This window comes from Aminobacter sp. LjRoot7, from assembly GCF_964252895.1.
GTDB classification, from domain to species: domain Bacteria; phylum Pseudomonadota; class Alphaproteobacteria; order Rhizobiales; family Rhizobiaceae; genus Aminobacter; species Aminobacter aminovorans_B.
This window is the reverse complement of sequence record NZ_CAXUPX020000019.1, coordinates 1-54242: the sequence shown is the minus strand read 5'-3', so window position 1 is coordinate 54242 and position 54242 is coordinate 1. Positions and strand designations below refer to the sequence as shown.

The 54242-nt window shown below is 63.6% G+C and carries 56 protein-coding genes (1 of these 56 running past the window's edge); 27 read left to right on the top strand and 29 right to left on the bottom strand.

What is annotated here, in order from left to right; all coding sequences use genetic code 11:
* Both ACSQ3E_RS29750 and ACSQ3E_RS29745 read left to right on the top strand, forming a co-directional pair.
* On the top strand, positions 1-196 hold the 3' portion of the coding sequence (locus tag ACSQ3E_RS29750; protein WP_436125398.1) for a DUF736 domain-containing protein. Its footprint begins 140 nt before the window's first position; 196 of the gene's 336 nt are visible here — the last part of the coding sequence; its start codon lies beyond the left edge, outside the window; its stop codon occupies positions 194-196.
* A gap of 3 nt (positions 197-199) precedes the next feature.
* A complete protein-coding gene (locus tag ACSQ3E_RS29745; protein WP_436125397.1) occupies positions 200-985 on the top strand; it encodes a lytic transglycosylase domain-containing protein in 786 nt (261 codons plus the stop codon).
* Positions 986-1091: 106 nt separating this feature from the next.
* On the opposite strand, the gene tnpC is transcribed toward ACSQ3E_RS29745, so the two are convergent.
* From tnpC to tnpA, 3 genes are all read right to left on the bottom strand, one after another.
* Positions 1092-2618, bottom strand: a complete 1527-nt coding sequence (gene tnpC / locus ACSQ3E_RS29740; RefSeq protein ID WP_067967026.1) for an IS66 family transposase — start codon at positions 2616-2618, stop codon at positions 1092-1094.
* Between the two features lie 72 nt (positions 2619-2690).
* Positions 2691-3044, bottom strand: a complete 354-nt coding sequence (tnpB, locus tag ACSQ3E_RS29735; RefSeq protein ID WP_067965081.1) for an IS66 family insertion sequence element accessory protein TnpB — start codon at positions 3042-3044, stop codon at positions 2691-2693.
* Complete coding sequence (gene tnpA / locus ACSQ3E_RS29730; protein ID WP_067965083.1) at positions 3041-3928, bottom strand: IS66-like element accessory protein TnpA; 888 nt, start codon at positions 3926-3928, stop codon at positions 3041-3043. Before tnpA ends, tnpB begins: the two co-directional genes overlap by 4 nt.
* A gap of 257 nt (positions 3929-4185) precedes the next feature.
* Here tnpA and ACSQ3E_RS29725 point away from each other — a divergent pair, with 257 nt between their 5' ends.
* The 3 genes from ACSQ3E_RS29725 to ACSQ3E_RS29715 are packed head-to-tail and all read left to right on the top strand — an operon-like array spanning position 4186 to position 8386.
* A complete protein-coding gene (locus ACSQ3E_RS29725; RefSeq protein WP_436125396.1) occupies positions 4186-5949 on the top strand; it encodes a relaxase/mobilization nuclease domain-containing protein in 1764 nt (587 codons plus the stop codon).
* A gap of 22 nt (positions 5950-5971) precedes the next feature.
* Positions 5972-7954 carry a conjugal transfer protein TraG gene (locus ACSQ3E_RS29720; RefSeq protein ID WP_436125395.1) on the top strand — a complete coding sequence of 661 codons (1983 nt, stop codon included), beginning with the start codon at positions 5972-5974 and terminating at the stop codon, positions 7952-7954.
* Between the two features lie 3 nt (positions 7955-7957).
* On the top strand, positions 7958-8386 hold the full coding sequence (locus ACSQ3E_RS29715) for a ribbon-helix-helix protein, CopG family (RefSeq protein WP_436125394.1): 429 nt from the start codon (positions 7958-7960) through the stop codon (positions 8384-8386).
* Between the two features lie 184 nt (positions 8387-8570).
* Here the strand turns inward: ACSQ3E_RS29715 and ACSQ3E_RS29710 are convergent, their stop codons facing one another.
* Positions 8571-9041, bottom strand: coding sequence for an Lrp/AsnC family transcriptional regulator (locus ACSQ3E_RS29710; protein WP_436125393.1), 471 nt, complete (start codon positions 9039-9041; stop codon positions 8571-8573).
* Positions 9042-9231: 190 nt separating this feature from the next.
* Between ACSQ3E_RS29710 and ACSQ3E_RS29705 the strand changes: the two genes are divergently transcribed.
* The 13 genes from ACSQ3E_RS29705 to ACSQ3E_RS29645 all read left to right on the top strand — a co-directional run bounded on the left by ACSQ3E_RS29705 (position 9232) and on the right by ACSQ3E_RS29645 (position 21924).
* Positions 9232-11565 (top strand): transketolase, encoded by a 2334-nt coding sequence (locus tag ACSQ3E_RS29705; RefSeq protein ID WP_436125412.1) that lies wholly within the window; start codon positions 9232-9234, stop codon positions 11563-11565.
* Positions 11566-11918: 353 nt separating this feature from the next.
* Positions 11919-12851, top strand: a complete 933-nt coding sequence (trbB, locus tag ACSQ3E_RS29700; protein ID WP_436125392.1) for a P-type conjugative transfer ATPase TrbB — start codon at positions 11919-11921, stop codon at positions 12849-12851.
* Complete coding sequence (locus tag ACSQ3E_RS29695; RefSeq protein WP_436125391.1) at positions 12851-13183, top strand: TrbC/VirB2 family protein; 333 nt, start codon at positions 12851-12853, stop codon at positions 13181-13183. The genes trbB and ACSQ3E_RS29695 overlap by 1 nt, the downstream gene beginning before the upstream one ends.
* On the top strand, positions 13183-13446 hold the full coding sequence (locus ACSQ3E_RS29690) for a VirB3 family type IV secretion system protein (RefSeq protein ID WP_436125390.1): 264 nt from the start codon (positions 13183-13185) through the stop codon (positions 13444-13446). The genes ACSQ3E_RS29695 and ACSQ3E_RS29690 overlap by 1 nt, the downstream gene beginning before the upstream one ends.
* A gap of 10 nt (positions 13447-13456) precedes the next feature.
* Positions 13457-15913: a conjugal transfer protein TrbE gene (gene trbE, locus ACSQ3E_RS29685; protein WP_436125389.1), complete on the top strand. Its 2457-nt coding sequence runs from the start codon at positions 13457-13459 to the stop codon at positions 15911-15913.
* The gene (trbJ, locus tag ACSQ3E_RS29680) at positions 15910-16683 is read left to right on the top strand and encodes a P-type conjugative transfer protein TrbJ (RefSeq protein ID WP_436125388.1); all 774 of its coding nucleotides are present in this window, start codon (positions 15910-15912) and stop codon (positions 16681-16683) included. Before trbE ends, trbJ begins: the two co-directional genes overlap by 4 nt.
* A gap of 18 nt (positions 16684-16701) precedes the next feature.
* On the top strand, positions 16702-16989 hold the full coding sequence (gene trbK-alt / locus ACSQ3E_RS29675) for a putative entry exclusion protein TrbK-alt (protein ID WP_436125387.1): 288 nt from the start codon (positions 16702-16704) through the stop codon (positions 16987-16989).
* Positions 16990-16992: 3 nt separating this feature from the next.
* Positions 16993-18342: a P-type conjugative transfer protein TrbL gene (gene trbL / locus ACSQ3E_RS29670; protein WP_436125386.1), complete on the top strand. Its 1350-nt coding sequence runs from the start codon at positions 16993-16995 to the stop codon at positions 18340-18342.
* The gene (gene trbF, locus ACSQ3E_RS29665) at positions 18339-19028 is read left to right on the top strand and encodes a conjugal transfer protein TrbF (RefSeq protein ID WP_436125385.1); all 690 of its coding nucleotides are present in this window, start codon (positions 18339-18341) and stop codon (positions 19026-19028) included. Before trbL ends, trbF begins: the two co-directional genes overlap by 4 nt.
* Positions 19025-20005, top strand: a complete 981-nt coding sequence (gene trbG, locus ACSQ3E_RS29660) for a P-type conjugative transfer protein TrbG (protein ID WP_436125384.1) — start codon at positions 19025-19027, stop codon at positions 20003-20005. Before trbF ends, trbG begins: the two co-directional genes overlap by 4 nt.
* Positions 20002-21150, top strand: a complete 1149-nt coding sequence (locus ACSQ3E_RS29655) for a TrbI/VirB10 family protein (RefSeq protein ID WP_436125383.1) — start codon at positions 20002-20004, stop codon at positions 21148-21150. The genes trbG and ACSQ3E_RS29655 overlap by 4 nt, the downstream gene beginning before the upstream one ends.
* Positions 21147-21377: a DUF2274 domain-containing protein gene (locus tag ACSQ3E_RS29650; RefSeq protein WP_267322404.1), complete on the top strand. Its 231-nt coding sequence runs from the start codon at positions 21147-21149 to the stop codon at positions 21375-21377. Before ACSQ3E_RS29655 ends, ACSQ3E_RS29650 begins: the two co-directional genes overlap by 4 nt.
* Positions 21378-21657: 280 nt before the next feature.
* Positions 21658-21924 (top strand): helix-turn-helix transcriptional regulator, encoded by a 267-nt coding sequence (locus ACSQ3E_RS29645; protein WP_267322405.1) that lies wholly within the window; start codon positions 21658-21660, stop codon positions 21922-21924.
* A 40-nt stretch (positions 21925-21964) separates the two neighbouring features.
* Here the strand turns inward: ACSQ3E_RS29645 and ACSQ3E_RS29640 are convergent, their stop codons facing one another.
* The 5 genes from ACSQ3E_RS29640 to ACSQ3E_RS29620 all read right to left on the bottom strand — a co-directional run bounded on the left by ACSQ3E_RS29640 (position 21965) and on the right by ACSQ3E_RS29620 (position 27987).
* Positions 21965-23317 (bottom strand): HipA domain-containing protein, encoded by a 1353-nt coding sequence (locus ACSQ3E_RS29640; RefSeq protein WP_267322406.1) that lies wholly within the window; start codon positions 23315-23317, stop codon positions 21965-21967.
* A gap of 5 nt (positions 23318-23322) precedes the next feature.
* Positions 23323-24144, bottom strand: coding sequence for a helix-turn-helix transcriptional regulator (locus tag ACSQ3E_RS29635; protein WP_267322407.1), 822 nt, complete (start codon positions 24142-24144; stop codon positions 23323-23325).
* Between the two features lie 174 nt (positions 24145-24318).
* Positions 24319-25575, bottom strand: coding sequence for a tyrosine-type recombinase/integrase (locus tag ACSQ3E_RS29630; RefSeq protein ID WP_267322408.1), 1257 nt, complete (start codon positions 25573-25575; stop codon positions 24319-24321).
* Between the two features lie 293 nt (positions 25576-25868).
* Positions 25869-27431 (bottom strand): glutamine-hydrolyzing GMP synthase, encoded by a 1563-nt coding sequence (gene guaA / locus ACSQ3E_RS29625; RefSeq protein WP_436125382.1) that lies wholly within the window; start codon positions 27429-27431, stop codon positions 25869-25871.
* Between the two features lie 94 nt (positions 27432-27525).
* Positions 27526-27987, bottom strand: a complete 462-nt coding sequence (locus ACSQ3E_RS29620) for a MarR family winged helix-turn-helix transcriptional regulator (protein ID WP_436125381.1) — start codon at positions 27985-27987, stop codon at positions 27526-27528.
* Between the two features lie 60 nt (positions 27988-28047).
* Here ACSQ3E_RS29620 and ACSQ3E_RS29615 point away from each other — a divergent pair, with 60 nt between their 5' ends.
* Complete coding sequence (locus tag ACSQ3E_RS29615; protein WP_436125380.1) at positions 28048-28371, top strand: hypothetical protein; 324 nt, start codon at positions 28048-28050, stop codon at positions 28369-28371.
* A 96-nt stretch (positions 28372-28467) separates the two neighbouring features.
* On the opposite strand, the gene ACSQ3E_RS29610 is transcribed toward ACSQ3E_RS29615, so the two are convergent.
* From ACSQ3E_RS29610 to katG, 5 genes are all read right to left on the bottom strand, one after another.
* Complete coding sequence (locus ACSQ3E_RS29610; protein WP_436125379.1) at positions 28468-29100, bottom strand: 5'-methylthioadenosine/S-adenosylhomocysteine nucleosidase; 633 nt, start codon at positions 29098-29100, stop codon at positions 28468-28470.
* A 3-nt stretch (positions 29101-29103) separates the two neighbouring features.
* Complete coding sequence (locus tag ACSQ3E_RS29605; protein ID WP_310327657.1) at positions 29104-29562, bottom strand: PaaI family thioesterase; 459 nt, start codon at positions 29560-29562, stop codon at positions 29104-29106.
* Positions 29563-29641: 79 nt separating this feature from the next.
* Positions 29642-30094 carry a TspO/MBR family protein gene (locus ACSQ3E_RS29600; RefSeq protein ID WP_436125378.1) on the bottom strand — a complete coding sequence of 151 codons (453 nt, stop codon included), beginning with the start codon at positions 30092-30094 and terminating at the stop codon, positions 29642-29644.
* A 101-nt stretch (positions 30095-30195) separates the two neighbouring features.
* Positions 30196-31482, bottom strand: a complete 1287-nt coding sequence (locus ACSQ3E_RS29595) for an RsmB/NOP family class I SAM-dependent RNA methyltransferase (protein ID WP_436125377.1) — start codon at positions 31480-31482, stop codon at positions 30196-30198.
* 174 nt (positions 31483-31656) lie between these two features.
* Entirely contained in the window at positions 31657-33843 is a 2187-nt protein-coding gene (katG, locus tag ACSQ3E_RS29590) for a catalase/peroxidase HPI (protein WP_436125376.1), read from the bottom strand.
* A 312-nt stretch (positions 33844-34155) separates the two neighbouring features.
* Between katG and ACSQ3E_RS29585 the strand changes: the two genes are divergently transcribed.
* Positions 34156-35061, top strand: a complete 906-nt coding sequence (locus ACSQ3E_RS29585) for a hydrogen peroxide-inducible genes activator (protein ID WP_436125375.1) — start codon at positions 34156-34158, stop codon at positions 35059-35061.
* On the opposite strand, the gene hisG is transcribed toward ACSQ3E_RS29585, so the two are convergent.
* From hisG to hisS, 3 genes are read right to left on the bottom strand one after another with little or no spacing between them, the layout of a single operon-like run.
* A complete protein-coding gene (gene hisG, locus ACSQ3E_RS29580) occupies positions 35030-35731 on the bottom strand; it encodes an ATP phosphoribosyltransferase (protein ID WP_436125374.1) in 702 nt (233 codons plus the stop codon). The genes ACSQ3E_RS29585 and hisG overlap by 32 nt on opposite strands.
* Complete coding sequence (locus ACSQ3E_RS29575; RefSeq protein WP_436125373.1) at positions 35731-36849, bottom strand: ATP phosphoribosyltransferase regulatory subunit; 1119 nt, start codon at positions 36847-36849, stop codon at positions 35731-35733. The genes hisG and ACSQ3E_RS29575 overlap by 1 nt, the downstream gene beginning before the upstream one ends.
* 4 nt (positions 36850-36853) lie before the next feature.
* A complete protein-coding gene (gene hisS, locus ACSQ3E_RS29570) occupies positions 36854-38398 on the bottom strand; it encodes a histidine--tRNA ligase (protein ID WP_436125372.1) in 1545 nt (514 codons plus the stop codon).
* A 190-nt stretch (positions 38399-38588) separates the two neighbouring features.
* Here hisS and ACSQ3E_RS29565 point away from each other — a divergent pair, with 190 nt between their 5' ends.
* Together ACSQ3E_RS29565 and ACSQ3E_RS29560 are read left to right on the top strand one after the other, a co-directional pair.
* The gene (locus ACSQ3E_RS29565) at positions 38589-38771 is read left to right on the top strand and encodes a hypothetical protein (protein ID WP_436125371.1); all 183 of its coding nucleotides are present in this window, start codon (positions 38589-38591) and stop codon (positions 38769-38771) included.
* A 30-nt stretch (positions 38772-38801) separates the two neighbouring features.
* Positions 38802-39188, top strand: a complete 387-nt coding sequence (locus tag ACSQ3E_RS29560; protein WP_436125370.1) for a hypothetical protein — start codon at positions 38802-38804, stop codon at positions 39186-39188.
* 137 nt (positions 39189-39325) lie between these two features.
* Here ACSQ3E_RS29560 and ACSQ3E_RS29555 read toward each other — a convergent pair whose 3' ends face one another.
* A complete protein-coding gene (locus ACSQ3E_RS29555) occupies positions 39326-39964 on the bottom strand; it encodes a DNA-3-methyladenine glycosylase I (protein WP_436125369.1) in 639 nt (212 codons plus the stop codon).
* Between the two features lie 211 nt (positions 39965-40175).
* On the opposite strand from ACSQ3E_RS29555, the gene ACSQ3E_RS29550 reads away from it, so the two are divergent.
* Both ACSQ3E_RS29550 and ACSQ3E_RS29545 read left to right on the top strand, forming a co-directional pair.
* Positions 40176-40955 carry a L,D-transpeptidase gene (locus ACSQ3E_RS29550; protein WP_436125368.1) on the top strand — a complete coding sequence of 260 codons (780 nt, stop codon included), beginning with the start codon at positions 40176-40178 and terminating at the stop codon, positions 40953-40955.
* Positions 40956-41193: 238 nt separating this feature from the next.
* Positions 41194-42117, top strand: a complete 924-nt coding sequence (locus tag ACSQ3E_RS29545; RefSeq protein WP_310327684.1) for a bifunctional 5,10-methylenetetrahydrofolate dehydrogenase/5,10-methenyltetrahydrofolate cyclohydrolase — start codon at positions 41194-41196, stop codon at positions 42115-42117.
* Between the two features lie 43 nt (positions 42118-42160).
* Here the strand turns inward: ACSQ3E_RS29545 and ACSQ3E_RS29540 are convergent, their stop codons facing one another.
* From ACSQ3E_RS29540 to ACSQ3E_RS29505, 8 genes are all read right to left on the bottom strand, one after another.
* Positions 42161-42961: a L,D-transpeptidase gene (locus ACSQ3E_RS29540; RefSeq protein ID WP_310327688.1), complete on the bottom strand. Its 801-nt coding sequence runs from the start codon at positions 42959-42961 to the stop codon at positions 42161-42163.
* 93 nt (positions 42962-43054) lie between these two features.
* Positions 43055-43360, bottom strand: coding sequence for a putative quinol monooxygenase (locus ACSQ3E_RS29535; protein WP_436125367.1), 306 nt, complete (start codon positions 43358-43360; stop codon positions 43055-43057).
* 128 nt (positions 43361-43488) lie between these two features.
* On the bottom strand, positions 43489-44814 hold the full coding sequence (gene glcF / locus ACSQ3E_RS29530; protein ID WP_436125366.1) for a glycolate oxidase subunit GlcF: 1326 nt from the start codon (positions 44812-44814) through the stop codon (positions 43489-43491).
* Positions 44815-44840: 26 nt separating this feature from the next.
* Complete coding sequence (locus ACSQ3E_RS29525; protein ID WP_436125365.1) at positions 44841-45218, bottom strand: DUF4870 family protein; 378 nt, start codon at positions 45216-45218, stop codon at positions 44841-44843.
* On the bottom strand, positions 45215-46468 hold the full coding sequence (gene glcE / locus ACSQ3E_RS29520) for a glycolate oxidase subunit GlcE (RefSeq protein WP_436125364.1): 1254 nt from the start codon (positions 46466-46468) through the stop codon (positions 45215-45217). The genes ACSQ3E_RS29525 and glcE overlap by 4 nt, the downstream gene beginning before the upstream one ends.
* A gap of 76 nt (positions 46469-46544) precedes the next feature.
* Positions 46545-47129: an ASCH domain-containing protein gene (locus ACSQ3E_RS29515; protein ID WP_436125363.1), complete on the bottom strand. Its 585-nt coding sequence runs from the start codon at positions 47127-47129 to the stop codon at positions 46545-46547.
* Complete coding sequence (locus tag ACSQ3E_RS29510; RefSeq protein ID WP_436125362.1) at positions 47129-48625, bottom strand: FAD-linked oxidase C-terminal domain-containing protein; 1497 nt, start codon at positions 48623-48625, stop codon at positions 47129-47131. The genes ACSQ3E_RS29515 and ACSQ3E_RS29510 overlap by 1 nt, the downstream gene beginning before the upstream one ends.
* Positions 48626-48916: 291 nt before the next feature.
* Complete coding sequence (locus tag ACSQ3E_RS29505) at positions 48917-50239, bottom strand: DUF3422 family protein (protein WP_310327708.1); 1323 nt, start codon at positions 50237-50239, stop codon at positions 48917-48919.
* Between the two features lie 196 nt (positions 50240-50435).
* Between ACSQ3E_RS29505 and ACSQ3E_RS29500 the strand changes: the two genes are divergently transcribed.
* Together ACSQ3E_RS29500 and ACSQ3E_RS29495 are read left to right on the top strand one after the other, a co-directional pair.
* On the top strand, positions 50436-51230 hold the full coding sequence (locus ACSQ3E_RS29500; RefSeq protein WP_310327710.1) for an FCD domain-containing protein: 795 nt from the start codon (positions 50436-50438) through the stop codon (positions 51228-51230).
* Between the two features lie 38 nt (positions 51231-51268).
* Positions 51269-51988: a metallophosphoesterase family protein gene (locus ACSQ3E_RS29495; RefSeq protein ID WP_436125411.1), complete on the top strand. Its 720-nt coding sequence runs from the start codon at positions 51269-51271 to the stop codon at positions 51986-51988.
* Here the strand turns inward: ACSQ3E_RS29495 and ACSQ3E_RS29490 are convergent.
* Both ACSQ3E_RS29490 and ACSQ3E_RS29485 read right to left on the bottom strand, forming a co-directional pair.
* On the bottom strand, positions 51969-52109 hold the full coding sequence (locus ACSQ3E_RS29490; RefSeq protein WP_165915765.1) for a hypothetical protein: 141 nt from the start codon (positions 52107-52109) through the stop codon (positions 51969-51971). The two genes, ACSQ3E_RS29495 and ACSQ3E_RS29490, sit on opposite strands and share 20 nt — an antisense overlap.
* Positions 52110-52394: 285 nt before the next feature.
* Entirely contained in the window at positions 52395-53093 is a 699-nt protein-coding gene (locus tag ACSQ3E_RS29485; RefSeq protein WP_436125361.1) for a type 1 glutamine amidotransferase, read from the bottom strand.
* 76 nt (positions 53094-53169) lie between these two features.
* On the opposite strand from ACSQ3E_RS29485, the gene ACSQ3E_RS29480 reads away from it, so the two are divergent.
* Positions 53170-53820: a hypothetical protein gene (locus ACSQ3E_RS29480; RefSeq protein ID WP_436125360.1), complete on the top strand. Its 651-nt coding sequence runs from the start codon at positions 53170-53172 to the stop codon at positions 53818-53820.
* 9 nt (positions 53821-53829) lie between these two features.
* On the opposite strand, the gene ACSQ3E_RS29475 is transcribed toward ACSQ3E_RS29480, so the two are convergent.
* The coding region (locus tag ACSQ3E_RS29475) for a hypothetical protein (protein ID WP_436125359.1) at positions 53830-54242 on the bottom strand (413 nt) is incomplete at its 5' end.

The following is a 54242-nucleotide window of genomic DNA, read 5'->3' as shown; positions in this document are numbered from 1 at the left end:
CGGCACCGATGACGGACCGGAGATCGGCGCAGGCTGGAAACATGCCAGCGAGAAGGCGGGGGAGTATGTTTCGTTGCAGTTCGACGACCCGACCTTCCACGAACCGATCCGCGCACGCCTTTTCCGGAATAGTGACGACGCAACCGCATGGTCGTTGCACTGGAGCCGTCCGCGCGACCGCAGCGAGACGGCTTGAGTCATGCCCTGCCGCAACGCTTCTATCGCTTCTCGGCTGCGCCCAACGCGCAGCCGATCGGTCGCCGGACAGCGACATCCGGTTCGCCGGTTCGCGCTTCGTCTTCTTTCCGGCCTCCTTTTGTCGGCCTGCTCGGTCGGCCCGTGCATCGCGCAAGCCAACGCGGTGCCCACAGATCCTTATGCCGCCCACATCGACGAAGCTTCTCGACGCTTCGCAGTTCCGGCTACCTGGATACGCGCCGTCATAGGCAAGGAAAGTGCAGGCGATGCGCGTGCCGTGTCCAGCGCCGGCGCGCGTGGCCTGATGCAGATCATGCCTGGCACTTGGGACGAGCTACGTGCTCGATGGCCGCTCGGACAGGATCCGTTCGATCCCCGCGACAACATCCTGGCGGGCACCGCATATCTGCGTGAGATGCACGATCGCTTCGGATCGCCGGGTTTCCTCGCCGCTTATAATGCGGGCCCGGCACGCTACGAAGCCTATCTCACCGGACACCCTTTACCGGCCGAAACCCTCACCTATGTCGAAACACTTTCCCCGCTGATCGACGGCGGTTCACTCACCGAGCGGGCGCCGACGCCGGTGGCATCTGGCGGTGCGGCAACGCTGCCGTGGCCCAGCTCGCCGCTTTTCGTTCGAGCGGCCGCCGGCACTGAGCCGACGACGTCCGAGCGCGAGAATAGTGCAGCCGCTGGGCGCTCCGTTATGCCCGATGCCATTGCCATCAAGCCGCGCTCGAACGGCCTTTTCGCCGCGCGCACCGGTACGGGAGACCCGTTTTGACTGTCGTCGCGGCATGGCGATGTGTGGCGGACATCCGGCAGCGCTGGGCAAGGTACGGCGTTGGTGCTGGAGAAACGACGTATGCGTCCGGGGGCTGCACGTGATGTCAGCTCTTGACGGGATTTTGCGCTTTCCACGCCCATGGCAGGAGTTCATCGAGGCTGCTGACGGGATGCCCATCGAGCATGCGCTGCAGTACGTCGGCGAGATAGGAGTAGGGCTCGACATCGTTGAGCTTGGCAGTTTCGGTGAGAGAGCAAACGATCGCCCAGCGGCCGCCGCCGCCATCGCTGCCGGCGAACAGGTGGTTCTTGCGGCCGAGCGCAACGGGACGGATGGCCCGCTCGACCGGGTTGGTATCGAGCTCGACACGACCATCGGTGAGGAAGCGGGTCAGTCCGGTCCAACGCGACAGCGCATAGCGGATCGCTTCTGCAAGCGTGCTGCGTCCGGAGATGTGCTGGAGCTGCACTTCCAGCCAGGTGTGGAAGGCGGCAACAACGGGTTTCGATCGCTGCAGCCGCGCCGCAAGCCTAAGGGCCGGCGACTGTCCGCGCACATCCGCCTCGACGGCATAGATTTCACCGATCCGGCGCAGGGCTTCCGCCGCCACGGGCGATCCGGTCGCTTCGACCACGTCATAGAACTTGCGCCTCGTATGCGCCCAGCAGGCGGCGAGAGCGATATCGCCACGGGCAGCGAGCTGTTCGAAGCCGGCATAACCATCGACATGCAGCACACCTTTGAAGTGCTGAAGATGCGATATCGGGCGCTCGGCCTTTCGGTCCGGCGCAAACAGGTAGACTGCCGCCGGCGGCTCGGGTCCGGCCCAAGTGCGTTGCTCACGGGCATAGACCCACAACCGCCCCGTCTTGGTCCGCCCGCGGCCCGGATCGAGCACCGGCACCGGTGTGTCGTCGGCGAACAGATGGTTGGAGGCGAATATGTTCTTCACCAGCCGCTCGTGCAGGGCTTCCAGCCACCAGCAGGCGCCGCCGACCCATCCAGCCAGCGTCGAGCGTGCCAGATCGACACCATGCCGGGCGAATATCTGCGACTGCCGGTAGAGCGGCGTGTGATCGCAATATTTGGAGACCAGCACCTGCGCCAGAAGCGCCGGCGTTGCCAATCCGCCGGCGATCAACCGCTCCGGCGCAGGCGCTTGCGCTACCGTCTCGCAAGTCCGGCAGGCGTATTTCGGGCGCGTGATGCGGACAACGCGAAGCTGTGCCGGAACCCAGTCGAGCATCTCGCTGACGCTCTCGCCGATCGCATGAAGTGCGCCGCCACAGCACACACAATACGCTTCTTCGATGTCGAGCCGCATGTCCTCGCGCGGCAGATGATCGGGCAGCGGCTTGCGGTGGGATGGCCGCTCCAACGGTGGATGGACGCTCGGTGTGCTCTCCCGGATGCGGGCGATGTCGGCATCGAGGTCTTCCAGCGCGAGCGCCAGTTGGTCGGGATCGAGGCGCTCGGAACGCCGGCCGAACTGCGCCCGCTGAAGCTTCCTGATGATCGATTGGAGGCGTTCGATCTCGCCATCGCGGCTCTCGACGGCAGCTGCCATATCGCGCAGCAGACGCTGCAAAAGTGCTGGATCGGACGGCAGATTGTCGAGGTCGATCAACATGATCGAATCTACCATGAACCGCTCAAAAACCCAAGGATTCCGGTAGTTTCTGCGTCGATCGGAGGACCGTTTTCAGCCGGCCAGCGCCGGTCTCCAAATACGCTCGGGTGCGCGCCAGTCGATGCCCTCGATCAGCATGGCAAGCTGTGCCGGCGTCAATGTGATCGAGCCGTCATAACCTGCCATACGTGGCCACACGAAGCTGCCCTGGTCGAGCCGCTTGGTGAACAGACACAGCCCGTTGCCATCCCAGAACAGGATCTTGAGCAGCGACGCCTTCTTTCCCCGGAAGGCAAACAGATGACCCGAGAACGGGTCCTGCTTCAGCGTTGCCTGGACCAGCATGGCGAGCCCGTCCAGCCCCTTCCGCATGTCGGTGTGACCCAGCGCCAGATGCACCTTCACGCCCGCCGGAACGATCATCATGATGCAGTCCCTCCGCTGTCGACGAACGCTCGTACGGCAACAGGATCACTGCCCGCAGGTGCAAAGACACGCCGCCCATCCGGCAGTTCGATTGCCATCATCCCGTCAGGGGGCCGCACAAGATTCTGCAGCGCGAGTGCCGCTGCCGCGTCCGTAGCCAGCGTCACAGATGCCAGTTTCGCTTGCTTCTTCTGCGTCACGCCGAATTCCGCGCGCCAACGAAACAGGATGCCGGTCGCGATCCCGTGCCGGCGCGCGACAGCCGAGACCGTTGCACCTGCAGCTTCACTCTCCTGGACGATGGCGAGCTTCTGCGCGTCCGTGAAGAACCGGCGGAAGCGCGTGGCGGGAGTGTCATCTGGACGCGCTGTCAAGCCGTTTTCGGACGTCGCGCCGTTAGTGATATCACTAACGGCCGGGCGGGCGGCGGGATGAAGATGCGCGCGCCAGTCGATCTCAACCTCGCCATCCTCCAAGCGGTCACGCCAACGGCGCAGCGCGTAGGGCGAAAGCTGCAGTGCCGCGGCGTATTCGCGAACGCCCATGCCGCTCCAGTTCATCGCCTCGACATGCATTGCCCAGAACGCCCGGAGCGCACGATTGCGCACATCCGTGCTCACGCCAAAACGTTGGCGTTGACGCCGGCGCGGTCCTTTCTGGCATTGTTTCGGACACGCTTCCTGGCGCAATTGTGCCTGCGATTCCGCATGTTTGCGCGCTGCTTCCTTGCCCATCAGGTGGTCAAGCCAGCGCTCGAACGTACGCCGGTTGAGATGGTGATGGCGGCAATAGGTTGTGCGCGCCAGCCCGCTCTGACGCCACGCTTCGACATGAATCACCCAGAAGGACTTACGCGCCGTGTTCTCGAAATGTCTCAAATTCACCGGAGACCCTCCACGCTACGAAGGAACTCCACATGCTGCGATTTTGCACTACGCCAACGAGGTGTCAGGACCGGACGCTTACGAAACGACAGAGGACGGCGAGATAAAAGCGCATGCCCGAAACGCGTTAAGCCATTGGCATGGCTTGCGTTTTCCGGTGCATGCCGGCCGGTCGCGGGCATGCTGCCCGAATTGTTCCAATGTTTTCAATGCTTCGAGATGCACGACCAGCCTCGCTCACAACCGCGGGCATAGTCATGAGCGAGGGTGAGCGCGACTTCCGCATCCAGCCAGGCCGCATTCGTTCGACGAAGGCGCCGAGGACCAAGAGCTTCGTCAATCAGGTCCTCACCGCGGCCAAGCGCGCCGGCCACATCTCCGGCGGCGCCCCCTTAAGCAAGGCGGGAAACCGGCTCGGCCGCTCGACCTTCGGACGCGGGCGCAATGTCTTCGGACGCTCCCGCATCTTCTCCTCGCGTCGCCGCGTCGTCATCAAGGCGCGTATCGCCCGCCATCAGGGGCGGGCATTCCGTTCAGCACCGCTCTCCGCCCATGTCTCGTATCTCAAGCGCGAGGGCGTCAGCCGAGATGGAGAGAAGGGCATGATGTTCGACGCCAACACCGATCGTGCTGACGATCTCGCCTTCGCCAATCGCTGCAAGGACGACCGGCATCATTTCCGCTTCATCGTCTCGCCGGAGGACGCAGCCGAAATGACCGACCTCAAGGCCTTCACCCGAGATCTGGCGCGCCAGATGGAAGCCGATCTTGGTACCCGCCTCGACTGGATCGCCGTCGACCACTGGAACACCGACAACCCGCATGTGCATCTGCTCGTGCGCGGCGTCGACGAGGTCGGCGCCGACCTCGTCGTCTCTCGCGACTATATTAGCCGCGGTCTGCGCTCCCGCGCCGACGATCTCGTCGATATCGAGCTCGGCCCGAAGCCGGAGCACGAAATCCACAGCGCACTTGAAAAGGAAATCACCGCCGAGCGTTGGACGCGGATCGACCGAGAGATCCAGCGCGCAGCCGATGAGACCGGCTACGTCGATCTCAGGCCAGACCGATCCGCAACAGTTGATCCGGAGCTCCGGCGCCTCATGGTCGGCCGGCTCCAGCATATCGAGAAGTTAGGGCTCGCCATCCAGGGCAATTCTGGAGAATGGGTCATTGGTCTCGAAGCAGAACGCACTCTGCGCGATCTCGGCATACGCGGCGATATCATCAAGACGATGCACCGCGCCTTCACCGAACGCGGCCAGGATCGCGGCGTTGGCGATTATGCGGTCGACGGCGGAACCTCCGGCTTGCCGATCATTGGGCGCCTTGTCGATCGCGGCCTTCACGACGAGCTGACCGGCGAGGCCTACGCCGTCATCGATGGGGTCGACGGTCGTGCTCACCATGTCCGCCTCCGGGGCGTCGAAGCCTTCGATCTGGCTCCCGCAAATGGCGGCATTGTTGAAGTCCGTCACTTCAGTGGCACGCACGACCAACGCCCGACATTGGTGCTTGCGTTGCGGTCCGATCTCGACATTCAAGCGCAGGTCACAGCACCCGGTGCTACCTGGATCGATCATCGCCTAGTCGAGCGCGATGCCATGCCGCTGTCGGAGGCCGGTTTTGGCCGCGAGGTACGCGAGGCCATGCAGGCGCGGGCCGAACTTCTCGCCGATCAAGGACTCGCCCGGCGCGACGGCCAGCGTATCATCATGCAACGCGATCTCCTCGCCACGCTCCGCCGCCGCGAGCTCGATGCCGTCGGCGAGAAGCTTTCGGCCGAGACCGGTCTGCCGCATGTGAAAACGATAGCCGGCCAGCACGTCGCGGGCGTCGTGCGCCAGCGGCTTGCTCTCTCGTCCGGCCGCTTCGCGATGATTGATAGCGGTCTCGGCTTCCAGCTCGTGCCGTGGTCGCGCGACCTCGATCGCAAGCTCGGTCAGCATGTCGCCGGCATGACCAAGGTCAGCGGCGGCATAGAACTCACTGTCGGCCGCAAGCGCGACCTCGGCCTCTGACAACCACGGAATGAGATCACGCATGTCAGCGACCAAAATCCTCTGGGGGCCAATCGCAGTGGTCCTCCTGATCGTGATCGCCACGACCTGGGCTGCGACCCAATATGTTGCCTGGCAGCTTGGGTATCAGGCGCAGCTCGGCACGCCCTGGTTCAGGCTCGGTGGTGTCGCGATCTACTATCCGCCCGCGTTTTTCTGGTGGTGGTACTTCTTCGAAGCCTACGCGCCCGCGATCTTTAACAAAGCTGCCTTCATTGCGGCCTCAGGCGGCTTCATCGCGATCGCCGTCGCCATCGGCATGTCGGTCTGGCGCGCTCGCGAGGCCAAGAACGTCCAGACCTACGGCTCTGCCAGATGGGCCCAAAGGACGGAGGTGGAGGCCGCAGGGCTTCTCGGATCAGACGGCGTCGTGCTTGGCCGGCTGGATCACGATTATCTGCGCCATGACGGGCCCGAGCATGTGCTGTGCTTTGCGCCGACACGTTCCGGCAAGGGCGTCGGCCTTGTGGTGCCTACGCTCCTGACCTGGCCGGGCTCGGCAATCGTTCACGACATCAAGGGCGAGAACTGGCAACTCACAGCCGGCTTCCGTAACAGGCATGGTCGCGTACTGCTCTTCGATCCAACCAATCCGAAATCAGCCGCCTACAATCCCCTGCTCGAGGTTCGGCGAGGCGATTGGGAGGTGCGCGACGTGCAGAACGTTGCCGATATTCTGGTCGACCCGGAAGGTTCGCTCGATAAACGCAATCACTGGGAAAAGACCAGCCACTCCCTTCTGGTCGGCGCGATCCTGCATGTCCTCTATGCCGAGGAAGATAAAACCCTTGCCGGCGTCGCCGCCTTTCTCTCCGATCCACGCCGCCCGATCGAAGCAACGCTAGCAGCGATGATGACGACGAAGCATCTCGGCGAGGCCGGCCCGCATCCGGTTGTCGCGTCGACGGCGCGCGAGCTCCTCAACAAATCCGACAACGAACGATCCGGCGTGCTCTCTACTGCCATGTCCTTCCTCGGCCTCTATCGCGATCCGGTCATCGCGGAAGTGACTGGCCGTTGCGACTGGCGCATCGCGGATTTGACAGCCGAGGCAAAGGCGACGACGCTCTACATGGTCGTCCCGCCATCGGACATCTCCCGAACAAAGCCACTGATCCGCCTCGTCCTCAACCAGATCGGCCGACGGCTCACCGAGGACCTGCACGCCACGAAACGCAAGCATCGCGTCCTCATGATGCTCGACGAGTTCCCAGCTCTCGGCCGCCTCGATTTCTTTGAGTCCGCGCTTGCCTTCATGGCCGGCTACGGCATCAAGAGCTTTCTCATCGCTCAGTCGCTGAACCAGATCGAAAAGGCCTACGGCGCCAACAACTCGATCCTCGACAATTGCCATGTGCGCGTGAGTTTCGCGACCAATGACGAGCGGACCGCCAAACGCGTGTCCGATGCTCTAGGCACAGCCACCGAAATGAAGGCGATGAAGAACTATGCCGGCCACAGGCTCTCGCCATGGCTCGGGCACCTGATGGTCTCGCGTTCAGAAACGGCACGCCCCCTTCTCACCCCCGGTGAAGTCATGCAACTACCACCGGCCGAAGAAATCGTCATGATCGCAGGTACGCCGCCGATACGGGCAAAAAAGGCGCGCTACTATGAGGATGTGCGCTTCCGCGAACGCGTCATGGAGCCGCCGGATCCATCCGAATTGGACAGGACCAGCCGAAGCGACAACTGGTCGACAGTCCTGCCGCAGGATCCCGATCCCGTATCAGCAACCGCTGAAGTGCCAGACAGCGCCAATGCGGGACTGCGCCGCGAACCGGAGCTCCCCGAACACGTGGCCATCGCAAAGGAAACCACGGATCATACGCCTGCTCAGGAGTTCGCGCATATCCTCGACGACGAGCCGGAGGACGCCGCTCGGCGTCGTCAGGCGCTGCGCCGTCAGATGAGCGGCATCGCACGCCAGGTCGCACTCGACCCAGGCGACGGCATGGAGCTCTAGGGCATGCGTGACCGGCTCAATCTCACCCTGCCAGTGGAGCTCATCGGGCGCATCAACGAGCTTGCCGATCGCAAGAAATTGCCTAGGTCGGCCATCGTAGAGGCGGCTGTCAGTTCTTTCCTGTCGCCTGATCACGCTGATGCGCGCGAAGCAGCCTTCGCACGTCGACTCGACCGACAGTCCAGGCAAATCCAGCGGATGGAACGCGATCTTGGCGTGACCGCGGAAACCCTCGCCCTCTTCGTGCGCTTCTGGCTTTCGATCACTCCGCCGTTGCCGCCTGAGGCGCAAGCTGCGGCTCAGGCCAAGGGACGAGAGCGTTTCGAAGGCTTCGTCGAAACGCTCGGCAAGCGACTGCAGAAGGGCCAGAGTTTTCTGCGAGAGATTCCAGATGATGTTGATCAGCATCACACGACCGAAGGCGGCCTTTAGGAGCGACCACGATGGTTGAGGCTCACTCGGATTTCGCGGAGAGAATCCAGCGAGTATCGGTCGCGTCTCGGCAATGTCCGTGCCAGGCACCAATGTACCCGACGCCGCCCGCACCGTGCTCGACTTGATAGAGGCAGGAAGCGCAATGCTGGAGCGGGCGTTCGCTTGGCGGGTCTTGTGGCGGCTATTCGATCGGCAGCGGCTGCGCGTGCTTCACCTGACCCAACGCGAAGCTCGATTCAATCGAGGCAACGCCTTCGAGCCGGGTGAGCGTTCGCTTGAGGAATGCTTCGTAAGCCTCGAGGTCCTTCACGACGATCCGAAGCAGGTAGTCGCGCTGACCTGTCATCAGGTAGCATTCTACGATCTCCGGCCAGCGCTGGACGGCCCTGGCGAACCGGTCAAGTTCTTCCTCCCGCTGCCGCTCCAGCTTGATCGATGCGAAGACGCTGATCGGCAGGCCGACCTTCACCTGGTCGACAACGGCCACGTAACTTTTGATCACGCCCATCTCTTCCAGGTTCCGAACCCGGCGGGCGCAGGGCGACGGGGAGAGCCCGACTTCCCGGCTAATCTCGTCGCTCGTCGCATGCGCGTTAGATTGCAGGATTGTCAGGATCTTGCGGTCGATAGCATCGATGAGTGGTTTTGCCATGATTTATCACATACCGGGATACTTCTCGCAGAACCAGCCAATCCTTCCGCTCTTTGCAGTCAAAATCGACTGAAATCGCTGCGATCATCCAGTTATGGTCGTCACGAATTCGAGGGAGGATTTCGTGGAAAAAGACCAACTGGAGTTGCTGGCAGCACTGGAGAAGAAAGTACTGTGGCTCGCCACCTGGATGATCCACAACGCCAACCATATCCGTCCCAATGAGGATGGGCTTAAGGTTGGCGGCCACCAGTCGTCGTCGGCGTCCCTGGCGACGATCATGACGGCACTTTATTTCGCGATCCTGCGGCCCGAGGACCGAGTGGCGGTCAAGCCGCATGCGAGTCCGGTGTTCCACGCAATCCAGTATCTGTTTGGCAACCAGACCTTGGAAAAGCTGCAGAATTTTCGCGGCTACAAGGGCGCACAATCCTATCCATCCCGCACCAAGGATGTGGACGACGTCGACTTCTCGACCGGTTCGGTCGGCCTCGGCGTTGCGCAGACACTGTTTGCCTCGCTGGTCCAAGACTATCTGCACACCAAAGGGATGGCCAAGCAGCTGCCCGACGGAAAGATGATCGCGCTAATCGGCGACGCCGAGATGGACGAAGGCAACATCTTCGAGGCGCTTCTGGAAGGGTGGAAGCATGGCCTGCGTAACACCTGGTGGATCGTCGACTACAACAGGCAAAGCCTCGACGCGGTCGTGCGCGAGGGCCTGTGGGAACGGTTCGAATCCCTGTTTCAAAACTTCGGTTGGGATGTCGTTTTGCTCAAATACGGACAGTTGCAGGAGCAGGCTTTTTCCGAACCAGGGGGCGAAGCCCTTCGGCAATGGATCGACCGCTGCCCGAACCAGCTCTATTCGGCCTTGACGTTCCAAGGCGGCGCTGCCTGGAGGAAGCGCCTGCTCGACGATATGGGTGACCAAGGCGCGGTTTCACGGCTGATCGAGAGCCGCAGTGACGAGGAACTGTCGCAACTGATGACCAATCTCGGCGGCCACGACCTGCCGACGCTGATAGAAGCATTCGAAAAGGCCCGTACGCATGACCGCCCGGTCTGCTTCATCGCCTATACGATCAAGGGGTTCGGTCTTCCGCTCGCCGGCCACAAGGACAATCACGCCGGCCTCATGAACCCAGCGCAAGTCGACAGCCTGCGCGCCGCGCATGGTGTGCGGCCTGGCCACGAATGGGAGCCCTTCGAAGGCCTTGTCCAACCGGCGGTGCAGGTAGCCGATTTTGTTCGCAAGGCGCCCTTCATCGCCAAGGGCAAGAGGCGCTATGCGTCGGCGCCAATCGACCTGCCCGAGGTATTGCAGGCGCCCGCCCAGCCTCAAATGTCGACCCAGCAGGGTTTTGGACTGCTCATGCACGAGATCGGCAAACAGGACAGCGAGTTCGCACGGCGCATCGTCACAACCTCACCCGACGTCACTGTGTCTACAAATCTCGGCGCCTGGGTTAACCGCCGCGGCCTGTTCGCGCGAAACGAAATGGCCGACCTATTTCGTAAGGAACGCATCCCGTCGACCTTCAACTGGGAATTCTCGCCCAAGGGCCAGCACATCGAGCTCGGCATCGCCGAGATGAACCTGTTCATCATGTTGTCGGCGCTGGGTCTTTCGCATTCGATCTTCGGCGAGCGCCTGTTGCCGGTTGGAACCCTCTACGACCCGTTCATCGAACGAGGTCTCGATGCGCTGAATTATGCCTGCTACCAGGACGCCCGCTTCATTGTCGCCGCGACGCCATCCGGCGTCACGCTAGCGCCGGAAGGTGGCGCTCACCAGTCGATAGCGACCCCATTGATCGGCATGGCGCAAGACGGGTTGGCGGCCTTCGAGCCCGCTTTTGTCGACGAACTGGCGACCATACTGCGCTTCTCCTTCGACTACATCCAACGCTCCGGCGAGGCCGTGCCGGACGAGGCAACCTGGCTCAGGGATGCCGTCGGCGGTTCGGTCTACCTCAGGCTTTCAACCCGCTCCATCGACCAGGTGAACCGCCAGATCGGCCCCAGACTTTCGGAAGAGATCGTCAACGGCGGCTACTGGATGCGCAAGCCCGGCCCCAATGCCGAGGTGGTGGTCGTCTATATGGGCGCCGTAGCTCCCGAAGCGATCGAGGCGGTCGGGCTGATGGGGGAAGACAGGCGAGATGTCGGCCTGCTCGCCATTACCTCGGCCGACCGTCTCAACGCCGGATGGACTGCGGCCCAGCGGGCGCGCGAACGCGGTCTGATCCACGCCAGAAGCCATATCGAGCGCCTGCTAGAGGCGATACCGCCCCACTGCAGGCTGGTCACAGTTGTCGATGGTCATCCTGCCACACTGGCATGGATCGGGTCTGTCCATGGCCACCGCATCCGGCCGCTCGGCGTCGAGCATTTCGGCCAGACGGGCACCATTGCCGATCTTTACCGGCACTATGGCATCGACGCGCAGGGCATTGTACGCGCAGCGGAGGCGGTTTCCGGAGCCAAGCCGATACGACATCTCGGCGTCGTTGCGACTTGAGTACTACGCCACAAGCAGGCGACGGAGGAGCGTTCCCTCATAGGCCTCGACCGATATGAGATCCGTCAAAAACAGCAATGTTGGTCTCTGTTTCCGACAGATAGCCCCGCAAGTCTTGATATCGCAACATGCTGCTGTCGATCGCCAAATGCCTGGTCACAAGACTTCGCCCCGCCATTCGCCTGTATTTTCACGCTACTCTACTACTTCCCCTGAAACCTGTTGAACCTGCCTGATTTCTGGCTCTCTTAATCATCCCCGATCAGGGTAGCGCGGCGCGCCACCCGAACGAGAACGGGGACTACGTGGCGATCTCTCAACGACATTCCGAAGCATCCTCGCGCGGTGCGCGCATGCTGCGCACCGCACTGGGCCCCGCGATCGCCGGGTTCCTGGGAGATCCATCCATCGTCGAGGTGATGCTGAACCCCGATGGGCGGCTCTGGATCGATCGCCTCTCCGGCGGGCTTGAAGATACAGGTTGCACGCTCCTGGCCGCGGACGGCGAACGCATCATTCGCCTCGTCGCCCACCATGTCGGCGCCGAAGTGCATCCCGGCAATCCGCGTGTTTCGGCCGAGCTTCCCGAAACGGGAGAGAGGTTCGAAGGGCTACTGCCGCCTGTCGTCGCAGCACCTGCCTTTGCGATCCGAAAGCCGGCCGTCGCCGTCTTCACCCTCGACGACTACGTCGCAGCCGACGTCATGACCGCGCAGCAGGCAACTGCGCTTCGTCAGGCTGTTGCGGCGCGCGCCAACATTCTCGTCGCTGGTGGCACGTCGACCGGCAAGACCACGCTCACCAATGCCCTTCTTGCGGAAGTCGCCAAGACCTCGGATCGCGTCGTCCTGATCGAGGACACGCGCGAGCTGCAATGCGCCGCGCCCAATCTGGTGGCCCTTCGTACCAAAGAAGGCGTCATCTCCCTCTCTGATCTCGTTCGATCGTCGCTTCGCCTGCGCCCCGACCGCATCCCCATCGGCGAAGTGCGCGGCTCCGAAGCGCTCGATCTTCTCAAAGCCTGGGGCACCGGCCATCCCGGCGGCATCGGCACCATCCATGCAGGCTCCGGCATCGGCGCACTGCGACGTCTCGAGCAACTCATCCAGGAGGCCGTCGTCACCGTCCCGCGCGCACTGATCGCGGAAACCATCGATCTCGTCGCGGTGCTTTCCGGGCGCGGTTCCGCCAGGCGACTGGCCGAACTCGCTCGCGTTGAGGGGCTCGACCCCGACGGCGACTACCGCATCGCCCCCATCACCTCCAACAACGAAGGAACCTCCTGATGACCCCGCCCTTTTCCCAAGCCGGACGCCGCATCGCGGCATTCTGCTCGGTCACCGTCCTTGCACTTGCGACTGCCCCTGTCGCACACGCCGCAGGCTCGTCCATGCCATGGGAACAGCCGCTGCAGCAGATCCTGCAGTCGATCGAAGGACCGGTCGCTAAGATCATCGCCGTGATCATCATCATCGTGACCGGTCTGACGCTTGCTTTCGGCGACACCTCGGGCGGTTTCCGGCGACTGATCCAGATCGTCTTCGGCCTCTCGATTGCCTTTGCCGCATCGAGCTTCTTCCTCAGCTTCTTTAGCTTCGGCGGCGGAGTGCTCGTCTGATGGAGGAACCAGTCCCAGGGTTCAGCGCACCCGTTCATCGGGCGCTAACAGAGCACATCCTGCTCGGCGGCGCCCCACGCTCGATCGCCATTCTGAACGGCACTTTGGCTGCGGCCCTAGGGCTCGGCCTGCGGCTCTGGATCGTCGGGGTGGCGTTGGGGCTGGTCGGGCATCTTGCTGCCGTCTGGGCCGCCAAGCGCGATCCAATGTTCGCCGATGTTGTGCGCAGGCATCTGCGCATCCCCGGCCACCTCAGGGCGTGAGGTAATCGCCATGATGAACCTCGCCGAATATCGAAACCGAAATGCCCGCCTCTCGGACTTCTTGCCTTGGGCAGCGCTCGTGCGCGAGGGCGTTGTCCTCAACAAGGACGGCAGTCTCCAGCGCAGCGCCCGTTTCCGCGGCCCGGATCTCGACAGCTCTGTTGCAGCCGAATTGGTCGCCATCTCCAGCCGTCTCAACAACGCTTTCCGGCGCCTTGGCTCGGGTTGGGCAATCTTCGTCGAAGCGCAGCGCCATGCAGCCGCCGCCTACCCGGAAGGCACATTCGCGGACGCCGCTTCCGCCCTGGTCGATGCCGAGCGCAAGGCCGGCTTCGAAGAGACCGGGGCCCACTACGAGTCCAGCTACTTCCTGACTTTCACGTATCTGCCCCCGGCCGAGGACACCGCGCGCGCGGAAAGCTGGCTCTATGAAGGCAAAGCCGAAAGCGGCGTCGATCCGCACGAGATCGTCGTCGGCTTCATAGACCGCACCGACCGTGTGCTGCAACTCGTCGAAGGTTTCATGCCGGATTGCGCATGGCTCGACGATGTCGAGACGCTGTCTTATCTCCATGCCTGTGTTTCGACCGAACGCCATCGAGTGCGCGTTCCAGAGACGCCGATGCATCTCGACGCGTTGCTGGCGGACCGGCCGCTTGCCGGCGGGCTCGAGCCGCGTCTTGGCGACCAACATCTTCGTATTCTCACCATCGTCGGCTTTCCGACCGCGACCACGCCTGGAATCCTCGACGAGCTCAATCGTCTCGCATTCCCCTATCGGTGGTCGACCCGCGCCATCCTCCTCGACAAGGCTGACGCGACGAAGCTGCTGACCAAGATCAGGCGGCAATGGTTCGCCAAGCGCAAGTCGATCGCAGCAATCCTGAAGGAGGTAATGACAAATGAGGCTGCTGCTTTGGTCGACACAGATGCGGCCAACAAGGCTGCCGACGCCGATGTCGCCCTGCAGGAGCTGGGCGCCGACTATGCCGGACAGGCTTATGTCACTGCGACGCTCACCGTCTGGGATGCCGATCCGCGTGTCGCTGACGAAAAGCTGAGGCTCGCCGAAAAGGTCATCCAGGGCCGCGACTTCACATGCACGCCCGAGACCATAAATGCCGTCGACGCCTGGCTAGGTTCGCTGCCCGGTCACGTCTACGCCAATGTGCGGCAACCGCCGCTCTCCACGGTCAATCTAGCCCACATGATCCCGCTTTCTGCTGTGTGGGCAGGACCACAAGAAGATGAGCATTTCGCAGCGCCCCCTCTGCTATTCGGCAAGACCGAAGGCTCAACCCCGTTCCGCTTTTGCCTTCATGTCGGAGATGTCGGTCACACGCTGATCGTAGGCCCGACAGGTGCTGGCAAATCAGTGCTGCTCGCCCTGATGGCGCTGCAGTTCCGCCGCTATCGCCATTCGCAGGTCTTCGCCTTCGATTTCGGCGGCTCGATCCGCGCCGCCACGCTCGCCATGGGCGGCGACTGGCACGATCTTGGTGGCGACCTGACTGGTGATGCTGGCGAGCCGGTACAACTCCAGCCACTCGCGCGCATCCATCACATACCGGAGCGTGCCTGGGCAGCTGACTGGATTGTCTCGATCCTGGTACGTGAAAGCGTCACGATCACGCCAGAAATCAAGGAGCATCTGTGGTCGGCACTGACCTCTCTCGCCAGTGCTCCGGTCCACGAGCGCACACTCACCGGCCTCAACGTCCTGCTCCAGTCGAATGACCTGAAGCAGGCGCTACGCCCCTACTGCGTCGGAGGTCCTTATGGCCGGCTGCTCGACGCAGAGTTCGAGCGGATTGGCGAGACATCTATTCAGGCCTTCGAAACCGAGGGACTGGTCGGTACGGCTGCCGCGCCTGCGGTGCTTTCTTATCTCTTTCACCGCATCGAAGACCGGCTCGACGGCTCGCCTACGCTCATCATCATCGACGAAGGTTGGCTCGCACTCGACGACGATGGCTTCTCCGGCCAGATCCGGGAGTGGCTGAAGACGTTGCGCAAAAAGAACGCCAGCGTCGTCTTCGCCACGCAATCGCTGTCCGACATCGACCGCTCCGCGATCGCGCCCGCTATCATCGAGAGCTGTCAGACCCGGCTCTTGCTGCCGAACGAACGCGCAATCGAACCGCAAATCACCGCAATCTACCGTCGTTTCGGCCTCAACGATCGCCAGATCGAGATCCTGGCGCGCGCCACGCCAAAGCGCGACTACTATTGCCAGTCTCGGCGCGGCAACCGGCTCTTTGAACTCGGCCTTTCCGAAGTCGCTCTCGCCCTTTGCGCCGCATCCTCAAAAACCGACCAAACACTGATTGCGCAGATCCTCGGTGAACATGGCCGCGACGGCTTCCTCGCCGCCTGGCTGCGCACCCGCGGCGTCGATTGGGCGGTCGACCTCATCCCCAACCTCACCAATCTCGCCCCTCAATCTGAGAAGGACCCCACGCCATGAGCACCCAACCTTCGACCCTTCGCGCTGCCTTGATTGCGGCAACGGTTCTTTCTGCGACCGGCGTGCTTTCGCCCGCGTTGACGAGCCCGGCGCATGCCTTCTTCGGTCGGATTGTCTACGATCCGACCAACTACGCACAGAACGTGCTCACCGCTGCCCGCACGCTTGAGCAGATCAACAACCAGATCAAAAGTCTCCAGAATGAAGCGCAGATGCTCATCAACCAGGCGAGGAACCTGGCGAGCCTGCCGTACTCGTCTCTCCAGCAGCTTCAGCAGTCGGTCCAGAAGACGCAGCAGCTTCTCAGCCAGGCGCAGAACATCGCCTTCGACGTGCAGCAGATCGACCAGATGTTCGAACAGAAATACGGCAGCGTGTCCTTGTCGGCCTCCGATCAAGAGCTCGTCGCCAACGCGCGTACACGCTGGAAAAACACCGTGGGCGGCTTGCAGGACGCCATGCGTGTGCAGGCAGGTGCCGTCGAAAACATCGAGACCAATCGCGCAGAGATGTCGGCGCTGATCGGCCAGAGCCAGAATGCGGCCGGTGCACTTCAAGCAACACAAGCCGGTAACCAGCTACTAGCGCTCCAGGCTCAGCAACTCGCCGATCTCACTGCAGTCATCGCTGCCAATGGCCGGGCGCAGGCACTCACCGACGCCGAACGTGCAGCCGCTGCCGAACAGGGCCGCGAGCAGCGCCGCCGCTTCCTGACCCCGGGTTCCGGCTATCAGCCCGGCAATGCCCGCATGTTCAACAATGGCAATTGACAGCCAGAGGAGAGCATCATGGACGGCAAGATGCTGGCGCGCCTCGGCGCTGTCGTGTTCGTCGCCGTCGCCACCACGGCGACTGTGATTGAATTCACCCGGAAGGAAGCAGTGCCTGCGGAGGCGCCGGTGCTGGATCTGCGGCCCGTGGCCGATCCGCTGCATGAGGGGCAGCGTCGGTGCCAGCAGCTTGGGCTGAAGGCGGCTGATGATGCTGGATGCCTGCGCGTTTGGGCAGAAACCCGCGACCGTTTCCTTGGTCGCACGCCCGTGTCTCCTGCCCCGCGAATTCAGGAAGGGCGGTGAAGCATGGGCGGCGCCGGCGTCATCGACAACTTCCTCGGAGTCTTCGCCCGCTACATCGACAGTGGATTTGGCCTCCTGGGTGGAGAAGTCGCCTTCATCGCCACCACACTGATCGTCATTGACGTGACGCTGGCAGCTCTGTTCTGGAGCTGGGGCGCTGACGACGACATCATCGCGCGGCTGGTCAAGAAGACACTGTTTGTCGGCATCTTCGCCTATCTCATCTCCAACTGGAACAATCTCGCAAACATCGTCTTCGACAGTTTCGCGGGCCTCGGCCTCAAGGGCTCCGGTACGGGATTTTCGACGGCGGACCTGATGCGCCCAGGCAAGGTTGCACAAACCGGCCTGGATGCCGCCCGGCCGTTGCTTGAGTCCATCTCCGACCTGATGGGATGGGTCGCCTTCTTTGAGAACTTCATCCAGATCGCCTGCCTGCTCTTCGCATGGGCGCTGGTCATCCTCGCCTTCTTCATTCTGGCAATCCAGCTGTTCGTCACGCTGATCGAGTTCAAGCTGACCACGCTGGCCGGCTTCGTGCTGATCCCCTTCGGGCTGTTCGGCAAGACCGCCTTCATGGCCGAACGTGTACTTGGAAACGTTGTCTCCTCCGGCATCAAAGTACTGGTGCTCGCCGTGATCATCGGTATCGGCTCGACATTGTTCAGCCAGTTCACGCAAGGTTTCGGCGGCCAGACCCCGAGCATCGACGACGCGATGGCTGTCGTGCTCGCTGCCCTGTCACTGCTGGGTCTCGGCATCTTCGGTCCCGGCATCGCGTCGGGGCTTGTCAGCGGTGGGCCCCAGCTTGGCGCCGGAGCGGCGGTGGGCACGGGTCTTGCCGCAGGTGGTATGACGCTTGCCGCTGCTGGTGCTGCTGGTCTTGCGGCGAAGGGCGGCGCTGCCGCCGTCTCCGCTGGCGCGGCAGCCGTCCGTGGCGGTGCGCTTGCTTCTGGCGCGGCGTCATCTGCCTATTCGCTCGCCTCCCTCGGTCAGTCCGGCGCGGCCGGCGGCGCCTCCGGACTAGGGGGCGTTGCACATGCCGCCGGCAATGCAGCGACATCGCCGCTTCGCAGGGCTGCCGCTAGCGTCAAGTCAAGCTTCGCCGACGGCGTCAAGGCCGGCTTCAGCTCGACCGGCGGCTCCTCGACCATGGGCTCGGTCGGAGGCGTCGCTGAAACTGCACCAGCTTCCACAATCCAGGCTTCCAGCGCGCCGCCCAGTTGGGCGCAGCGCATGCGCCGGTCCGGCCACATAGGCCATGCCGTCCAGACAACCGCCCACGCCGTTCGCTCCGGCGACAGCCATGCCTCCGCCTCTTCCGTCAACCTTCAGACAAGTGATCGTTCATGAATCTCTTCAGGCGACCCGCCGCGCATTACGGCAAGACACCTCAACCAGAGACCCCCTATCAAAAGGCCGCGCAGGTCTGGGACGAGCGCATCGGCTCGGCCCGCGTTCAGGCCAAGAACTGGCGCTACATGGCGTTTGGATCGTTGATCCTGTCTGGCGCATTCGCCACGGCACTCGTCTGGCAGTCGACGCGCGGGACCGTCGTGCCCTGGATCGTGCAAGTCGACAATCTCGGTCAGGCGCAAGCTGTCGTACCAGCAAGCGCCGGCTATCGGCCTACCGATCCGCAGATCGCATGGCATCTTGCCCGCTTCATCGAACAGGTCCGCTCGATCCCGGCTGACCCCATCATCGTCCGCCAGAACTGGCTGCGTGCCTATGACTGGACCACGGATCGCGGTGCTGCGGCGCTCAACGACTACGCTCGCACCAATGACCCATTCATCAAGGTCGGCAAGCAACAGATCGCGGTCGAGGTCTCCTCGGTGATCCGCGCCTCGACGAATTCGTTTCGTGTCGCCTGGACGGAGCGCCACTACGAGAGCGGGAAACTCTCCACGACCCAGCGCTGGACTGCAATCCTGACCAACGTGATCCAGCCGCCACGCGATGCCGAAAGGCTCCGCGCCAATCCGCTCGGCATCTACGTCAACGCCATCAACTGGTCACAGGAGATGAGCCAATGAAACGGCCGACGATCCGCCGAAGCGGCAACCTGTCCCTTCGCAAATCCGTAGCTCCAGTCCTTTTGCTTTCCGCCATGCTCGCGGGCTGCGCCACCAGCAAACCGCCTGAGATCAGCTACGACGCCGACGTGCCGCCCCTCCCGGCGATCCCCATGGCTACGGCAGATGTCAAACCGAAGCCTCTCCATATCCCGCCTGCCTGGGCCCCGGCCCGTGGCGGTAACGCCGCCTCGACACCGACAGCACGTGTCGAGAATGCCAATGCCGCCGCGCGCGTCCAGCCACGCCGCGAAGGCTATTACAATGCCATCCAGATCTATCCCTGGAGCGAAGGCGCTCTCTATCAGGTCTATGCCGCGCCCGGGCAGATCACCAACATCGCGCTCGAGCTCGGCGAGACCCTGACCGGTGCAGGCCCGATCGCCGCCGGCGACACCGCTCGCTGGATCATCGGAGACACCGAGAGCGGTAGCGGGATCACCCGGCGTGTCCATGTGTTGGTGAAGCCCACGCGCCCCGACATCTCGACAAACCTCGTCATCACGACCGACCGGCGTACCTACATGATTGAGCTGCGTTCTGGCGAAAAGCCATACATGCCGGCAGTGGCCTGGGCATATCCAAGGCAACCAGCCGGACAGCGCCAGGCCATTTCGACAACACCCCTCATTCCGGCTGTCGCGGCGCGCAACTTTCGATACGGTCTCACAGGCGACAGTCCGCCATGGAAGCCGGTCTCTGTCTATGACGACGGTAGGCGCGTCTTTGTCGAGTTTCCACGCGGCATCGTGCAGGGCGAGATGCCACCGCTCCTGGTCATCGGCCCGGACGGCGAAGCCCAGATAGCAAATAGCCGTATCTACCAACACATCCTGATCGTCGATCGTCTGTTCGGCGCGGCCGAGTTGCGTCTTGGCAGCGGGGATCGACAGCAGACCGTCAGGATCGTGCGCACGGATGGAAGGCCGTCGTCATGAGCGAAAAGGACAATGTCGCTCCGATGCGCCTTCGTGCCGAACCGCCGCGCATCACCCGCCTGTCGTCAAAAGTCATCGTCGGCGTCGGCGTCGTCGCCTCACTCGGCATCGGCGGTGCACTGGTTTATGCGTTTCAGACGCGCGTACCCGGCACCGACGACCAAGAGCTCTACTCGACCGCCAATCGGCAACCCGCGGACGGTCTCGCCGGCCTGCCGCGCGACTATACCGGCCCGATCCTCGGGCCGGCGCTGCCGGGCGATCTCGGCCGGCCGATACTCAACGCCCAAAACAGGGGGCAATCCGTCGTGCCGCCCGCAATCATGGCACCGGCTGTCGACGAGGCGGAACAGCGCCGGCGCGCTGAGGAAGAGGCCGCACGGACGAGCACCGTCTTTTTCCAATCACGGGGAGGATCGGCCGCAACGGTCGGAACGGGAGAAGCGGCGGCGGGCTTTCCGGGCGCTGGCCTGGGAGGCCAGCCTGGCGAGCAGACCGCACAGGACAAGCAACTGGCTTTCCTCAACGCCGCTGCTGACAGACGTACAGTGGCGCGCGACCGCGTCATGTCGCCAGCATCGCCCTTCGTTCTCCAGGCCGGTGCCGTCATCCCGGCAGCCCTCATCACCGGCATCAGGTCCGATCTACCCGGACAGGTCACCGCGCAGGTGACGGAGAACATTTACGACAGCCCAACGGGCCGCGCCCTGCTCGTGCCGCAGGGCACGCGGATCATCGGGCAGTATGACAACAACGTCCAATTCGGCCAGCGCCGCGCGCTCCTTGTCTGGAACCGGCTCATTTTTCCGACTGGCCGCTCTATTGTTCTCGAACGTCAGCCGGGTGCCGATGCGCAAGGCTATGCCGGCCTCGAGGATAGAGTCGATTATCACTGGTGGGATCTAGCCAAAGCCGCTGGTCTCTCCACGTTGCTTGCCGCCGGTGCAGAGTTGGCTATCGACGATGAGAACAGGCTATTGCGCGCAATCCGCGATGGAGCGCAGGACACGATCAACGACGCCGGCCAACAGATCATCCGCAGGCAGCTCAACGTCGCACCGACGCTGACCATCCGGCCGGGTTTCCCGGTGCGCGTCATCGTCACGCGCGACCTCGTGCTCGAGCCCTATGGAGCAACGCAATGACCAAGCTGAAGTTGGGGCCCATCGCCGACGACAAGCCCATCAAGGTAACGTTGGAGCTCCCAGCCTCCCTGCATCGCGATCTCAAGAGCTATGCTGAAATCCTCGGCCGCGAGAGCGGTCAGTCGGCAACCGAGCCCGTCCGTCTGATCGTGCCGATGCTCCAGCGCTTTATCGCGACAGATCGTGGGTTTGCGAAGGCTCGACGGCCCCCTCATCCCAGTCGATAGCGCAGGCGCAGCCTGCTGACGGCTGTTGCAACAGTTTGGCGTCTTTGGGGACGAAACTGTTGATCCTCATGAATTTGCAGATGAATAGGGCACCTCGTCGCGATCAAGGTAGCATGCATCCCGCCGCAAGCGGCCGACCGGTCACTCCCGGAGACGCTGGTTAGCTTTCCTTTTTGCGCGAGATTTCCGCCGCCTGTACGACGTATTCGTTTTCGCTCTTTTCCTGTCGGTCACAATCGCCTTCAGTCGCCCACAAGCCGAAAAATCTAAGGAGGGATTGATGGCACTGGAGAGGGATTTCGCGATCAAGCGGACCATTCGCCGCAAAGAGCTCCGGCAGATTGTGCCGTTAGCTGACAGCACCATCTACGAAATGGAGCAGCGAGGGCAATTCCCCCGCCGCTTCGCCCTCACACCGAGATGCGTGGTCTGGGACCTCGGCGAGGTTCAGACGTGGCTCACAGCCCGCAGAGCCACGCCAATCCAGCGCACACCAGCGCCGGATCTCAACAAACGGCGATCGCGTGTGTCAAAAGAGACGGATTAGGCTCGTTGACATCAAAACGGGGGCGCACGCCTGGTCCCTGTCAACTCGGCATGTGCCATCCGCCTGCCTTGCCGATAAACGCATCCCGCTCCCTGGCTGCTTCGGGTATTTCGATCCCCAAGGCGCCGAGCAAAACCCTGATATTGGACGCAATCAAGTCTGCGAAGCGCTTCTCTTTCTTTTCAAGAGCCTTCAGACGGCTTGCTAGCGCAAACGCAATTTCTCTCGCGTATCGCTGACCCAGGCGCCTCCGTCCCGCCACGTTTTCGATCCCTAACGCTTGGAAAAAGGCGTCAAGGGCTCTCGGCGTAACTTCGTCCAGCGTCTTTGCGTCACCGATGCTGTAAGCCAGTTCGTCAGTCAGGCTGTCGTCCAGTCGCGTGGGCAGGATGTCGTAGCGCGGCGCCAAGCGGACACGGCCACCCGGCTCATGAAGGACAGCGAAATTCTTGGCGTGCCCATCGGCATTACCCACCAGGAGGTCAAATATCGTGGCTTGAATGAAGGCTTCCTTGGCATGGGCAGGGTCAACTGTCTGTTCGAGTATCTTTCGAATGCCGGGAACATCAAAACGACTGCCTTCCTTCCCACGCCGTTCATACTTCATCGATGCGGGCAACCCTAGTGCCTGGGCGAAGTCCTCCTGATGCAGGCGTACGACCCTATTCTGCCGGTCTCGCCTGCGGTCAAAACGGGTCACGAGAAGGGCTTCGATCCCACCAACCGGAAACGCTGTAGCTTCAGCCGTTTCCATGCCCAGCATCCGCGATAGATCCATCGCCTCTGCCTCATAGCGCGCATCACGCTTATGATCCTGATCCGGTACCTTCAGAATGTGTGTCGTTGGCGCGCCCGACCTTGGGTTCGGCTCGGCAAGCCTTCCGTCGGGAAGAAGTGTCAAAGCTATCTTGCTTTGTACGCCAGCTAGCGGAGATGGATCCTCCATTCCGTCTGGCAAACGCCGGCGCTTGTGGAGTGCCTCGACAATCGCGGCGAGACGGTCGGGCGGTATGGGGACGTAGTCCCGTTGGTAGTCGCCTGGAACCTTGACTGGCGGCGATCCCATTGGGAGGACAGAGAGGGCTCCAGCACAGTCCTTTCCGAGATGAAACAGCAGGCCAGCGATGTCGTCTCGGGCAAGCCCCTCGCGCTCCATCACGTCCGTTAGTGCGCCGTCGCGTTCCTGAAGGAGATTGCCGAAGAAGGCCCGCGCGGCAAAATCAGGATAAGGACCTCCGGCGAGCGGTAGAGACAGAGACAAAGGAGTGGCGTCCGGGTTCGCGAGATAACCTCTGTTGTATCCGAAAGCGACCGCACCTCTTTCGTCACGTACGAAGACGCCAACAGGATCGTCAAAGCCATCCAGCCTTACATCAAGGGCAAGAAGATCCACGTCCGTTACCTCTGCCGAGCAAGGAGCGATATGCCGGCTGCGCGCACGACCTTCAGCACTTTGCCAAGTTCGAGCGTTGGCTTGCCGTTTTCCAGCTCGGACAGGAATCTACGGCCGACGCCTGCTAGGTCAGCGAAGCTCTGCTGCGACAGATGGCGGGTTTCGCGAGCGCGCCTCACCAGCAGTCCGAGATCTGAAGGAGAGACGATCTCCAACTCGTCCACTTCCTCGCCACGATTGGCCCGCGACACGATCGTCTTATCGCTTCCCGTCTCTCTGTTCTGCTGTTGAGACGACTCCTCAATCGGATGCGGCAGAGAGATCCGTACACCTTGCGACATGTCTGGAAGCTGAAGGTTGATCTTTGGAACCGGTTCGGAGGCCCCCCCCAACAGGGTATCGGCGCCCTCAAACTGCAAGAGCGCCTTGGCGAGATCTGTTGCGTTAAGTTTGAGGCCATAGTCCGATGGCAACAATCCCTCACCGAGGTTTGTGAGTGCATCTTTGGGAACGGTGAAACCAGCAATGTGTTTCGCCAGATCTTGAGTTGACTCAGGAAACGGGCGTGGCAGCGTGGCCTGAACGGGTTCCAGCAGATCCGGGATTCGGAGGTCGATTTTGGGCGGCAGGGCTGGCAAATGCTTGTCAAAGTCGCTGGCAATCCCGAATTGCGAAATTGCCTTGACGAGATCTGTCGCGCTTAAAAATGGCGCGTTGATATCGGCAATGCGCTTCGCCAGGCCTTGAGAGCCAACCTGCCCAGCAAGCTTCGCAAGGTCCGTAGCGCTTTTGTCGCCCAGAGCGGATAGAGGTTTCTTACTAGCCATGCATTTGCTCCCGATCGGGAACATAGCGACATCTCATCAGTGTTTCAAGGGCACCTGCTCCCGATCGGTATCACTCGAAGATACCTGCTCCCGAAAGGGATCACATCGGCAAAAGGCACCCGCCCGGAGCCATTCTGCTACCGATCGGGAGCAGAATGGCCGACAACCACAAGCTCAAAGAGATGGATCAGGCTCAAAAATCGGCATCGAGGGCGGAACAAGAACGGGCATGTGCCGCCGACCTTCGAGCCAAGCATCCACCATGTCCGACCATTCCTGCATCATATGGCGGCGCTGCAGCTCATACTCGGCCTTGTTGTAGACGCCTCGTGAAGAACGCCCGTCCTCATGCGCGAGGCATTTTTCAATCCAATCGCTATTGAATCCCAGTTCATTGAGTAGCGTCGATCCCGTCCGCCTCAGATCGTGCACGGTGAAAGGCTCAAGAGGCAGACCGTCATTCTTCGCTCGCTCGACGACCAGGTAGGTGACCCGGTTAAAGGTGGCCCGCGACATTGGCGCGTCAGCATCGTAGCGTGATGGCAGGACATAACGCGAGTTGCCGGCGCAGGTCTTCAGCGCAATGAAGATGTCGAGCATCTGACGCGACAGGTACACATTGTGCGCCTTGGCTCGCTTCATGCGCTCCTTCGGGATCGACCAGACAGCGTTCCCGAAATCGACCTCATCCCAAGTCGCATCCTGAAGTTCGCTCTTTCGAACCATGGTCAACAAAAAGAGCTTCATTCCCAGCCGAATGGTCGGAAGGGTTGCGATCTTCTCCAGCGTCTTCAACATCACTCGGATCTCGGCCGGAGACAGCGAACGATCGCGTGGCACGAAATGGGCGATTGAAGCGGGGCCAACATCGTCCGCGGGGTTGGAAACCTTCTCCCCGTGCAGGATGGCGAAGCCGTAAATCTGTTTCAGGATATCTCGAACGTGGATTGCGGTCGCCGGCGCCCCACGCCCGACAATCTTTGCGCAATGCGCACGCAGATCGTCGGGCGTGATTTCGGTGAGCAGGCGGTTTCGCCAGATCGGCAACAGATCACGCTCCAAGATTGAGCGGCGCATCGCGCGTGTGCTCTCCGCCATAGGCGCGCCCTCCAGCCACTTCGCGCCGAACTCGCCGAAGCTCTTCGCTTCCTTTAGGCGCCGTTTGTCTCGCTGCTTTTCCAGCGCTGGAGAACGCCCCTCGCGAACCGCCCGCCGGGCATCGAGACAAAGCTCGCGCGCTTTCACAAGAGAGATTCCATCCCGGCCGTACTTGCCGAGGTAGATCGTCTCGCGCCGACCATTGATCCTGTAATCCAGGCCGAACGAGACTGCACCACTTGGCATGACGCGAACGTACATGCCGTCGCGGTCCGCCACTTTGTACGCTTTGTCTTTTGGCCTCAATGACTTAAGAGCAACGTCCGTCAACATGCGCCCATTTCCTCCAGAAAGTACCGTCAGGGGTATTTCAGAGGTTCGCGGCGAATAAACTCATTTTAATTCAATGAGTTATGCGCCAAAAAGTACCGTCACGACCCTCAGTTCCTGTGACGGTACTTTCGAAAATCTGGGAGCGCAATATGGGGGAGGTCCGTCAGAACGCACGACAGGCCCGTCTGCTGCCTGCCGATTGTTCTCGACAGGCAGAAACAGATTTTATATTTTATTTCAATCAGTTAGATCGCACCGTGGCGTATTTTTGGATACGCCCGGATGGGCCTAAATCATTCCCACTCGATCGTGCCCGGCGGCTTCGAGGTGACGTCATAGACGACACGGTTGATGCCGCGGACTTCGTTGATGATGCGGGTGGCGGCCTGGCCGAGGAAGTTCATGTCGTAGTGGTAAAAGTCGGCGGTCATGCCGTCGACCGAGGTCACAGCGCGCAGCGCGCAGACGAACTCGTAGGTGCGGCCGTCGCCCATGACGCCGACGGTCTGGACCGGTAGCAGCACGGCGAAAGCCTGCCAGATGGCGTCGTAGAGGCCAGCCTTGCGGATCTCGTCGAGATAGATCGCATCGGCCTCGCGCAGGATCTCGAGCTTCTCGCGGGTGATGCCGCCGGGGCAGCGGATGGCAAGGCCCGGTCCCGGGAACGGATGGCGGCCGATGAAGCTGTCGGGCAAGCCGAGCTCCTTGCCGAGCACGCGGACCTCGTCCTTGAACAGCTCGCGCAGCGGCTCGACCAGCTTCATGTTCATGCGGTCGGGCAGACCGCCGACATTGTGGTGCGACTTGATGGTAACCGAGGGGCCGCCGGTGAAGGAGACGCTCTCGATGACGTCTGGATAGAGCGTGCCCTGGGCGAGAAAATCGGCGCCGCCGAGCTTCTTGGCCTCTTCCTCGAAGACCTCGATGAACAGGCGGCCGATGGTCTTGCGCTTCTTTTCCGGGTCGGACTCGCCTTCGAGCGCCGAAATGAAGCGCTCGGAGGCGTCGACGAGGATCAGCGGCAGGTTGTAGTGCTCGCGGAACATGGCGACGACGTCGGCCGCCTCGTTCTTGCGCATCAGGCCGTGGTCGACGAGGATGCAAGTCAGTTGGTCGCCGACAGCCTCGTGGATCAGCAGAGCCGCGACGGACGAGTCGACGCCGCCCGAAAGGGCGCAGATGACCTTCTTGTCGCCGACCTGCTTACGGATCGCCTCGACGGCATGCGCGCGATAGGCGTGCATGGTCCAGTCGCTCTCGATGCCGGCGATCTTGTGGACGAAGTTGCGCAGGAGCTTGGCGCCATCGGGCGTGTGCACGACTTCGGGGTGGAACTGCACGGCGTAGAAGTTGCGGCTCTCGTCGGCGATTGCCGCGAAGGGGGCGCCATTCGAGGTACCGATGACACGGAAGCCCTCGGGGATTTCGGTGACCCGGTCGCCGTGGCTCATCCACACCTGGTGGCGGGTGCCCTTGGCCCAGACGCCCTCGAACAGCGGGCTGTCGTCCTGAATCTCGAGAAAAGCGCGGCCGAACTCACGGTGATGGCCAGCCTCGACCTTGCCGCCGAGCTGGGCGCACATGGTCTGCTCGCCATAGCAGATGCCGAGCACCGGGATGCCGGCTGAAAAGACGGCTTCAGGCGCACGCGGGCTGCCAATGTCGACGGTGGAATGCGGGCTGCCCGAGAGGATCACCGCCTTGGGGTTGATCCGCTTGAAGGCCTCTGCGGCCGACTGGAAGGGCACGATCTCGGAATAGACCCCGGCCTCTCGCACGCGACGCGCAATGAGCTGCGTCACCTGGCTGCCGAAGTCGATGATGAGGACGGTTTCGGGGTGCTCGGAGTTCTTCATGGCGGGCGTTTAAAGAAAGAATCACGTCTGTGCAATGGTCTCGATTGCATGGGTGACAAGTGCGCTGTGCAATGCCAGACCCAGCCCGGCCAGCCTATGACCGGGCTCGCGGTTCAGCGAGAGCGCGCAACGCCGCCATCAGGACGTCGTATGCACCCTCGCCCAGATGCGCCCGGTAGCGCGTCTCGATGTCGAGCTTGATGCGGTCGCCGTCGTTGAGTGCGGCGCGCCCCTTTGGCGTATAGAGCACCAGCTTGCCGCGCTTGTCCTCCGGATCCGGCGCGCGCTCGATAACGCCTTCCTCCTCCAGCCCGTCGAGTAGCTGCTGCACCGCCTGCTTGGAGATGCCGGCGCGTTCGATGAGCGCTGCCTGCTTTGTGCCGCGGCGCGGAATGTGGCCGAGCAGGCCGGCGCGGCTTTCGCTGAACCAGCCGTGACCGGCCGTGCGCATCGCCTCGGCGAATTCGGCCTGCCAGGCGCGGCTCGCCTGCCACAGGCGCCAGCCGACATGGTCGGGCAGCGGCCTCGCTGTATTTTCGTCAAGTTGCTTGACCATTTTTCCAATCACGCATATCGTCAAGATACTTGACCAACCAGATATCGGAAGGAACCGACGATGGCAATTCTCGATCAGGCCGCCCTGAAGGTGCTGATTGCAGGCACGACGCATGTGCTCGACCGCAATGGCAAGGAGGCCTACGTCTATTTCGAGACCGGCGATGTCGCACACATGCTTCTCGACGACGGCGAAGCACGACAAGGCAAATGGGCGCTCGCCGAGGGCGGCTATGTCGTCGACTGGGACAATGGCGTGACTGGGCGTTGGGCGCTCGACCACGAGGCCGGCGAAATCACCTATGTGAACAGGGACCGCGACGTCAAAGTGAGGCTTGCGGCCATCCTGTTCGGCAACGCCAAGGACTTGCCACGCGCTGCCTAGAGTGCTTCCGCTTTTCTTCGAAACGCGGAATCCCTCTGGCTTCTTGTCTACGCAATTCCGGACGGAAAACCGCTGCGCACTTTTCCTGGAATTGCTCTAGAGCCTGAGCTCGCCGCTCTGGATGGCGCGGCCGAGCAAGTTGACGGCATGCGCCAGCTTCTCGTCGACGACATGGAGATATTCGGTCCAGTCGTCGACATGGCTGATGTCGGCGGCACCGTCGGAGATGCCGCGCAGGCCGATCAACGGCACGCCGAAGAGCTGGCAGGCACGCAGCACGGCGAAGGTCTCCATGTCGACCATGTCCTCGGGGATCGCATCGTAGGCGCTGCCCGAAATGATGGTGCCACCGGTGGAGAGGCTGGCCTCCCCGACACCGGGAATGCGCAGCGGCAAGGCCAAAGTCGCCGGCAGGTCGAGGAAGGGCGTCGTGCCTTTTTCGAAGCCGAGCGCCGAGGCATCCATGTCGCGATAGGCAACCGAGACGGCCTGGTAGACCTCGGTCTGCTCCAGCCTGCGGCTGCCGGCCGAGCCAAGACAGACGACGAGATCGGGCAGCCCGTTGCAGGCCACGAGCCGCGACAGTTCGGCGCCGACAACGACGCCTGACTCGACCGGGCCGACGCCGGTCATCAGCGGTTCGAACAGCTTGCGCAGATGCGGGCCGTATTCGGCATCGACGGCCATGACGAACAGCACGTTGCGGCCGGCGAACTGGGTGATCGGCATGGTTCAGCCCTCGATGCCGTCGCGGCCGGCAATGGCCATCATCGTTCCGGTCATGGTGGCGATCAGCTTGGCCTCGCCGTCGACCGTAATGGCATAGGCCTGGCCGTCGGCGACGACGATGGTGCGGCCCGGCTTGGTAACGGAGCCACGAAACAGGAAGCGCTCGCCCTTGCCGGGCGCCAGCAGGTTGACCTTGAACTCGATGGTCAGCACGCTCGAATTTTCGGGCATCAGCGAAAAGGCGGCATAACCGCAGGCGGAATCCAGCGCCGTCGAAATCACGCCGGCATGCAGGAAGCCATGCTGCTGGGTCAGTTCACCGGAATAAGGCATCTCGATCTCGACGATGCCCGGCGTGACCAGCGTCAACTCGGCACCGATGGTGCGCATCGCGCTCTGGCGCGCGAAGGACGACCTGACGCGCTCGTCATAGTCGGCCGCTGGTACGATCTTGGCTGCCATATCGGATGTCCTCTTGGCTTCGCTTATCGCAAAGCCGGCAAAAGCTGGCAATCGGAAATGCTGCAGTGCAAAACTGAAATCAGTTGAGCCACCACAGCGAAGCGTTGAGCAAGGTGGCGAAGGCGACCCAGGCGGCATAAGGCGCAAACAACCAGGCAGCGACACGGTCCGATTTCGCCGCAGTCGCCATGAAGCCGAGGATGGCGGCAAGCAGGGCCAGGATGACCAACAGCGCTAGGCCCATCTGCTGCAGCCCGAAGAAGGTCGGCGACCACAAGAAATTGAGCACCAGCTGGGTGACCCACAGGCGCATGGCGACGCCATGCGGTTCGCGCGACCAGATGCGCCAGCCGGCGATCGCGATCAGCACATAAAGCACCGACCAGACCGGGCCGAAGATCCAGTTTGGCGGATTGAAGAACGGCTTGGCGAGCCCGGAATACCATTCGCCCGGCAGCGTCAGAAGGCCGATGAGCAAGCCGCCACCGAGCACAACGACGATAAAACCGAGCAAGGCGACGTATCTGTTCATGCGACCTCCAGCAACTGCGCACCCGAGGCGCAGAACGCCAGAGGCCGGAACTGGTTGCACAGTTCGCTCCGCCACAAGGCAGAGCGACGTGCCACGCAGGATCAGGCGGCCTTGCGCATGGCGGCGAAATAGAAGCCGTCGGTGCCGCTGCGAGCCGGGGTCAAGGACAGGCCTTGCGCGCCGAAGCGCACGGCGTCGGCGCGATCAGGGAAATGCTGCGACCAAAGTGCCTTGTGGTCGACTGCCGAAAATCGCTTGTCCCGATCGAGGAAGGCTGCGACCTGGTCGGCGTTCTCCTCGTCGAAGACCGAACAGGTGATGTAGACGACGAGCCCGCCCGGCTTCACATAGGCGCTGGCGGCGTCGAGAATGGCCGATTGCTCGGCCTTGCGCACGTCGAGCTGACGCTGTGTCAGCCGCCATTTGGCGTCGGGCCGGCGGCGCCAGGTGCCGCTGCCGGTGCAGGGCGCGTCGATCAGCACGAGGTCCATGTGACCGGTCAGGCCCGAGAGCTCTGACGGCTTGGACACGACCTGGACATTGCGGTTGTCGGAGCGGCGCAGCCGGTCGAACATCGGCGCAAGCCGCGACTTCTCCGAATCGTGGGCGAAGATCTGGCCGCGGTTTTCCATTGCGGCCGACAAGGCCAGCGTCTTGCCACCGGCACCGGCGCAGTAGTCGAGTACCTGCATGCCGGGCACAGCACCTGCCAGTTCGGCCGCCAGCTGCGAGCCCTCGTCCTGGATCTCGAACCAACCCTTCTGGAAGGCCGGCTCGGCCTGGACGTTGGGGTGGCGGCCGCTGCCGTCGATGGGGGGAATACGAACGCCATGCGGGGCAAGTGCGGTGGGTGCCGCCTGGGTGCCTTCGAGTTCGGCGATGACGCGGGCGCGGTCGGCCTTCAGCGTGTTGGCGCGGATGTCGAGCGGCGGACGCGCGGCAAGGGCAGCGCCCTCGGCGACCCACTCCTCGCCAAAGGCCCTTTCGAGCAGCGGTGCGCACCAGTCGGGGCAATCGGCGCGAACGGCATCGGGCGCCTCGTCGAGCTTGTGGCTGGCGATCGTCGCGAGTTCGGCCGCACTCAGCGGCTCGGGCGCAAACTTGTCGCCGTCGAGCGTCTGGTTGAGCGCTTCCGCGGACTGGTCCCATTCGAGCAGCAGGGCGCCAAAGCCCAGCGCGCGCGAGGTCTCGTCGCCGACAAGCCAGCCGGCCGAACGCTTGCGGCGCAAGGCGTCGTAGACGATGTTGCCGATCGCGGCGCGGTCGCCGGCGCCGGCGAAGCGATGGGAAAGGCCCCAATCCTTCAGTGCATCCGCGGCGGGCCTGTGCCGCCTCTCGATATCGTCGAGAACTTCAATGGCCGCAGCCAGTCGTCCGCCAAGTCGCATATTCGGTTTTCCGCTTTCGGTTGACCCGTATCAGGTCTAGCTAAACAGCAGCGGCGGAATGCACAAGCGCCGGCCTGCCTAGTCAGGGCAAAAACTTCCCGCAAAGACAGGCAGCACAAAATGAAACAGGCGCGGATCGCTCCGCGCCTGCCTCGTTCGGCCGGGTTCGCCTGCTTATACGAAGCGGTCGGCGTTCATCACCTTGTTCCAGGCTGCGACGAAATCCTTGGAGAACTTCGCGCCGGCGTCGGCCGAACCATAGACCTCGGCCAGCGCACGCAATTGCGAGTGCGAGCCGAACAACAGATCGACGCGGGTGCCATACCACTTCACTTCCTGCGTGCTCCTGTCGCGGCCCTCGAACACGTCCTTGGCATCCGACGTTGCCTTCCACTCCGTGCCCATGTCGAGCAGGTTGACGAAGAAGTCGTTGGAAAGCGCTCCGGGACGCGTGGTGAAGACGCCATGGGCCGAGTCGCCGACATTGGCACCAAGCACGCGCAGGCCGCCGACAAGCACGGTCAGCTCAGGCGCGGTCAGCTTCAGCAGCTGGGCACGGTCGACGAGGTTCTCCTCGGCGCTCAGGCGCTGACGGCCGCTCGTGTAGTTGCGGAAGCCATCGGCGCTGGGTTCGAGCGGGGCGAAGGAATCGACGTCGGTCTGCTCCTGCGAGGCGTCCATGCGGCCTGGGGTGAAGGCCACCTTGACGTCGTTGCCGGCATCCTTGGCGGCCTTCTCGATCGCCGCAGCACCGCCGAGAACGATCAGGTCGGCCAGCGACACCCTCTTGTTGCCCGACTGCGATGCGTTGAACTCGCTCTGGATCGCCACGAGCTTTTCCAGCACCGAAGCCAGCTGCGCCGGCTGGTTGACGGCCCAGTCCTTCTGCGGGGCAAGGCGGATGCGCGCACCGTTGGCGCCGCCGCGCATGTCCGAACCACGGAAGGTCGAGGCCGAGGCCCAGGCGGTCGAAACCAGCTGCGACACAGTCAGGCCCGAGCCGAGGACTTTGGCCTTGAGGGCCGCGATATCGGCATCGTCGACGAGCACGTGGTCGACGGCGGGGATCGGATCCTGCCAGATCAGCTCTTCCTTCGGCACCAGCGGGCCGCGGTAGCGGGCAAGCGGGCCCATGTCGCGGTGGGTCAGCTTGAACCAGGCGCGGGCGAAGGCGTCGGCGAACTGGTCCGGGTTTTCCAGGAAGCGGCGCGAGATCTTCTCGTATTCCGGATCGAAGCGCAGCGACAGGTCGGTGGTCAGCATCGCCGGGGCGTGGCGCTTGGACTTGTCATGCGCATCCGGGACGGTGCCGGCACCCATATTGTGCTTGGGCGTCCACTGGTGTGCGCCGGCCGGGCTCTTGGTCAGTTCCCACTCGTAGCCGAACAGGTTCCAGAAGAAATTGTTCGTCCATTTGGTTGGCGTCGTGGTCCAGGTCACTTCGAGGCCGGAACCGATGGCGTCGCCGCCCTTGCCGGTGCCGAAGCTGTTGTGCCAGCCGAGGCCCTGCTGCTCGATGTCGGCGGCTTCAGGCTCCTTGCCGACATTGGCGGCGTCGCCGGCGCCATGGGTCTTGCCGAAGGTGTGGCCGCCGGCGATCAGGGCGACGGTTTCCTCGTCATTCATCGCCATGCGGGCGAAGGTGTCGCGGATGTCGCGGGCAGCCGCCAGCGGATCGGGATTGCCGTTCGGGCCTTCCGGGTTGACGTAGATCAGGCCCATCTGCACGGCGGCCAGCGGTCCTTCGAGCTCGCGGTCGCCGCTGTAGCGCTCATCGGCCAGCCACTTGCCTTCCTTGCCCCAGAAGATGTCCTGCTCGGGCTCCCAGACATCAGCGCGGCCACCGGCGAAACCGAAGGTCTTGAAGCCCATCGATTCCAACGCGACGTTGCCGGTCAGGATCATCAGGTCGGCCCAGGAGATCTTGCGGCCATACTTCTGCTTGATCGGCCACAGCAGGCGGCGGGCCTTGTCGAGGTTGACGTTGTCAGGCCAGCTGTTGAGCGGGGCAAAACGCTGCTGGCCAGCACCCGCGCCGCCGCGGCCGTCGCCGATACGGTAGGTGCCGGCGCTGTGCCAGGCCATGCGGATGAAGAGTGGGCCGTAGTGACCGAAGTCGGCCGGCCACCAGTCCTGCGAATCCGTCATCAGGGCGGTCAGGTCCTTGATCACGGCATCAAGGTCGAGGCTCTCGAATTCCTTGGCATAGTCGAAGGCTTCGCCCATCGGGTCGGACAGGCTGGAGTGCTGATGCAGCACCGAGAGGTCCAGCATGTTCGGCCACCAGTCGCGATTGCCGGTGCCGGTGGGCTTGTGGGCGACAGGGCACTTGCCCGCGCTCGTCTCAGTCTTGGTATCCATGTCGATCTCTCTCTGAACGTCTTTGCGTGGTTGGGTTTGCGGCCTGTCGGGCAGCCTGCGATCGAGGCTACGCCAGGCCAGAAGCGGTCAGGCCGATGCGGCCATTGCGGGGTCGGGCACAGGTACCCCCAGCGTTCTTGAAGATCGTCAATCGCGTCATGGCTTGCGCCCTCCCTCTGGATAGAACTTGCTAGACCTTTTTAGGCGCGAAACTGAATACTGTATACCGCCTTCATTGGAATAGTTCCAGTCTAGGATGCGATTCCGATAAAGCCAAATTGCCTTTTCTAAGAAGTTTGATAGTTTTTGATTATGATCCGCCTCACAATCCGACAGATGGAATATTTCGCGGCACTGGCCCAGACGCTGCATTTCGGCCGCGCCGCCGAGTATGCCGGCGTCAGCCAGCCGGCGCTTTCGACACAGATCGCCGAGATGGAGGAACGGCTCGGCTGCACGCTGTTCGAGCGCGGCGGCAAGGCCGTGCGATTGACCGAGGATGCGCTGGACCTGCTGCCGCGCATCGACAGGATCCTCACCGACATCCGCGAGGTCGAGGCAACGGCGCGGCGTGGCCGGCTGGCCATGGAAGGGCGGATGCGGCTCGGCATCATCCCGACGGTGGCGCCCTATCTGCTGCCCCACGTGCTGCCAGCGCTGAAGCAGGAATATCCGAACCTTCGGCTGGAGCTGCGCGAGGCGATCACCGGATCGCTGGCCGAGGACGCGTTGAACGGGCGCATCGACGCCTTCGTGGCAGCGCTGCCGCTCGACCATGCCGGGCTGACGACGCAGGAACTCTTTTCCGACCGCTTCTACCTCGCGGTGCCGGCAAACGACCCCGACTTCGTTTCACCGCCAGTGCCACCGGAAAGCCCGGCGCTGGAACGGCTGATGCTGCTCGAGGAAGGGCATTGCCTGCGTGAACAGGCTCTGGCCGTGTGCGGCAACGTCAAGCCGGTGGCGATGGCCAATTATGGCGCGACCAGCCTGACGACGCTGTTGCAGATGGTGGCACATGGCCTCGGCGTGACGCTGATACCCGAGATGGCGGCGGGCCCGGCGGGCGACCAGCGCGACCTGAAGATCGTGCCCTTCGCCGAGCCGGTGCCGGAGCGGCGCATCTGCCTTGCCTGGCGCCGCAACAGCCCGCGCCACAATGAGTGCCTGGAGCTGGCGCGGATCGTCAGCGGACTGCAGCCGCTACTGCGGCATTGAACTCGGCGAGCGTCGCCTCATCAGTGGCATTGCGGGCCTTCAACGACTGCACCAGGCAGGCCTGCGAGCGCAGGATGACGCCATCCGACAGGATCTTCAGGTGGTTGGCGCGCAGCGTCGAGCCAGTCGAGGTGATGTCGACGATGACATCGGCGGAGCCTGCGGCCGGCGCGCCTTCGGTGGCGCCGAGGCTTTCGACGATGCGGTAGACCTGGATGCCGTGCATCTGGGAGAAGAACTGCTGCGTCAGCCGCCAGTATTTGGTGGCGATGCGCAGGCGGCGGCCATGGCGCTGGCGGAAATCGGCGGCGACGTCGTCGAGGTCGGCCATGGTGTCGACGTCGAGCCAGATGTCGGGCACGGCAACGACGACATCGGCATGGCCGAAGCCGAGGCGGGCAGTGATCGCTGCCTTGCGTTCCCAGTCGGCGAGGTTTTCGCGGATCAGATCCTCGCCCGTGATGCCGAGATCGACATTGCCCTGGCCGATCTCGCCCGAAATTTCGGATGCCGACAGGAAGGCGATCTCGATATCCGCCCTGCCCTCGATGGAGGCGCGATAGCGGCGGTCGTCGTCGGGCAGGTTGACGGTGAAGCCGGCCTTGGCCAGCACGTCGAGCGCCTGCTCCTTGAGCCGCCCCTTGGAGGGAAGTGCGATCGAGATGGCCATCAGCGCGCCTCCCTCAAGGCTTCGATGCGGTCGAGCCAGACGGAGAAGCCGACGCCGGGAATGGGCTTGCCGGCACCGAGCAAGGTCAGCAGGCGGTCGTAGCGTCCACCGCCGGCCAGCGGCCGGTCAGCTTCGGGGCCGAAAATCTCGAACACCAGGCCGGTATAATAGTCGAGCGGGCGGCCAAAAGCAGCGTCGTAGCGGACGGAGCCGGTGGTGAGACCGTGATCTGAGATCGCCTTGGCGCGAGCGGTGAAATTGTCGAGTGCAGCCCCCAGCGTCAGGCCGGCACTTGCGGCGAACTCCTTGAGCGCTGCCGGCGCCTCGTCGAGCGCCACGTCGATGGCGAGGAAGCGCTCGAGCGCTTCGAAGGCATCGCTCGACAGGCGCACGCTGCGCAGTTCGGCCTTTTCGATCAGCCGGCGGGCAATGTCGTTGGGCGTGCGGCCGGCGGAGGGCGAAAGACCGGCCTGCTCCATGCCGGCGGCAATGTGGGCAGCAAGCGCGTCATGGTCGCCATCGGCGACGAGGGACGCAACTGGCTCGGCCAGGGCCGAGGTGCGGGTGGGTGCTGCGAGATCGCCGAGGGCGGCCGCCAGAAGCTCGGCCGAGCCGAAGGCGCGGGCAAGACGCATGCGCCAGCCGCGCGGCAGGCCGAGCGCTGCCAGCACCGCCTCGAAGATCGCCTGGTCGCCGAGCGTGACGGTCAGTTCGCGTCCCGGCAGGCACAAAGACAGCAGCGCATGCGCGTCGGCCACCGAGCGAGCGTCGGCTGCGGCAATGTCCTTGTCGCCGAGATCCTCGACGCCGGCCTGGAAGAACTCGTTGCCACCCTCGCGGCGCTGGCGGAACACCTCGCCGAGATAGGAATAGCGGCGCGGCGTGCCGGACTGGGTGTGGATGTGGTCGAGGCAGACCGGAATGGTGAACTCCGGCCGCAGACAAAGTGCTGCGCCCGTCTCGCTTTCAGTCAGGAAGATACGGCGGCGCAGGTCTTCGCCGGCCATGTCGAGAAACGGATCGGCCGGCTGCAGCACCGGCACGTCGACGGCATCGGCCCCGCGCGCGGCGAAGAGCTTCAGGATATCGGATGCAATCGCCGGATAACGCGCGTTCATGGCCTTACTGCTTTGCCCGCTCTTCCGCCTGTGCGGCCAGGACCTTCTTCACTTCGGCGACGAGCTCGGCCTCGGCAACGGTGACCTGGGCCGGACGCGCGGCGCGCCATTCGGCGTTGTCAGTGATTTCGGCCGACATGCGCGCACCCTCGATCAGGTCCTTGATCTGGACCTGGCCATTGGCGCGCTCGTCGCCACCCTGGATGACCACGACGCCCGAGCCCCTGCGGTCGGCATATTTGATCTGCGCCTTCATGCCGGCGCCGCCAAGATACATTTCGGCGCGCACGCCGGCGCGGCGCAAGTCGGCGACCATCTTCTGGTAGCGGCCGAGGCTTTCGGTGTCCTTGTCCATGACCAGCACGACAACGGGTGCGACCACGTCGGACGTGTCGAGCTTGCCGAGGTTCTTCAGCGCCGTCATCAGGCGCGACACGCCGATCGAGAAGCCTGTGGCCGGAACCGGCTCGCCGCGGAAGCGCGAGACGAGGCCATCGTAGCGGCCGCCGCCGCCGACCGAACCGAAGCGCACGATCTTGCCCTCTTCATTAGGGATTTCGGCGTTCAATTCGGCCTCGTAGACTGGGCCAGTGTAATATTCGAGGCCGCGCACGACCGATGGGTCGATGCGAATGCGGTCCGAGCCATAATTTGCGCTACGCACGAGCTCTCGAATGGTCTCAAGTTCATCGAGCGCGGCGCCCACTAGCTCGGGCATACGATCTAACTTGGCCCAGATCCGCATGTATCTTTCGTATGCTTTGATAGAGAACGGCTTCTTCCAGGGATAGCTTAGAATTCGGTTGTACCCGGCCAGTATCCGAATCTGCTCGTTGTCCAGCCCCGCGCCTTTAGTGAAGTCACCTTCTCCTTCTTTGCCTCCATCCCAACGACCAGCGCCGAGCAATTGGCCAACACCCTCGACGCCGAACTTGTCCAGCTTGTCGATGGCGCGCAGCACTGTGAGCCGGCGATTGACGTTCTCGTCGCCGCCGAGGCCGATGGCCTCGAGGACGCCGTCGAGCACCTTGCGGTTGTTGACGCGAATGACGTAGTCGCCGCGCTTGATGCCGAGCGCCTCCATCACGTCGGCCATCATCATGGTCATCTCGGCATCAGCCGCGACGCCAGGCGTACCGACGGTGTCGGCGTCAAATTGCATGAACTGGCGGAAACGGCCGGGACCGGGCTTCTCGTTACGGAACACCCAGCCGGAGCGGTAGCTGCGGTAGGGCTTGGGCAGCTTCTCGTAGTTCTCGGCGACGAAGCGCGCCATCGGAGCGGTGAGATCATAGCGCAGCGACAGCCACTGCTCGTCATCGTCCTGGAAGGAGAAGACGCCTTCGTTGGGCCGGTCCTGGTCGGGCAGGAATTTGCCCAGCGCGTCGGTGTATTCGATCATCGGCTGGTCGACCGGCTCGAAGCCGTAGAGCTCGTAGACCTCGCGAATCCTAGCCATCATCTTCTCGACGATCCGGATGTCGTCCGCGCTGCGGTCGACGAAGCCGCGCGGCAGTCGCGCTTTCATCTTTTCCGATTTGTCGGCCATGGCGAGAATTCCGCTGTTTTCCAGAAATTTTGGCCGCGATCACGGCGCGGCGTGTCGTAACCGAAATGGGATGGAGCGGCAAGCGTTTGGCTCACCACGGGGAAGCCGAAACATTTCCACAATTTGACCGACATCGTGCCGATACAGCTTGAAGCGACAAGGCGCAGCATTGAATGCCAGGACGAATACGATGCCCACGATCGCACGAGAACTCGACAAGACCGCAGCGCAGGCACTTCAGCCACGGCGGGAAGAGGCTGCCCCGAGGCGGGTAGCATCGTTCGGGGATACGCTGCTGACGGTGGCACTCGTGCTCTATCCCGCACTTGCCGCCGTCGGTGCCATCGCAGCCGGCCTGATGTTTTCCGCATAGGACCCTCTTCCGGTCCCGAAAGGCACTGCCATGCCACGGATCGTTTCAACCGCAGCCCTCGGCTTACTATCGCTCGCGGCAGGACTTGCCACGGCCGAAGCCTGTTCGCCCGGCGATCCCAAGCTCGCCGGACATTATTATCTCAACGGCGTCATGGAGGTCGGCTCCGAGTTGCTGCTCAGGCCGAACGGCAGCTTCGAGTTCATGCTCGCCTATGGCGCCAACGACCAGTACGGCAAGGGCTGCTGGATCAAGCGCGGCTCGACCGTCGAAGTGATCCCGGCCGGCCGGAGTGCGGCCTCGCGCCGACACACGCCTGACGACCGCGGCTTTGGCGGGCTGGTGCTGACGGTGTCGGGCCGGAGCCTGGTGTGGGATATCGGCGGAAGTGGGTACAAGGGTCGGTATGAGCGGTGACAAGGTAAGGTCAGCGCCGCCCCTCACCCTTACCCTCTCTCCGTGAAGGACGGGGAGAGGGAGGCGTCAACATTTGCAGCCGGCCTCCTTCTCCCCGTCCTTACGGGGAGAAGGTCCGGCAGGGGATGAGGGGCAGCTCAACTTGGCCGCTTGAACTTCATGCGTTCCGCTTCGATCTTGCCGCGGCACATGCAGCCTTCGATGTGGTCGTTGACCATGCCCATTGCCTGCATGAAAGCGTAGACGGTGGTCGGGCCGACGAAGCTCCAGCCACGCTTCTTCAACTCCTTGGAAATGCGCGTCGACGTCGGCGTCGTCGGGTTGGCGATCAGCGTGGGATAATCGACGACCTTGGGCCGCTCGTCGGCGCCGGGCTCGAACTTCCAGAACCACGCCGCGAGCGATCCGGCCTCGTCGGCAAGTTCGCGGGCACGCCTGGCATTGTTGATGGTCGAGACGATCTTGCCGCGATGGCGGACGATGCCGGGATTGCCGAGCAGGCGCTCGATGTCGGTTTCGCCATACTCGGCGACCCTGTCGAAGTCGAAGCCTGAGAATGCCTCGCGAAAGCTCTCGCGCTTGCGCAGGATGGTCAGCCACGACAGGCCGGACTGGAACCCTTCGAGGCATATCTTTTCGAACAGCCTGGTGTCGTTGGCGACCGGCCGGCCCCATTCATTGTCATGGTAATGCAGATAATCGGGCAGCGCGCCCGGCCAGAAGCAGCGTGTCGCCCCATCCGCGCCGACCATCAGGCCTGTCTTTTTCTCGTCCATGTCGAACCCGTTCGTTAACAGCAAGAAGCGCTGATTTACCCGTGCTTTACCAGACTCCTGAACCGGCTGGTAACCACACCAAAAGGTTTCCTGACAATCTCGCATTTTAAGCAACCCGATTCATGTTTCGGTGGGAAGGCCCGGACAACATGGCCCCGAAAAGGGAATGGGCCGTGCCCTGCCCCGCTGACGATCGAGTTGAGAGCACGTCATGAGAAAACCTCTGATCCTGTTGGCATCGGCCGCCATGCTGGCCGAGCTTGTTTCGCCCGCAATGGCCTATGACCGCTATGCCGAGCGGCCGCCGGTGGTGGTGAGCCCCGACCTGTCCGCGCCCTGGGTGCTGCAGCTCGGACGCAATCCCGGCGAGGTGATGCCCAGGCAACAGCGGCGCCAGCAGCGCGCCCAGGTCCAGGTCAGGCCGGCTGCGCCGCGCGAGGCACCGCGTGCCGCCCAGCGCCAGAAGGAGCGCCCCGACGGCGTGCAGACGGCCGCCTTGCGCGCGCCGGAAAAGCGCAGCGTCAAGCCGCAGATCAACCCGATCTACCTGCCCCAGACTGTCGCCTATGACGGTGCCGAGAAGGCCGGCACCATTATCATCGATACGACGGAGAATTTCCTCTATCTCGTCGGGACCGACGGGCAGGCACGGCGCTACGGCGTCGGCACCGGCAAGCCGGGCTTCGAATGGTCGGGCACGCACAAGGTGACGTCGAAGCGCGAATGGCCGGAATGGCGGCCACCGGCCGAGATGATCGCGCGCGAACGCGCCAAGGGCCGCGTGCTGCCGGCGATGATGACCGGCGGTCCGGAAAACCCGCTCGGGGCGCGCGCGCTCTATCTCGGCTCGACGCTGTACCGCATCCACGGCACCAACCAGCCCTGGACGATCGGCGGGGCGGTGTCGTCGGGCTGCATCCGCATGCGCAATGAGGACGTCATGGACCTCTACGAGCGCGTCGCGGTCGGCACCACTGTCATCGTCAAATAAGCACCGGTTACGGGGGCGGAGCCGGTCGCAAGACCAGGCTCCCATGCAAAAGGGCAGTGCGGCGGAAGACCGTGCTGCCCTTTTCGCATTGCGCGACAGCGGCTGGAAATCTCACCCTGCGGCAAATTTCAGGAAAAATTGTTTAACATGGATGAAATTTGATCGGATCGACCCTTTTCATCCCGCGCGCGCCGAAGTATCCCGTTGCAAGCCGATGATGACCTGCGAAGGAAGACATATGCCGCCGCTCGACGACAACCGCTATCTCAAAGGCGGCCCCGTGGCCGCCCGCATCATCGCCGAAGTCCGCGCCGCCGCGCAGCAGGCGACGGATGAGGGTTTCCGCCCCAAGCTCGTTTCGATCACCGTCGGCGACGTCGCCGCTGTCGACGTCTATGTCCGCAACCAGCGCGCCAAGGCTGAACTGGCCGGTATCGACTTCGAGGAGCGGCGCTTTCCGGCGGAACTGACGGCAGGCGAGCTGGAAGCGGCGATCCACGGCATGAACGCCGACCCGCGCGTCACAGGCATCATCATCCAGCGGCCGGTTCCGGCGCATATCCCGATCAAGGCGATCCAGGCGGCTGTGCATCCGCTGAAGGACGTCGAGGGCATGCACCCAGCCTCGATCGGCAACATCGTCTACAACCAGCTCGACCTGGCGCCCTGCACGGCCGCTGCCTCTGTCGAATTGCTGAAGGCCACCGGGCTCGACCTCAAGGGTCTCGAGGTGGTGGTCGTCGGGCACTCGGAGATCGTCGGCAAGCCGATCGCCTTCCTGCTGATGAGCGAAGGCGCCACCGTGACCGTGTGCCATCACATGACACGTTCGCTGGCGGCCCATGCGCGGCGTGCCGACGCGCTGTTCGTCGCTGTCGGCAAGGCACGCCTGATCAAGGCCGACATGGTGAAGCCCGGGGCCGCAGTCATCGACATCGGCATCAATGCCGAAACGCTGCCCGATGGTTCGAGCCGCATCGTCGGCGACGTCGACACTGAAAGTGTCAAGGAAGTGGCGTCGTGGATCACGCCCGTACCGGGCGGCGTCGGGCCGGTGACTGTGGCGATCCTGCTGCGCAACACCATGGTGGCGCTCAACCGCCAGCGCGCCGTCTATCGCGCGACGTTCGGCACCGCCGAAGCGACGCTGGCCGCCGAATAGGGCTTTGCGCCGGCCCGAGCCGGCGCCCCCTGCCCTGTCGGTGCTAAAGTCGCCAGGTGTCCTGCTGGATTGGCTGCTGCACTATCGGATTGGCGACCATCTGTAGCCCGTTGGTGACAACGATCGGCGTGCCGTCAGGCACGCGGCCGTAGAGGTCGATGACGTCCTGGTTGATCAGGCGGACGCAGCCCGACGACACCGACTTGCCGATCGATGCCCATTCGGGCGAGCCGTGCAGGCGGTAGAGCGTGTCCTTGCCATCCTGGAAGATGTAGAGCGCACGCGCGCCGAGCGGGTTCTGCACGCCGGGCTGCATGCCACCCTCCCACTCGTTCTTGCCGGGAATCTGGCGGGCACGGTACTTTTCCAGCTCGGGCTGGCGGTCGATCATCTCGTTTGGCGGGAACCAGCGCGGCCAGGTCTGCTTCCATTCGATGACGCCGCGGCCGGCCCATTCGAAGCCGGCACGGCCGAGGCCGACGCCATAGCGGATCGCCTCGCCATTGTCGGCGACGACATAGAGGAAATGTCCGGCCGTATCGATGACCACCGTTCCCGGCGCCTCGCCGGTCGGATCGGTCACGACCTGGCGGTAGTAGCGCGGATCGATCTTCTTGAACGGCACGCCAGGGATGTCATAGCCGTTGTCGTTGACCGGCGCGTACATCATCTGCGGGTCGGCGAATGACGGGTCGTTGCGCATTGTCGGCGGCGGCGGGGCGGAAGGGAAAGCCTGCACCGGCGCCGGCCGCTGGCTGCCAGTGGTCGAACAGGCCGACAGGACGGCCGAGGCAGCACCGGTTGCGGCCATGGCCAGCAAGCGGCGGCGGGTGAATGTCGACATAGAAGCTTCCAATGCAATTTCGATCTGCTGCAACGCACGGAGCATTCGCATGTTCCACCCGCCCAGTTCAATCCCGGGCGACGCCTGGTCTGGTCAACTCTGGTTGTAGTCGCTGCGCATCGGCTGCGAGATGTCGCGTGGCGCCGCCAGCAGTTCGTCCAATGCGGCGTGCCATTCTTCGCGGTAGGGCCGCTTGAGCTGCACATCGAGCACATCCTGATGGTCGGCCCAGGTTTCGTGCAGCAGGAACCGGTTCTCGTCGGCCGGGTCGCCGTGCAGCGTCGCGCTGACGAACATCGGCTCATCGCGCATCGCGTCGAGCACGCCATTGATCAGATTGAGGTAGCGGCTGCGCTGTTCGGGGCGGACGTTGAAGCCGATGATGTAGGTGACGCTCATTTGAAGTTTCCTCTGAATTGTTCGGCAAGGTGCCGTCCGCATGGCGAGGAAAATGCCAGAGCCGCGCGCAGCTTCAATGACCTCAGAGGTAATAGCTTCGATTTACTACGTGACAGGCCTGGCAGCGCTCACTCGGCTGCCAGCAGCCGCTCGTCGGGTAACCCGGCGGGTTTTTCGCCGCCATAGGCCCAGTCGAGCAGCTTGACCGTGTGGACCACTGGCATGTTCGCGGCGGAGGCGATCTGGGTGATGCAGCCGATGTTACCGGTGGCGACGAGCGCCGCGCCGGTGGCCTCGATGTTCTTGACCTTGCGCTCGCGCAGCTTTGCCGAGATCTCCGGCTGCATGATGTTGTAGGTACCGGCCGAACCGCAGCAGAGATGGCCTTCGCGCGGTTCCTTGACGATGAAACCGGCGCGGGCGAGCAGGTCCTTGGGCTGGCGCGTGATCTTCTGGCCATGCTGCATCGAGCACGCCGAATGATAGGCGACGGTCAGGCCGGGCTTGTGCTGGGGCTCGGGCAGGTCGAGCGTGGCGAGATATTCGGTGATGTCCTTGGCCAAGGCCGAAACCCGCGCCGCCTTGTCGGCGTATGCCGGGTCGAGGCGGAGCATGAAGCCGTAGTCCTTGATGGTGGTGCCGCAGCCGGACGCGGTGATGACAATGGCATCGAGCCCGCCCTTCTCGATCTCGCGGGTCCAGGCATCGACATTTTGCCTGGCCGAGACGAGTGCTGCTTCCTCGCGCCCCATGTGGTGGACGAGCGCGCCGCAGCAACCCTCGCCCTTGGGCACGACGACCTCGATGCCGAGCCGGTTGAGCAGCGACACCGTCGCCTCATTGATGCCGGGCTCGAGCACTGGCTGAGCGCAGCCAGTAAGGATGGCAACACGGCCAAGCACGGCCACCTTCGGCGCGTGCACGCCCGGCTTTTCCAGCGCCGACGTCGCCGGCACCGAGGCGGGCGCGAGCCGGAGCATGGCGGCCAGAGGCTTGAGCACTGCCACCTTGTCGAAGGCACCGGCAAAGGGCCGGCCGAGCTTCGCCAGCTTGAGAGCAGCGCGGAAGCGGCCGCGGTGCGGCAGCACGAATGCCAGCAGCGCGCGCGTCAGCCGGTTGGCCAACGGACGCCTGTAGGTCTTCTCGATATGGGCACGGGCGTGGTCGACAAGGTGCATGTAGTTCACGCCCGACGGGCATGTGGTCATGCAGGCGAGGCAGGACAGGCAACGGTCGATATGGGTGACGATCTCCTTATCCGCCGGACGGCCGTTCTCCAGCATGTCCTTGATCAGGTAGATGCGCCCGCGCGGCGAATCCAGCTCGTTGCCGAGCGTCACATAGGTCGGGCAGGTCGCGGTGCAGAAGCCGCAATGCACGCATTTGCGCAGGATCTTCTCCGATTCCTGGACATGCGGATCGGCAAGCTGGGCTGAGGTGAAATTGGTCTGCACGGCGTTATGACACTCTTGTCAGGTGGCTAGATCAGCCAGCTCTCGGGGTTCTTGATCGGCTCACCGCGTCCCAGCGCCTGCAGGCCCATGATGCAGCGGACGATGAACCAGACGGCGACGGCGAACATCAGGATGAAGCCGATGAAGACCATCATCAGCACGAAGGACACCAGCGCATAGAGCAGGCCGATCCAGAAGGTGCGGATCAGCCAGGTGTAGTGGGTCTCGAAGAAGCCGCCTGCCTTACCACGGTTCATGTAGGCCAGGATAATGCCGACGATGCCGCTGATGCCGATGACCAGGCCGGCGAGGTAAAGGATGTAGATGACCTGGACGTTGGTCTGGCCCGGATCGAGCCAGCGGTCAGTCTGGCGCGGGGTGAAACTCGGTTGCGGATCGCTCATTGTGTGGCTCCCTCTGTTGCACCCATAGAGGTAGCAGAATCGGACGAATGCACCATCCGGCCCGGATTGAGGATTGCCTTGGGGTCGAACTCAGCCTTGAGGCGCGCCGAAAGGGCGGCCAGCGCCGCCGGCTGCGGCTCGAAGACTGGCACCGAGGCGCGCCAGGCGGGCGCGGCGCGGACCAGCGTGGCATGGCCGCCGCCGAACTGCCGGATCAGGCCGCGCAGCAGATCCGCTTCCGGCTCGCCTTCCATGCGCAGCCAGACGAGGCCACCCTGCCAGTCGTAGAAGGCGTCGCACGCCGCCTGCATGCGCAGCGCCAGCACCATGTGGTGGGCGTTGGCCGGCGGCATCGAAATGCGCCAGACCGGCTTGTCGCTGCCGTCGGCAAAGGGCCTGACATCGCGCACGTCGCGCCAGAGCGCTCGCGACGCGTCCTCGGCGACCTCCTCGAGGGGGCCGGCATTGCCGAGCATCTGTTTCAACTGGCCAAGGCGGTAGGCCACTGAGGGGCCGAAACCCTCTACGCGCAGCAAGGTCGCCGGGTCGCCGCCGAACTTGCCATCAAGCACCCGCGCGGCCATGCGTTCGGGCAGATGCGCTGCGGACGAGACCTCGGCACTGGAGCCCATGGCGATCGACATGGCCGCCGTGGCGTTGTCGTCGAGCAGGCCGCGGATAATCAGCGTGGTCTCGGTCTCGGCCGCCGGCAGCACCTTGAAGGTGACGTCGGTCGCCACCGCAAGCGTGCCCCAGGAACCGGCCATGGCCTTGGACAGGTCGTAGCCGGTTACGTTCTTGACCACGCGCCCGCCCGACTTGAAGGCCTCTCCCCGCCCCGACACAGCATGGATGCCGAGGATGTGGTCGCGGGCGGCGCCTGCCTTGAGCCGGCGCGGCCCCGCCAGATTGGCTGCCAGCACGCCGCCGATGGTGCCCCGCCCGGGCGCCTGTCCCAGCAGCGGGCCGTAATCCATGGGCTCGAAATCGAAGCGCTGGCCATTGTCGGCAAGCAGCTTCTCGATCTCCGCCAGCGGCGTGCCCGCTTTGGCCGACAGGACCAGTTCGGCCGGCTCGTAGAGCGTGACGCCTGTCAGCTTCGACAGGTCGAGCGTGTGCTCGGCCTGCTGCGGCCGGCCGATGGCGCGCTTGGAGCCGTGGCCAACGATTTCAAGCGGCGCCTCCTCGGCGACCGCCCACTGGACGGCGGCTAGGACGTCGGCAGAGATGGTGGGGGTGAAGGTGGTCATGGCCTGGCAAACCTTGGGTTCCTCGCCCCCGCAAAGCGTGGGAAAGAAAGCAATGCTGGAAAAGCGCTCACCGCAATCACAACCTGTGCTCCCGCAGCTTTTCGAGCGTTGCTGCGCCGCGCGGGGACAGGCGGTAGCCGATGTTGAGGCTTTCGGTGAGGCCGAGTTCCTTGAGCTTGCGCACGTCCTGCTTGAATTTCAGCTTTTCGACGCCGAGGCGTTCGGCAAGCGTTGCAGCGGCGACTTCCGGGTGCTGGCCGATGAGGCGGAGGATCGAGAGGAAGTAGCCGGGAGCCGTGCTGTCCCACTTGGAGAAGCGGGCGGCGAGTGCGTGCCAGTCAGCGTCGCTGAGATCGGCTGCCTCGCGCAGCGCCAGCCTGTTGTCGGCCTCGATGCCGTCGAAGGCGATGCGGTATAGGGTTCGGTCACCGTCCGTGCGCAGGTCGTCGATCAGCGAAGCGCGGTCGGCGTAGCCGGCGGCGCGGGCGTCGTCGTCGGAGATGGTCGCTTCATCGATGGGATCGACCGCGCCGATGCGGACGACGCCGATCGCCGTGCGCAGGCCGGTGCCCGCCTTGACCGTCGGCCGCTGCCAGCGGCGGAAGGCGAGTCTGATGTCGCCGCGCCTGATGCCTTCGAGGGTCGTCTGCTTCAACAGCATCAGAACCTCGGAATGTCGGGGAAGGCCACCTGCCCGCGGTGGACATGCATGCGGCCAAGCTCGGCGCAGCGGCGCAATTGCGGGAATACTTTGCCGGGATTGAGCAGGTGGTTGGGGTCGAAGGCGCATTTGACCCGCATCTGCTGGTCGAGGTCGATGTCGTTGAACATCTCCGGCATCAGGTCGCGCTTTTCGACGCCGACGCCGTGTTCGCCGGTCAGCACGCCGCCGACCTTGACGCAGAGCCGCAGGATGTCGGCGCCGAAGGCCTCGGCCTTTTCGAGCTCGCCCGGCTTGTTGGCATCATACAGGATCAGCGGATGCAGATTGCCGTCGCCGGCGTGGAAGACGTTGGCAACGCCAAGACCATACTGCTCCGACAGCTCGCGCATGCCCGCCAGCACGCGCGGCAGCTCCTTGCGCGGGATGGTGCCGTCCATGCAGTAGTAGTCGGGCGAAATACGGCCGACGGCCGGGAATGCCGCCTTGCGCCCGGCCCAGAAGGTCAGCCGCTCCTGCTCAGATTGCGAGATGCGGCAGGTGGTGGCGCCGTTGCGGTTGGCGATCGCCTCGACGAGGCCGATCAGGTGGTCGACTTCGACGGCGGGTCCGTCGAGCTCGACGATCAGCAACGCCTCGGATTCGAGCGGATAGCCGGCATGGACAAAATCCTCGGCGGCGCGGATCGCCGGGCCGTCCATCATCTCCATGCCGCCGGGGATGATGCCGGCGCCGATGATGTCGGCAACGCACTGGCCGCCCTCTTCGCTGGAGGGGAAGCCGATCAGCAGCGCACGCGCCGTCTCCGGCTTCTTGAGGATGCGGACGGTGACCTCGGTGACGACGCCGAGCAGCCCTTCCGAGCCGGTCATGACGCCGAGCAGGTCGTAGCCTTCGGCATCGAGATGCTTGCCACCCAGGCGCACGACCTCGCCATTCATCAGCACCATCTCGATGCCGAGCACGTTGTTGGCGGTCAGGCCATATTTCAGGCAGTGCACGCCGCCCGAATTCTCGGCGACATTGCCGCCGATCGAGCAGGCAATCTGCGAGGAAGGGTCAGGCGCATAATAGAAGCCATCCAGTTCCACCTCGGTGGTGATGCCGAGGTTGGTGACGCCGGGCTGGGCGGTGACGGTGCGGTTGGGATAGTCGATCTCGAGAATGCGGTTGAAGCGGCTCATCACCACAAGCACAGCGTCCTCCAGCGGCAGCGCGCCGCCGGACAGCGAGGTGCCCGAGCCGCGCGGCACGACGCGGATATTGCGCTCGTTGCAGTATTTCAAAAGGCGCGACACCTGGGCGACCGTTTCGGGCAGCACCACGACCAGCGGCAACTGGCGATAGGCCGTCAGGCCGTCGCTTTCGAAGGCGCGCATCTCGTTGATGGTGTCGACCACGCCCTCGCCCGGCACGATGATGCGCATGTCGGCGACGATCTCGGCACGGCGGGCAAGGGTCGCCGCATCGGGCTTTGGCATCAATATGCCGGACATCAGGCACCTCGGTCGACAACTGGTAAAAAGCTTTTACCAGTTGGTGCCAAAGCATGCAAATCGGAAGAAAGTCGTTAGCCGGGACGGAAACACGCGCGGCGCTCGCAGCGTCAATCTGCCGCTGGCGCCTTGCCTTCTCCCCTTCCGGGAGAAGGAGGTAATCGCCCTGGCCCAGCCCTCCGCTATGGCTCCGGACGTTCGTCGTTGGAAAAGCCAGATCATTGGCTTTTCCTGGCCTTCGGCCACCACTCCTTACCCCATAGGGGGAGAAGGGATCGCCGCCGGGTGCGCCTACTCGCCTGCGTGCAGCTTGGATTCGCTGTGGGCGCGGCGGACGCGGCGGACGCCCCACCAGACGAGCAGGACGGCGAGCGGCACTGCGGCGGCGGTGACGATCTCGGGCGCGAAAGCATGGTCGATGGCCGAGGCGCCCTTGGCAATGTAGCCGACGAGGCCGACGACATAATAGGAGACGGCGGCGACCGACAGGCCCTCGACCGTCTGCTGCAGGCGCAGTTGCAGGCGGGCGCGGTTGTTCATCGAGGCCAGCAGGTCGCGGTTCTGCTTTTCGACCTCGACGTCGACCCAGGTGCGCAGCAGCGTGGTGGCGCGGGTGAGTTTGCGCGACAGGTTGGCCTGACGCTCCTCAACCGAGCGGCAGGTGCGCATGGCGGGTGCGACGCGGCGCTTGAGGAAGCCGGCCCAGGTGTCGTAGCCGGTGACAACCTCCTCCTCGAGCGCTTCGAGACGCTCGCGGACGATGCCGTCATAAGCCTTGCTGGCGCCGAAGCGGTAGAGGCTGGACGCGGCGTCGGCTTCCAGTTCGGCGGCGAGCTCGGTGAGGTCGGCGAGCAGCGCCTGGCTGTCGCGCGTTTCCGTCGCCTTCATCTCTCGCGTCGCCTGAGCGAGCCGGTCCTCGATGCGGCGGACGCGGCCGGACAGCGACAGCGCCATCGGCAGGCCGAGCATGGCCAGCGTGCGATAGGTCTCGATGTCGATGAGGCGCTGAGACAGCGCACCAGTTCGTGCCGGCGTCAGGCCACGGTCGAGGATCAGGATGCGGGTCATGCCGTCGCCATCCTGGCGGAAATCGGTGACGATGCCGGCCGTACCGCCCTCGACAAGCGAATAGCACAGGCTGGTCGGATCGAAGGTGGCGATCAGCTTTTCGTTGGCCGGCGTCCACTTGCGGATTTCCAGCCGGATGCCCGAGATGACCGTGCCGGGCGGGCTGAAACCATTGCCGAAGGGCGATTCCTCATGCGAGCGGTCGCTCTCGTCGAGCGGACCTTCCCACAGATAGGTCGAAAACTCGGTGTGGCGCTCCCAGCGCAGCGTGCCCTGCCCCCACTTCATGGCGTGATGGCGGGCCTGGCGATCGGGTGCGGCGATGCCGAGGCGCCGGGACAGTTCGGACAGGACGGCATGGTCGACGGCGGAACCGCCCTCGGTCATGAAGGAGAGCTGGACCAGAACGCGCGGGCTTTCGACAAGCGGATGCGGCCGCGAATGGACTTCGCCAAGCGCACCGGGACGCCCCTCATGGGCCGGAAAGCCCAGGACGCTGCCGGTCGAACGCGGCAGGAACTCCAGTGAAGACGGCTCGGCTGTCACTTCAGGCTCCTTCGATGCCAGACCTTCCTGCCTCTAGGTAAGTTTACTGCCAGTGGCAAACGCCAACTTCAGGGCTAGCTGATACTGTGCCTCATGGGGCACCAAGTCGGGAACTGCCGGACTGGATAAATAATTTGACCAGTCGGGGGGCGCCCTCCTATCCTTGCGGACAGGACAAAGCTTCCGGACAGCAGCATTGAGCGACATTTTTTCCAGGATCGAGCATTCGCGCACGGCCGACGAGGTGGTGCAGCAGATCGAGAGCCTGATCCTCGAAGGCGTGCTGCGCGCCGGCGACAGGCTGCCGGGCGAGCGCGAGATGGCCAAGCAGTTTGACGTCTCCAGGCCGATCCTGCGCGATGCGCTGAAGACGCTCGAAGCGCGCGGCCTGATGGTGACGCGTCATGGCGGCGGAACCTATGTCGCCGACGTCATCGGCGAGGTGTTTTCCAAGCCTGTGATGGAACTGATCGTCAACCACCGCAAGGCGGCGGCCGACTATCTCGAATACCGCCGCGAGATCGAGGGCCTGGCGGCCGAATATGCGGCGCAACGGGCGACGGCGGAGGACCTCGCCCTGCTCGACGGCATCGTGGCGCGGATGGAGGCGGCGCATGCTCGCGCCGATCCGGCGGAAGAAGGCGCGATCGACGTCGAGTTCCACCATGCTGTCGGCGAATGCGCCCATAACATCATCCTGCTGCACACCTTGCGCTCTTGCTACAGGCTGCTGTCGGACGGCGTGTTCACCAACCGGCTGGTGGTGTTCACCGTCAGCGGCACGCGCGACGTGCTGCTCGAGCAGCACAAGGCGATCCACCGCGCGGTCGTGGCGGGGGACCCAGCCGCAGCGCGCAAGGCAGCGATGGATCACATCACCTATCTCGAGCGCGCCATGGCCGAGGCGGAGCGCAGCGGCGACTGGCAGCGCATCTCGCGCCTGAGGCTGAGACAGCGCACCGACAGCACCGAGGCGGGCCGGAAGCCGTGACCGGAGTGCATTATCTCGACGCCCGCGGCCCGGACGGCATGCGTGTCTATGCCATCGGTGACATTCACGGCCATCTCGACCTGCTTCGCGACATGCATAGGCGCATTGCCGAAGAGATCGCGCGCGACACGCCGGCGGACTGGCGCATCGTCCATCTCGGCGACCTCGTCGACAGGGGCCCCGACAGTTCGGGCGTGATCGCGTTCCTGATGAATGCCGCGGCGCGCGATCCGCGCAACATCGTGCTCGCTGGCAATCACGACGTCGGCTTGCTCGATTTTCTCGCCGAGCCCAACCCCGACGGCCTGTTTGCGCGGCATGGCGGGCGCGAGACGGCACTATCCTACGGTGTCGATCTGAAGATGGGCGACGCCGACAGCCTGAGACGCAGCCATCGCGAACTGGCGGCTGCCGTGCCGCACAGCCATCTGAGCTTCCTGCGCGCCCTGCCCCGGTCGGCGTCGTTCGGCGATTTCTTCTTCTGCCATGCAGGTATTCGCCCAGGCATTGCGCTTGAACGGCAGGATCCGGAGGATCTCATCTGGATCCGCAACGAATTCCTGCGTTATCCCGGGTTGCATCCGAAGGTCGTCGTGCACGGCCACACACCGCAGGCGGAGCCCGAGGTGCTGGCCAACCGTGTCAATGTTGACACCGGCGTCTTCCACTCAGGCGTGTTGACCGCGCTCGCCGTCGACGGCGCGGAAAAACGGCTGATGTCGGTAAGAATACCTGGATTTAGCGGGCGGCTGCGGTGACGCCGTAGCCGTCGACCGCGTGATGGTCGGCCGCGGCATCCGCGGCATAAATCCCGAAACCGCCGAGCACGATTGCCGACAGCATGGCGAAGGACAGAAGCGCTGCTTTCAAGGGAGTCATCTCAGGTTGAGCTTCCTGTATCCTGCACGAACGGAGTTACGAATAAGTTTCCGAAAAGTTTATGTTCCACCGCAGTCGCGCGGCATCACGGCCGTGCTTCTAGGGTGGTTCTGTATCGGGCTTGTGTCGCACCGCACTTGGAGATGGTTCATTCGCGATACCATCGCCAGCTGGCGCCGGGCTGTCTTTAGAAAGGCTTCTGGGCACAATCCAGCCGGCAGATGACTATGCACAGCGGATTTTGTTCGACGTGCCAAAAATGTCACTGAACGGCGGCTGCCGTGGTCAGATGGCAGCTACCCAGGCGCGGGCCAGTGCCAGGCCAACCGCATCGGCCTCGGGGCCGTCGCGGGCGGCTTCGACCTCGTGGCGCTCGGGCCAATCGGGATGTGGCCTGGCGATCGTCTCGGCAAAGGCCTCGTTCCACTGGCGTACCAGCGGCCGGTCGGCCTCGAAATGGAACTGGATGCCATAACCGGCGCGGCCGACGCGGAATGCCTGGTTGCCGGTGACCGAACTGCCGGCGAGCCGCACCGCATCCTCGGGCAGAGTGAAGGTGTCGTCGTGCCACTGGAAGATCGGGAAGCGCTGCGGCAGCTCGCTGAAGACGAGATCGTCCTGGGCTTCGTCGGTCAAGGTGATACCGTGCCAGCCGAATTCGGTCGAGCCACCGATGCGGTTGTGGCCACCAAAGGCGCGCGCCAGCAACTGGCCGCCGAGGCAGATGCCGAGCACCGCCTTGTCCCTTTCGACAAAGTCACGCGCCAGCTCAAGCAGCTCGGGAAAATAAGGCGAATGCGCATCGTCGCGGGCATTCTGGCCGCCGCCAAGCATGATCATCGCGTCATGGCCGTCGGCATTGGCAGGCAAGGCATCGCCGAGATGGGCGTTGCACTGGTCGATCGTGGCCTCGACTTCGGCCAGGGCCTCGCCTACCTGGCCGAGGCCAGTGCCTGCATAATTCTGGACAACGAGGACGCGCATCTCGGCCTTTCCGGCGGTGACAAAGTTGCGGCGAGCCCTATCATGCGGCCTGCCACGCAGCCAAGAAGGATCGGCTATGCCACTGCAGAACCGGGTCGACCCTTTCGGCGAAATCCACGCCGCGCCTGAGCGCGGCATGTTCACCGGCAATCGCGGCATCATCCACGACGCCGATACCAGGACCTTGCTCAACCGGCGCTGGGCGACCAAGGCATGGATCACCTGCGCGCTCGAGTTCAAGGGCGTGCGTCGGGTGCCGATGGGACGCAACCGTCCCGGCGGCAAGACCGGCTGGACCGAACTGTTCTTTCTCGACGAGGTGACAGCGCTGGCCGCCGGGCACCGGCCCTGCTTCTATTGCCGGCGCCAGCGCGCCAAGGCCTTTGCGGCTGCCTATTCCAACGCCTTCGGCACGGACGACCCAAAGGTCGGCGAGATGGACGCCCGGCTACACCGGGAACGGCTGGCTTCGGGTGGCCAGCCCGTCGAACTGGACCGGCACGGACTGCAGCTGCTGCCCGACGGCGCGATGTTTTCGGATGGCGCTTCCGACTATGCGGTGCGTGGCGGCAAGGCGCTGCGCTGGAGCTTTGGTGGCTACGATGCGGCACTCGGCTTCGACGAGATCGCCGACACCGACATGTGCATCGTCACGCCGGCGACGACCCTCGCGGTGCTGCGCCAGGGCTATGCGCCGGAATGGCACCCGAGTGCCGAGCGAGCATAGGCCGCTGCGTCAGGCCGCACCACGCGCCTTTCGATGCGCATCGAGGATTGCGGAGAAATAGCCGGGCGGAACCGTCATCGTCAGCGACGCACGCCGCCCCAACACCTTGAACGACATGCCGGTTTCGGCGCGACGCGCCATCTCCTCCTCCGTGAGGTTGAGGCCGACCACTTCCCTTATGATGCAGAAGTCGGCGCAACTGACGCGCTCGCGATCGATTGCCGTCGTGCTTACCTTTTCGCCATCGGCATAGGCCTGCTTGAGATAAACCCGCTTCGGGTATCGACCGACGACAAGAATCTGGAAGTCGTCGTCTATGGAGCGCCCTTTCGGATCGATCCAGCTACGGATCAGGTAGGTGTTTCCAAACAGGTTCCGGTCATGAAAAATCAGCGGCCCCGAGACGTTAATCAATCCCGTGT

What these genes read in the sequence shown, in the direction of transcription:
- katG (WP_436125376.1), bottom strand. Translation starts at nt 33,843, where the DNA reads ATGGATACCAAGACTGAGACGAGCGCGGGCAAGTGCCCTGTCGCCCAC.
- trbF (WP_436125385.1), top strand. Translation starts at nt 18,339, where the DNA reads ATGAATCTCTTCAGGCGACCCGCCGCGCATTACGGCAAGACACCTCAA.
- trbB (WP_436125392.1), top strand. Translation starts at nt 11,919, where the DNA reads ATGCTGCGCACCGCACTGGGCCCCGCGATCGCCGGGTTCCTGGGAGAT.
- ACSQ3E_RS29710 (WP_436125393.1), bottom strand. Translation starts at nt 9,041, where the DNA reads ATGGCAAAACCACTCATCGATGCTATCGACCGCAAGATCCTGACAATC.
- ACSQ3E_RS29515 (WP_436125363.1), bottom strand. Translation starts at nt 47,129, where the DNA reads ATGCTGTTGAAGCAGACGACCCTCGAAGGCATCAGGCGCGGCGACATC.
- ACSQ3E_RS29550 (WP_436125368.1), top strand. Translation starts at nt 40,176, where the DNA reads ATGAGAAAACCTCTGATCCTGTTGGCATCGGCCGCCATGCTGGCCGAG.
- ACSQ3E_RS29655 (WP_436125383.1), top strand. Translation starts at nt 20,002, where the DNA reads ATGAGCGAAAAGGACAATGTCGCTCCGATGCGCCTTCGTGCCGAACCG.
- ACSQ3E_RS29725 (WP_436125396.1), top strand. Translation starts at nt 4,186, where the DNA reads ATGAGCGAGGGTGAGCGCGACTTCCGCATCCAGCCAGGCCGCATTCGT.
- ACSQ3E_RS29595 (WP_436125377.1), bottom strand. Translation starts at nt 31,482, where the DNA reads ATGCGACTTGGCGGACGACTGGCTGCGGCCATTGAAGTTCTCGACGAT.
- ACSQ3E_RS29485 (WP_436125361.1), bottom strand. Translation starts at nt 53,093, where the DNA reads ATGCGCGTCCTCGTTGTCCAGAATTATGCAGGCACTGGCCTCGGCCAG.
- ACSQ3E_RS29720 (WP_436125395.1), top strand. Translation starts at nt 5,972, where the DNA reads ATGTCAGCGACCAAAATCCTCTGGGGGCCAATCGCAGTGGTCCTCCTG.
- ACSQ3E_RS29615 (WP_436125380.1), top strand. Translation starts at nt 28,048, where the DNA reads ATGGCAATTCTCGATCAGGCCGCCCTGAAGGTGCTGATTGCAGGCACG.
- trbE (WP_436125389.1), top strand. Translation starts at nt 13,457, where the DNA reads ATGATGAACCTCGCCGAATATCGAAACCGAAATGCCCGCCTCTCGGAC.
- ACSQ3E_RS29495 (WP_436125411.1), top strand. Translation starts at nt 51,269, where the DNA reads ATGCGTGTCTATGCCATCGGTGACATTCACGGCCATCTCGACCTGCTT.
- ACSQ3E_RS29650 (WP_267322404.1), top strand. Translation starts at nt 21,147, where the DNA reads ATGACCAAGCTGAAGTTGGGGCCCATCGCCGACGACAAGCCCATCAAG.
- ACSQ3E_RS29745 (WP_436125397.1), top strand. Translation starts at nt 200, where the DNA reads ATGCCCTGCCGCAACGCTTCTATCGCTTCTCGGCTGCGCCCAACGCGC.
- trbJ (WP_436125388.1), top strand. Translation starts at nt 15,910, where the DNA reads ATGAGCACCCAACCTTCGACCCTTCGCGCTGCCTTGATTGCGGCAACG.
- trbG (WP_436125384.1), top strand. Translation starts at nt 19,025, where the DNA reads ATGAAACGGCCGACGATCCGCCGAAGCGGCAACCTGTCCCTTCGCAAA.
- ACSQ3E_RS29575 (WP_436125373.1), bottom strand. Translation starts at nt 36,849, where the DNA reads ATGAACGCGCGTTATCCGGCGATTGCATCCGATATCCTGAAGCTCTTC.
- ACSQ3E_RS29695 (WP_436125391.1), top strand. Translation starts at nt 12,851, where the DNA reads ATGACCCCGCCCTTTTCCCAAGCCGGACGCCGCATCGCGGCATTCTGC.
- ACSQ3E_RS29600 (WP_436125378.1), bottom strand. Translation starts at nt 30,094, where the DNA reads ATGAACAGATACGTCGCCTTGCTCGGTTTTATCGTCGTTGTGCTCGGT.
- ACSQ3E_RS29585 (WP_436125375.1), top strand. Translation starts at nt 34,156, where the DNA reads ATGATCCGCCTCACAATCCGACAGATGGAATATTTCGCGGCACTGGCC.
- ACSQ3E_RS29555 (WP_436125369.1), bottom strand. Translation starts at nt 39,964, where the DNA reads ATGGACGAGAAAAAGACAGGCCTGATGGTCGGCGCGGATGGGGCGACA.
- ACSQ3E_RS29715 (WP_436125394.1), top strand. Translation starts at nt 7,958, where the DNA reads ATGCGTGACCGGCTCAATCTCACCCTGCCAGTGGAGCTCATCGGGCGC.
- ACSQ3E_RS29630 (WP_267322408.1), bottom strand. Translation starts at nt 25,575, where the DNA reads ATGTTGACGGACGTTGCTCTTAAGTCATTGAGGCCAAAAGACAAAGCG.
- hisS (WP_436125372.1), bottom strand. Translation starts at nt 38,398, where the DNA reads ATGGCCGACAAATCGGAAAAGATGAAAGCGCGACTGCCGCGCGGCTTC.
- ACSQ3E_RS29605 (WP_310327657.1), bottom strand. Translation starts at nt 29,562, where the DNA reads ATGGCAGCCAAGATCGTACCAGCGGCCGACTATGACGAGCGCGTCAGG.
- guaA (WP_436125382.1), bottom strand. Translation starts at nt 27,431, where the DNA reads ATGAAGAACTCCGAGCACCCCGAAACCGTCCTCATCATCGACTTCGGC.
- ACSQ3E_RS29565 (WP_436125371.1), top strand. Translation starts at nt 38,589, where the DNA reads ATGCCCACGATCGCACGAGAACTCGACAAGACCGCAGCGCAGGCACTT.
- ACSQ3E_RS29525 (WP_436125365.1), bottom strand. Translation starts at nt 45,218, where the DNA reads ATGAGCGATCCGCAACCGAGTTTCACCCCGCGCCAGACTGACCGCTGG.
- ACSQ3E_RS29535 (WP_436125367.1), bottom strand. Translation starts at nt 43,360, where the DNA reads ATGAGCGTCACCTACATCATCGGCTTCAACGTCCGCCCCGAACAGCGC.
- ACSQ3E_RS29610 (WP_436125379.1), bottom strand. Translation starts at nt 29,100, where the DNA reads ATGCCGATCACCCAGTTCGCCGGCCGCAACGTGCTGTTCGTCATGGCC.
- tnpC (WP_067967026.1), bottom strand. Translation starts at nt 2,618, where the DNA reads ATGTTGATCGACCTCGACAATCTGCCGTCCGATCCAGCACTTTTGCAG.
- trbL (WP_436125386.1), top strand. Translation starts at nt 16,993, where the DNA reads ATGGGCGGCGCCGGCGTCATCGACAACTTCCTCGGAGTCTTCGCCCGC.
- ACSQ3E_RS29620 (WP_436125381.1), bottom strand. Translation starts at nt 27,987, where the DNA reads ATGGTCAAGCAACTTGACGAAAATACAGCGAGGCCGCTGCCCGACCAT.
- ACSQ3E_RS29635 (WP_267322407.1), bottom strand. Translation starts at nt 24,144, where the DNA reads ATGGCTAGTAAGAAACCTCTATCCGCTCTGGGCGACAAAAGCGCTACG.
- ACSQ3E_RS29645 (WP_267322405.1), top strand. Translation starts at nt 21,658, where the DNA reads ATGGCACTGGAGAGGGATTTCGCGATCAAGCGGACCATTCGCCGCAAA.
- tnpB (WP_067965081.1), bottom strand. Translation starts at nt 3,044, where the DNA reads ATGATGATCGTTCCGGCGGGCGTGAAGGTGCATCTGGCGCTGGGTCAC.
- glcE (WP_436125364.1), bottom strand. Translation starts at nt 46,468, where the DNA reads ATGACCACCTTCACCCCCACCATCTCTGCCGACGTCCTAGCCGCCGTC.
- ACSQ3E_RS29540 (WP_310327688.1), bottom strand. Translation starts at nt 42,961, where the DNA reads ATGTCGACATTCACCCGCCGCCGCTTGCTGGCCATGGCCGCAACCGGT.
- ACSQ3E_RS29705 (WP_436125412.1), top strand. Translation starts at nt 9,232, where the DNA reads ATGATCCACAACGCCAACCATATCCGTCCCAATGAGGATGGGCTTAAG.
- hisG (WP_436125374.1), bottom strand. Translation starts at nt 35,731, where the DNA reads ATGGCCATCTCGATCGCACTTCCCTCCAAGGGGCGGCTCAAGGAGCAG.
- ACSQ3E_RS29490 (WP_165915765.1), bottom strand. Translation starts at nt 52,109, where the DNA reads ATGACTCCCTTGAAAGCAGCGCTTCTGTCCTTCGCCATGCTGTCGGCA.
- ACSQ3E_RS29690 (WP_436125390.1), top strand. Translation starts at nt 13,183, where the DNA reads ATGGAGGAACCAGTCCCAGGGTTCAGCGCACCCGTTCATCGGGCGCTA.
- ACSQ3E_RS29480 (WP_436125360.1), top strand. Translation starts at nt 53,170, where the DNA reads ATGCCACTGCAGAACCGGGTCGACCCTTTCGGCGAAATCCACGCCGCG.
- trbK-alt (WP_436125387.1), top strand. Translation starts at nt 16,702, where the DNA reads ATGGACGGCAAGATGCTGGCGCGCCTCGGCGCTGTCGTGTTCGTCGCC.
- ACSQ3E_RS29560 (WP_436125370.1), top strand. Translation starts at nt 38,802, where the DNA reads ATGCCACGGATCGTTTCAACCGCAGCCCTCGGCTTACTATCGCTCGCG.
- ACSQ3E_RS29545 (WP_310327684.1), top strand. Translation starts at nt 41,194, where the DNA reads ATGCCGCCGCTCGACGACAACCGCTATCTCAAAGGCGGCCCCGTGGCC.
- ACSQ3E_RS29510 (WP_436125362.1), bottom strand. Translation starts at nt 48,625, where the DNA reads ATGTCCGGCATATTGATGCCAAAGCCCGATGCGGCGACCCTTGCCCGC.